Source organism: Spirilliplanes yamanashiensis, assembly GCF_016863475.1.
In the GTDB taxonomy this organism is placed as follows: Bacteria; Actinomycetota; Actinomycetes; order Mycobacteriales; family Micromonosporaceae; genus Spirilliplanes; species Spirilliplanes yamanashiensis.
In genome coordinates this window covers 1-56,305 of record NZ_BOOY01000026.1, presented here as the reverse complement: position 1 = coordinate 56,305, position 56,305 = coordinate 1, and the positions used below count along the sequence as shown (strand labels likewise).

The 56,305-nt window shown below is 75.6% G+C and carries 52 protein-coding genes (1 of these 52 cut by a window edge); 20 read left to right on the top strand and 32 right to left on the bottom strand.

Annotated elements, in window-relative coordinates:
- The 3 genes in view from Sya03_RS17070 to Sya03_RS17060 are tightly spaced (at most 10 nt apart) and all read right to left on the bottom strand, a layout consistent with a single transcriptional unit that may run on beyond the window.
- Positions 1-212, bottom strand: the 5' portion of a protein-coding gene (locus tag Sya03_RS17070) for an NADH-quinone oxidoreductase subunit B (RefSeq protein ID WP_203939308.1). It extends 352 nt beyond the left edge of the window; 212 of the gene's 564 nt are visible here — the first part of the coding sequence; its start codon is at positions 210-212; its stop codon lies beyond the left edge, outside the window.
- Positions 213-222: 10 nt separating this feature from the next.
- Complete coding sequence (locus Sya03_RS17065; RefSeq protein ID WP_203939307.1) at positions 223-1,632, bottom strand: pyridoxal phosphate-dependent decarboxylase family protein; 1,410 nt, start codon at positions 1,630-1,632, stop codon at positions 223-225.
- A 10-nt stretch (positions 1,633-1,642) separates the two neighbouring features.
- Complete coding sequence (locus Sya03_RS17060) at positions 1,643-2,920, bottom strand: MFS transporter (protein WP_203939306.1); 1,278 nt, start codon at positions 2,918-2,920, stop codon at positions 1,643-1,645.
- Between the two features lie 48 nt (positions 2,921-2,968).
- On the opposite strand from Sya03_RS17060, the gene Sya03_RS17055 reads away from it, so the two are divergent.
- Positions 2,969-4,360, top strand: a complete 1,392-nt coding sequence (locus tag Sya03_RS17055; RefSeq protein ID WP_203939305.1) for a gamma-glutamyltransferase — start codon at positions 2,969-2,971, stop codon at positions 4,358-4,360.
- Here the strand turns inward: Sya03_RS17055 and Sya03_RS17050 are convergent.
- Positions 4,357-4,662, bottom strand: coding sequence for an MGMT family protein (locus Sya03_RS17050; RefSeq protein WP_203939304.1), 306 nt, complete (start codon positions 4,660-4,662; stop codon positions 4,357-4,359). The two genes, Sya03_RS17055 and Sya03_RS17050, sit on opposite strands and share 4 nt — an antisense overlap.
- 59 nt (positions 4,663-4,721) lie before the next feature.
- Between Sya03_RS17050 and proB the strand changes: the two genes are divergently transcribed.
- From proB to Sya03_RS17035, 3 genes are read left to right on the top strand one after another with little or no spacing between them, the layout of a single operon-like run.
- Complete coding sequence (proB, locus tag Sya03_RS17045) at positions 4,722-5,834, top strand: glutamate 5-kinase (protein ID WP_203939303.1); 1,113 nt, start codon at positions 4,722-4,724, stop codon at positions 5,832-5,834.
- A gap of 14 nt (positions 5,835-5,848) precedes the next feature.
- The gene (locus Sya03_RS17040; RefSeq protein WP_203939302.1) at positions 5,849-7,093 is read left to right on the top strand and encodes a glutamate-5-semialdehyde dehydrogenase; all 1,245 of its coding nucleotides are present in this window, start codon (positions 5,849-5,851) and stop codon (positions 7,091-7,093) included.
- Positions 7,094-7,134: 41 nt separating this feature from the next.
- The gene (locus Sya03_RS17035) at positions 7,135-7,836 is read left to right on the top strand and encodes a cellulose binding domain-containing protein (protein ID WP_203939301.1); all 702 of its coding nucleotides are present in this window, start codon (positions 7,135-7,137) and stop codon (positions 7,834-7,836) included.
- A gap of 3 nt (positions 7,837-7,839) precedes the next feature.
- Here Sya03_RS17035 and Sya03_RS17030 read toward each other — a convergent pair whose 3' ends face one another.
- The 6 genes from Sya03_RS17030 to Sya03_RS31090 form a co-directional block, all read right to left on the bottom strand.
- A complete protein-coding gene (locus tag Sya03_RS17030) occupies positions 7,840-8,658 on the bottom strand; it encodes a prenyltransferase/squalene oxidase repeat-containing protein (protein ID WP_203939300.1) in 819 nt (272 codons plus the stop codon).
- A 96-nt stretch (positions 8,659-8,754) separates the two neighbouring features.
- A complete protein-coding gene (gene moeZ, locus Sya03_RS17025) occupies positions 8,755-10,008 on the bottom strand; it encodes an adenylyltransferase/sulfurtransferase MoeZ (protein WP_203939299.1) in 1,254 nt (417 codons plus the stop codon).
- A 39-nt stretch (positions 10,009-10,047) separates the two neighbouring features.
- Positions 10,048-11,688, bottom strand: coding sequence for a DUF3152 domain-containing protein (locus Sya03_RS31095; protein ID WP_239107619.1), 1,641 nt, complete (start codon positions 11,686-11,688; stop codon positions 10,048-10,050).
- A gap of 49 nt (positions 11,689-11,737) precedes the next feature.
- Positions 11,738-12,574 (bottom strand): DUF3152 domain-containing protein, encoded by an 837-nt coding sequence (locus Sya03_RS17015; protein WP_239107618.1) that lies wholly within the window; start codon positions 12,572-12,574, stop codon positions 11,738-11,740.
- Positions 12,575-12,600: 26 nt separating this feature from the next.
- Positions 12,601-13,599, bottom strand: coding sequence for an alpha/beta hydrolase (locus tag Sya03_RS17010; RefSeq protein WP_203939298.1), 999 nt, complete (start codon positions 13,597-13,599; stop codon positions 12,601-12,603).
- 31 nt (positions 13,600-13,630) lie between these two features.
- On the bottom strand, positions 13,631-16,057 hold the full coding sequence (locus Sya03_RS31090; RefSeq protein WP_239107617.1) for a hypothetical protein: 2,427 nt from the start codon (positions 16,055-16,057) through the stop codon (positions 13,631-13,633).
- A gap of 133 nt (positions 16,058-16,190) precedes the next feature.
- Between Sya03_RS31090 and Sya03_RS16995 the strand changes: the two genes are divergently transcribed.
- From Sya03_RS16995 to Sya03_RS16985, 3 genes are all read left to right on the top strand, one after another.
- Positions 16,191-16,850: a TetR/AcrR family transcriptional regulator gene (locus Sya03_RS16995; RefSeq protein ID WP_203939297.1), complete on the top strand. Its 660-nt coding sequence runs from the start codon at positions 16,191-16,193 to the stop codon at positions 16,848-16,850.
- Between the two features lie 107 nt (positions 16,851-16,957).
- Entirely contained in the window at positions 16,958-17,185 is a 228-nt protein-coding gene (locus Sya03_RS16990; protein ID WP_203939296.1) for a DUF3107 domain-containing protein, read from the top strand.
- A gap of 353 nt (positions 17,186-17,538) precedes the next feature.
- Complete coding sequence (locus Sya03_RS16985) at positions 17,539-19,269, top strand: DEAD/DEAH box helicase (RefSeq protein ID WP_203939295.1); 1,731 nt, start codon at positions 17,539-17,541, stop codon at positions 19,267-19,269.
- Between the two features lie 66 nt (positions 19,270-19,335).
- On the opposite strand, the gene Sya03_RS16980 is transcribed toward Sya03_RS16985, so the two are convergent.
- Positions 19,336-20,700: a trypsin-like serine protease gene (locus Sya03_RS16980; protein WP_203939294.1), complete on the bottom strand. Its 1,365-nt coding sequence runs from the start codon at positions 20,698-20,700 to the stop codon at positions 19,336-19,338.
- Positions 20,701-20,986: 286 nt separating this feature from the next.
- Between Sya03_RS16980 and Sya03_RS16975 the strand changes: the two genes are divergently transcribed.
- Positions 20,987-21,736, top strand: coding sequence for a lytic polysaccharide monooxygenase (locus tag Sya03_RS16975; protein WP_203939293.1), 750 nt, complete (start codon positions 20,987-20,989; stop codon positions 21,734-21,736).
- Between the two features lie 127 nt (positions 21,737-21,863).
- The gene (locus Sya03_RS16970) at positions 21,864-23,258 is read left to right on the top strand and encodes a serine/threonine-protein kinase (RefSeq protein ID WP_203939292.1); all 1,395 of its coding nucleotides are present in this window, start codon (positions 21,864-21,866) and stop codon (positions 23,256-23,258) included.
- 21 nt (positions 23,259-23,279) lie between these two features.
- Here Sya03_RS16970 and Sya03_RS16965 read toward each other — a convergent pair whose 3' ends face one another.
- The 4 genes from Sya03_RS16965 to Sya03_RS16950 all read right to left on the bottom strand — a co-directional run bounded on the left by Sya03_RS16965 (position 23,280) and on the right by Sya03_RS16950 (position 25,495).
- On the bottom strand, positions 23,280-23,993 hold the full coding sequence (locus tag Sya03_RS16965) for a chitinase (protein WP_203939291.1): 714 nt from the start codon (positions 23,991-23,993) through the stop codon (positions 23,280-23,282).
- Between the two features lie 177 nt (positions 23,994-24,170).
- Positions 24,171-24,584: a VOC family protein gene (locus tag Sya03_RS16960; protein ID WP_203939290.1), complete on the bottom strand. Its 414-nt coding sequence runs from the start codon at positions 24,582-24,584 to the stop codon at positions 24,171-24,173.
- Positions 24,581-25,018: a helix-turn-helix domain-containing protein gene (locus Sya03_RS16955; RefSeq protein ID WP_203939289.1), complete on the bottom strand. Its 438-nt coding sequence runs from the start codon at positions 25,016-25,018 to the stop codon at positions 24,581-24,583. Before Sya03_RS16955 ends, Sya03_RS16960 begins: the two co-directional genes overlap by 4 nt.
- A 21-nt stretch (positions 25,019-25,039) precedes the next feature.
- Positions 25,040-25,495 (bottom strand): hypothetical protein, encoded by a 456-nt coding sequence (locus Sya03_RS16950; RefSeq protein ID WP_203939288.1) that lies wholly within the window; start codon positions 25,493-25,495, stop codon positions 25,040-25,042.
- A gap of 58 nt (positions 25,496-25,553) precedes the next feature.
- Here Sya03_RS16950 and Sya03_RS16945 point away from each other — a divergent pair, with 58 nt between their 5' ends.
- Positions 25,554-26,693, top strand: a complete 1,140-nt coding sequence (locus Sya03_RS16945) for a class I SAM-dependent methyltransferase (protein ID WP_239107616.1) — start codon at positions 25,554-25,556, stop codon at positions 26,691-26,693.
- Here the strand turns inward: Sya03_RS16945 and Sya03_RS16940 are convergent.
- Genes Sya03_RS16940 through Sya03_RS16930 form a run of 3 tightly spaced genes read right to left on the bottom strand, consistent with a single transcriptional unit; the run spans position 26,686 to position 28,162 of the window.
- Positions 26,686-27,642 carry a DUF8832 domain-containing protein gene (locus Sya03_RS16940; protein ID WP_239107614.1) on the bottom strand — a complete coding sequence of 319 codons (957 nt, stop codon included), beginning with the start codon at positions 27,640-27,642 and terminating at the stop codon, positions 26,686-26,688. The two genes, Sya03_RS16945 and Sya03_RS16940, sit on opposite strands and share 8 nt — an antisense overlap.
- The gene (locus Sya03_RS16935) at positions 27,635-27,853 is read right to left on the bottom strand and encodes a heavy-metal-associated domain-containing protein (protein ID WP_203939286.1); all 219 of its coding nucleotides are present in this window, start codon (positions 27,851-27,853) and stop codon (positions 27,635-27,637) included. The genes Sya03_RS16940 and Sya03_RS16935 overlap by 8 nt, the downstream gene beginning before the upstream one ends.
- Positions 27,854-27,865: 12 nt before the next feature.
- Positions 27,866-28,162 carry a metal-sensitive transcriptional regulator gene (locus Sya03_RS16930; RefSeq protein WP_203939285.1) on the bottom strand — a complete coding sequence of 99 codons (297 nt, stop codon included), beginning with the start codon at positions 28,160-28,162 and terminating at the stop codon, positions 27,866-27,868.
- Between the two features lie 67 nt (positions 28,163-28,229).
- Between Sya03_RS16930 and Sya03_RS16925 the strand changes: the two genes are divergently transcribed.
- Positions 28,230-29,198 carry a C40 family peptidase gene (locus Sya03_RS16925; protein WP_203939284.1) on the top strand — a complete coding sequence of 323 codons (969 nt, stop codon included), beginning with the start codon at positions 28,230-28,232 and terminating at the stop codon, positions 29,196-29,198.
- 89 nt (positions 29,199-29,287) lie between these two features.
- The gene (locus tag Sya03_RS16920) at positions 29,288-31,345 is read left to right on the top strand and encodes a PQQ-dependent sugar dehydrogenase (protein WP_203939283.1); all 2,058 of its coding nucleotides are present in this window, start codon (positions 29,288-29,290) and stop codon (positions 31,343-31,345) included.
- A gap of 3 nt (positions 31,346-31,348) precedes the next feature.
- Here Sya03_RS16920 and Sya03_RS16915 read toward each other — a convergent pair whose 3' ends face one another.
- Positions 31,349-32,353 (bottom strand): hypothetical protein, encoded by a 1,005-nt coding sequence (locus tag Sya03_RS16915; protein WP_203939282.1) that lies wholly within the window; start codon positions 32,351-32,353, stop codon positions 31,349-31,351.
- Positions 32,354-32,605: 252 nt separating this feature from the next.
- Positions 32,606-34,888 carry a RecQ family ATP-dependent DNA helicase gene (locus tag Sya03_RS16910; RefSeq protein WP_370872143.1) on the bottom strand — a complete coding sequence of 761 codons (2,283 nt, stop codon included), beginning with the start codon at positions 34,886-34,888 and terminating at the stop codon, positions 32,606-32,608.
- 154 nt (positions 34,889-35,042) lie between these two features.
- Here Sya03_RS16910 and Sya03_RS16905 point away from each other — a divergent pair, with 154 nt between their 5' ends.
- Entirely contained in the window at positions 35,043-35,399 is a 357-nt protein-coding gene (locus tag Sya03_RS16905) for a hypothetical protein (protein ID WP_203939280.1), read from the top strand.
- Positions 35,400-35,451: 52 nt separating this feature from the next.
- Here Sya03_RS16905 and Sya03_RS16900 read toward each other — a convergent pair whose 3' ends face one another.
- From Sya03_RS16900 to Sya03_RS16880, 5 genes are all read right to left on the bottom strand, one after another.
- On the bottom strand, positions 35,452-36,558 hold the full coding sequence (locus Sya03_RS16900; RefSeq protein ID WP_203939279.1) for a glycerophosphodiester phosphodiesterase: 1,107 nt from the start codon (positions 36,556-36,558) through the stop codon (positions 35,452-35,454).
- Positions 36,559-36,649: 91 nt separating this feature from the next.
- On the bottom strand, positions 36,650-38,308 hold the full coding sequence (locus Sya03_RS31575) for a serine/threonine-protein kinase (protein ID WP_203939278.1): 1,659 nt from the start codon (positions 38,306-38,308) through the stop codon (positions 36,650-36,652).
- A 60-nt stretch (positions 38,309-38,368) separates the two neighbouring features.
- Complete coding sequence (locus tag Sya03_RS16890; RefSeq protein WP_203939277.1) at positions 38,369-39,904, bottom strand: fused MFS/spermidine synthase; 1,536 nt, start codon at positions 39,902-39,904, stop codon at positions 38,369-38,371.
- 25 nt (positions 39,905-39,929) lie between these two features.
- Positions 39,930-40,949, bottom strand: coding sequence for a coiled-coil domain-containing protein (locus Sya03_RS16885; protein WP_370872142.1), 1,020 nt, complete (start codon positions 40,947-40,949; stop codon positions 39,930-39,932).
- 114 nt (positions 40,950-41,063) lie between these two features.
- Positions 41,064-41,837, bottom strand: a complete 774-nt coding sequence (locus tag Sya03_RS16880; protein ID WP_203939275.1) for an SDR family NAD(P)-dependent oxidoreductase — start codon at positions 41,835-41,837, stop codon at positions 41,064-41,066.
- Between Sya03_RS16880 and Sya03_RS16875 the strand changes: the two genes are divergently transcribed.
- Entirely contained in the window at positions 41,836-42,234 is a 399-nt protein-coding gene (locus Sya03_RS16875) for a VOC family protein (RefSeq protein ID WP_239107613.1), read from the top strand. The two genes, Sya03_RS16880 and Sya03_RS16875, sit on opposite strands and share 2 nt — an antisense overlap.
- Here the strand turns inward: Sya03_RS16875 and Sya03_RS16870 are convergent.
- From Sya03_RS16870 to Sya03_RS16855, 4 genes are read right to left on the bottom strand one after another with little or no spacing between them, the layout of a single operon-like run.
- Entirely contained in the window at positions 42,231-43,028 is a 798-nt protein-coding gene (locus tag Sya03_RS16870) for an inositol monophosphatase family protein (protein ID WP_203939274.1), read from the bottom strand. The two genes, Sya03_RS16875 and Sya03_RS16870, sit on opposite strands and share 4 nt — an antisense overlap.
- Positions 43,025-43,477 (bottom strand): response regulator, encoded by a 453-nt coding sequence (locus tag Sya03_RS16865; RefSeq protein ID WP_203939273.1) that lies wholly within the window; start codon positions 43,475-43,477, stop codon positions 43,025-43,027. The genes Sya03_RS16870 and Sya03_RS16865 overlap by 4 nt, the downstream gene beginning before the upstream one ends.
- Entirely contained in the window at positions 43,474-44,994 is a 1,521-nt protein-coding gene (locus Sya03_RS16860; RefSeq protein WP_203939556.1) for a sensor histidine kinase, read from the bottom strand. The genes Sya03_RS16865 and Sya03_RS16860 overlap by 4 nt, the downstream gene beginning before the upstream one ends.
- A gap of 53 nt (positions 44,995-45,047) precedes the next feature.
- The gene (locus Sya03_RS16855) at positions 45,048-46,217 is read right to left on the bottom strand and encodes a PP2C family protein-serine/threonine phosphatase (RefSeq protein ID WP_239107652.1); all 1,170 of its coding nucleotides are present in this window, start codon (positions 46,215-46,217) and stop codon (positions 45,048-45,050) included.
- Between the two features lie 265 nt (positions 46,218-46,482).
- Here Sya03_RS16855 and Sya03_RS16850 point away from each other — a divergent pair, with 265 nt between their 5' ends.
- Together Sya03_RS16850 and Sya03_RS16845 are read left to right on the top strand one after the other, a co-directional pair.
- The gene (locus tag Sya03_RS16850) at positions 46,483-48,831 is read left to right on the top strand and encodes a M28 family peptidase (protein ID WP_239107612.1); all 2,349 of its coding nucleotides are present in this window, start codon (positions 46,483-46,485) and stop codon (positions 48,829-48,831) included.
- 53 nt (positions 48,832-48,884) lie between these two features.
- The gene (locus tag Sya03_RS16845) at positions 48,885-49,223 is read left to right on the top strand and encodes a hypothetical protein (protein WP_203939271.1); all 339 of its coding nucleotides are present in this window, start codon (positions 48,885-48,887) and stop codon (positions 49,221-49,223) included.
- Between the two features lies 1 nt (position 49,224).
- Here the strand turns inward: Sya03_RS16845 and Sya03_RS16840 are convergent, their stop codons facing one another.
- From Sya03_RS16840 to Sya03_RS16830, 3 genes are read right to left on the bottom strand one after another with little or no spacing between them, the layout of a single operon-like run.
- Positions 49,225-49,503 carry a Smr/MutS family protein gene (locus tag Sya03_RS16840; protein WP_203939270.1) on the bottom strand — a complete coding sequence of 93 codons (279 nt, stop codon included), beginning with the start codon at positions 49,501-49,503 and terminating at the stop codon, positions 49,225-49,227.
- Positions 49,504-49,534: 31 nt separating this feature from the next.
- Positions 49,535-49,876 carry a PadR family transcriptional regulator gene (locus tag Sya03_RS16835; protein ID WP_203939269.1) on the bottom strand — a complete coding sequence of 114 codons (342 nt, stop codon included), beginning with the start codon at positions 49,874-49,876 and terminating at the stop codon, positions 49,535-49,537.
- A gap of 33 nt (positions 49,877-49,909) precedes the next feature.
- A complete protein-coding gene (locus tag Sya03_RS16830) occupies positions 49,910-50,287 on the bottom strand; it encodes a tetratricopeptide repeat protein (RefSeq protein WP_203939268.1) in 378 nt (125 codons plus the stop codon).
- A gap of 128 nt (positions 50,288-50,415) precedes the next feature.
- On the opposite strand from Sya03_RS16830, the gene Sya03_RS16825 reads away from it, so the two are divergent.
- The 4 genes from Sya03_RS16825 to Sya03_RS16810 all read left to right on the top strand — a co-directional run bounded on the left by Sya03_RS16825 (position 50,416) and on the right by Sya03_RS16810 (position 56,266).
- On the top strand, positions 50,416-52,608 hold the full coding sequence (locus tag Sya03_RS16825) for a hypothetical protein (RefSeq protein WP_239107610.1): 2,193 nt from the start codon (positions 50,416-50,418) through the stop codon (positions 52,606-52,608).
- A 66-nt stretch (positions 52,609-52,674) separates the two neighbouring features.
- Positions 52,675-53,412 carry a response regulator transcription factor gene (locus Sya03_RS16820; RefSeq protein WP_239107607.1) on the top strand — a complete coding sequence of 246 codons (738 nt, stop codon included), beginning with the start codon at positions 52,675-52,677 and terminating at the stop codon, positions 53,410-53,412.
- The gene (locus tag Sya03_RS16815; protein WP_203939267.1) at positions 53,390-54,916 is read left to right on the top strand and encodes a sensor histidine kinase; all 1,527 of its coding nucleotides are present in this window, start codon (positions 53,390-53,392) and stop codon (positions 54,914-54,916) included. The genes Sya03_RS16820 and Sya03_RS16815 overlap by 23 nt, the downstream gene beginning before the upstream one ends.
- 264 nt (positions 54,917-55,180) lie before the next feature.
- Positions 55,181-56,266 (top strand): 3-deoxy-7-phosphoheptulonate synthase, encoded by a 1,086-nt coding sequence (locus tag Sya03_RS16810; RefSeq protein WP_203939266.1) that lies wholly within the window; start codon positions 55,181-55,183, stop codon positions 56,264-56,266.
- Positions 56,267-56,305 lie beyond the last annotated feature (39 nt).

Genomic DNA, 56,305 nt, shown 5'->3' with positions numbered 1-56,305 from the left:
ACGGTGCCCGAGACCACCATGAGGTCGGCCTGGCGGGGGCCGTGCGCGAACGGGATGACGCCCATGCGCATGAAGTCGTGCCGGCTCATGCTGGTGGCGATGAACTCGATGGCGCAGCAGGCCAGGCCGAAGTTGAAGACCCAGAGCGAGTAGCGCCGGCCCCAGTTCAGCACGAACTTGATCGGCTCACCGAGCACTCCAGGCAGTCCCACGCCGTCGAGCTTAGTCCCAGGCCGGATGCTGCAGGAACGAGAGGAAGGCCGTCAGCAGCGCCTCGCGCAGCGCGGGCGTGGCCGCGTCGAGCAGGGTGTTGACGCCGGCCATGCCGTCGCCGGTGCCGACGCCGAGCGCCTCGGCCAGGGTGCGGATGAGCGCGGGCGTCACCTCGGCGGGCGTCAGCGCGGGCAGCGGCGGCAGCTGCACCGGGCCGCGCTCGCGGGTGGCGGCGACCGCGTCGGCCAGGGCGGGGCCGAAGTCGGCGGCGGTCGGGGCGACCGCGGCGGTGACGGTGAGGTGGATCGTCGCGGGCAGGTTGCCGTACGACAGCTGGGGCTGGGTGTGCCAGCCGCGGGCGGACAGCTCGTCGGCCAGCACGAACAGGTCGACGCCGTCGTCGGCGCCCAGGCACACCACGGTGGTCTCCGGCTCGGCGGCCAGGTGCACGCCGTCGGTCGCGTTCACCGCCCCGGCCAGGATGTGCACGGCCGACTGGGCGGCCTCGGCCAGGTGCAGGTAGCCGTCGTCGCCGATGTGCCGGACCGCCGCGTACGCCGCCGCGATGGGCCCGCCGGAGCGGGTGGACGACACACCCGCGTTGATCATGGTGTAGCCGGGCCAGCCCGCGTACGCGAAGTACTGCGGCAGCCGCAGCTCCTCGCTGCGGTGCAGCAGCACCGAGACGCCCTTCGGCGTGTACGCGTACTTGTGCAGGTCGACGGAGATGCTGGTGACGCCCGGCACGGACAGGTCGAAATCGGGCAGGTCGGCGCCGAGGCGGCGCAGGTACGGCAGCACCCAGCCGCCGAAGCAGGCGTCGACGTGGAACCGCACCCCGCGCTCGGCGGCCACGGCGGCGATCTCGGGAATCGGGTCGACGACGCCGTGCGCGTACGACGGCGCGGACGCCGCCACCAGCACGGTGTCGGGGCCGATCGCGGCGCCGATCGCCTCGGCGTCGGCGCGCAGGTTGACCACCGGCACGGTGTCCAGGGCCACGCCCAGGTAGTGGGCGGCCTTGGCGAACGCGGCGTGCGCGGTGGCGGGCACGACCAGCCGCGGCGCGGCGACGTCCGGCCGGGAGTCGCGGGCCGCCTTCACGGCGAGCAGCAGCGACTCGGTGCCGCCGCCGGTGACGTTGCCGACCGTGCCGGGGCCGCCGCCGAGCAGCGACGCCGCGTCGGCGACCAGCGCGTTCTCCAGCGCCAGCAGGGACGGGAACGCCGTCGGGTCGAGCCCGTTGACGTGCCCGGCGAGGCCGTGCGCGGCCTGCGTCAGCTCGTCGAGGCCGGGCAGGGCCGGGTCGTAGACGTACGCGAACAGGTGCCCCCCGTGGGTCGGCAGGTCCGCGTCGCGCAGGGCGCGGATCTCGGCGAGCACGTCGGCGGCGGCCAGGCCCTTCTGCGGCAGTCCCATGACTGCGACGTTAGCGGCTGCGCAGCAGCGCCGTGGCCGTCGCGACGAGAACCGCCGGGACGACGGTGAACCCGAGCAGGACGCCGAGGCGCGCGGCGTCGTCCTGGGCGGCGGCCGTCCCGCCGGTCGACGACGCGTAGCCGGACAGCTGGAGCACCAGGGCGTAGATGCCGGGGCCCAGCGCCAGCCCGAACGTCTCCCCCGCCGTCCACAGGCCGGTGAACACCCCGGCCTGGCGGCGGCCGGTGCGCTGCTCGTCGGCGGCGATGTGGTCCGGCAGCAGGGCCAGGGCGAAGACCTGCTGGCCCGCGTACCCGCAGCCGGTGACCGCGACCAGCGCGTAGATCGCGGCGCCCGGCAGCGCCGGGCTCGCGACGAGGGCGCACGCCCCGGCGGCGAACAGCAGCGAGGCCGCGACCAGCGCGCGGCGCTTGCCGAGGCGGGCCCCGGCCCGCGACCACAGCGGCATCACCAGCAGGGCGGGGCCGACGAAGCCGGCGAACAGGAACGTGGCGCCCGACGCCTGCCCGACCACGTGGTCGGCGAAGTACTGGACGCCGGCGAGCATCGTGGCGATGCCCGCCGACTGCACGACGAAGCACGCCAGCAGCGCCGTGAACCGCCGGTTCGCGCCGGCCACCGCGAGCTGCGCGCGCAGGCTGGGCTCCGCCTGCGTCGCGCGGCCGACCGGGGTGCCGCGGGTGCCCAGGTACGCCCACAGCGCGCCGGCCAGGATCAGCACGCCCACGAACAGGCCCATCCAGCGGTGCCCGGCCACCCCGCCGCCGCCGAGGTCGACGACGAGCGGGGCGAGCGCGCCCGACGCCAGGATCGCCACCGCCAGCACGGCCACCCGGTACGTCATGATCCGGGTGCGCTCGGCGTGGTCCTCGGTCAGCACGGCGGGCAGCGCCACGTACGGCACCTGGTAGAACGCGAACGCCGTCGCGGTGGCCAGGAACGCGACGGCCACGTACCACCCGGCCGGGACGGCGAACATGGCCGCGAACAGCACGGCGAGCGCCGCGCCGCCCCACAGCAGGTACGGGCGGCGGTCGCCGGAGCGGTCGCTGAGCCGGCCGGCGACCGGGTTGACCAGCACGTCCCACGCCTTCGGCAGCAGCACGAGCAGCCCGGCGACGCCGGCCGCGACGCCGAGCGTGTCGGTCAGGTACGGCAGGAGCAGCAGCCCGGGCACGGTGCCGAACGCGCCCGTGGCGAGCGACCCGCCCGCGTAGCCGAGCAGCACCCGGCGGGGCAGGCCGGCCTGCGCGGATGTCGCCGTCATGGTCGCGGATGGTAACGATCTCGGACCCCGCGTTCTACAGTGCGCGGCATGACAGTCCCCGCGGGCGTCGCCGCCAACCATCCCGCCACGGCCGGCATCGGCCTGGACGTCCTGCGGGCGGGCGGCTCGGCGGCCGACGCCGCGGTGGCCGCGGTGTTCGCCTGCGCGGCCGCGGAGAGCATCTACACGGGCCTCGGCGGGGCCGGTTTCGCCACCTACTACGACGCTGCCACGGCCCGCGTGACCTGCCTGGACTTCTTCTGCTCGGTGCCCGGCACGGACGGCGACGTCACCGCCGGGCCGATGGTGCCCGTCGAGGTGTTCTTCGGCGGCATGCCGCAGGTGTACGCGATCGGCGGCGCCAGCGTGGCGGTGCCCGGGGTGCCCGCGGGGTGCGGGGAGCTGCACCGCCGCTGGGGGCGGCTGCCGTGGCGCGACGTCGTCACCCCTGCGGTGGAACTCGCCCGCACGGGCGCCCGGCTGCCCGCCGCGCACGGGCGCACCCTGGCGTCGTGCGCGCCGGCCCTGGCGTACGGCGAGGGGGCGGCCGTGTACGAGCCGGCGGGGCGCCTGCTGCACGAGGGCGACCTGCTGTTCCACCCGGGCCTGGCGACGGCGCTGGCGGCGCTCGCCGACGAGGGCCCGGCGCTGTTTTACACCGGCGACCTGGCCAAGATCATGGTGGACGCGGTGCGCGCGGCGGGCGGCGCGCTGGGCATGCGCGACCTGGCCGGCTACGCGGTGACCGAGGTGCCGGTGCGCACGGCCGCGCTGGCCGGGCACCGGGTGCTGGCCCGGCAGGACATGAACCGGCTGGTCGACACGATCGGCGCGCTGCCCGGTCCGCTGCCCGCCGGGCCGCAGCGCGCCGTGGCGGTGGCGGCGGCCCTGCGCGACCACGGCGTGCAGCGCAAGGGCGACACCACGAACGTGTCGGTGGTCGACGCCGACGGCAACGCCTGCGTGGTCACCACCACGATGGGGCTGGGCGCCGGCGTGTGGCTGCCCGGCCTCGGCATCAACCTGAACTCGATGCTCGGCGAGGGCGAGCTGATCACCGCCGACCTGGCCCCGGGCGTGCGCATGCAGTCGAACATGTGCCCGCTGGTGGTGCTCGACGGCGGCGGCGCGCTGGCCCTGGCGGCCGGCTCGGCGGGCGCGTCGCGCATCCGCACCGCGCTGCTGCACACCCTGCTCGGCGTCCTGGCCGACGGCCTGGACATGGCGGCCGCGGTGGACCGGCCGCGCTTCCACGTCGTGGACGACAGCGTGCAGGCCGAGCCGGGCTGCGACCCGGACGACCTGGCGGCCCTGGCGGCGGCCGGGTGGCGGGTGCGCCCGTGGGAGGAGCTGAACCACTACTTCGGCGGGGTGACGGCGGTCGGCCGCGGCGGCGCGGCGGGCGACCCGCGCCGCGGCGGCGTGGGGCTGCTGGCCTAGCCGGGGAACCAGGCCGCGCTGCGCATGTTCACCCGGTCGCCGCGCAGCGGGGTGCCCTCCTTGCGGTGCAGGGCCGTGGCCAGGCCGACGTGCCGGCGCGGGAACGCCCCCGCGCTGGTGACGACACGGTGCCACGGCACGCTGCCACCGTGCTTGGCCATGATGGTGCCCACCAGGCGGGCGGAGTTGCGGCCGGACTTCTCGGCGAGCGCGTCGGCCACCGCGCCGTAGGACATGACCCGGCCCGGCGGGATGCGCTCGACCAGCGCGAGGACCGCCTCGACGTACTCCTCGGGTGTCACGCGGCCACGATATGGGATGCGCCGGAGATCGTCGCGGTGGCGGCGCGCAGAATGGGGCGGTGCGCGATGCGGTGAGCGCCGCGCGGCGTGTCGTGGTCAAGGTGGGGTCGTCCTCGCTGACCACCGCCGCGGGCGGCCTGGACCCTCAGCGCGTCGACGCGCTGGTCGACGCGCTGGCCGGGCTCGCCACCGCCGGGCGCGAGGTGGTGCTCGTGTCGTCCGGCGCGATCGCCGCCGGGCTCGCCCCGCTGGCGCTGCGCCGGCGCCCGCGCGACCTGGCCACCCAGCAGGCCGCCGCCTCCGTCGGCCAGGGCCTGCTGATCGGCCGGTACGCGGGCGGCTTCGCCCGGCACGGCCTGACCGTCGGGCAGGTGCTGCTGACCGCCGACGACGTCACCCGGCGGGGGCACTACCGCAACGCGTACCGGACCCTGCGCAAGCTGCTCGACCTGGGCGCGGTGCCGATCGTCAACGAGAACGACACCGTCGCCACCGAGGAGATCCGGTTCGGCGACAACGACCGGCTGGCCGCGCTGGTGGCCGGGCTGGTCGAGGCCGACCTGCTGGTGCTGCTGTCGGACGTCGAGGCGCTGTTCACCGGCGACCCGGCGCTGCCGGACTCGCGGCGCGTCGCCGAGGTCCGCGACGACGCCGACCTGGCCGGGGTGGCGATCGGCCGGGCCGGCCGGGCGGGCGTCGGCACCGGCGGCATGGTCACCAAGGTCGAGGCGGCGCGCATCGCCACCGGCTTCGGCATCCCGGTCGTGCTGACGGCGGCGCCGCTGGCCGGCCGGGCCCTGGCGGCCGAGGACGTCGGCACCTTCTTCCACCCGGGGCTCGACCGCCCCACCGCCCGGCTGTTCTGGCTGGCGCACGCCACCGCGCCGCGCGGCCGGCTGCACCTCGACCCGGGGGCGGTGCAGGCCGTGGTGGTGCGCCGCAAGTCGCTGCTGCCCGCGGGCATCACCGCGGTCGACGGGGTGTTCTCCGCAGGCGACGCCGTCGACCTGGTCGACGCCGGGTCGGGCGCGCCGGTGGCCCGCGGGCTGGTCAACTACGACGCGGTCGAGCTGCCGCCGCTGCTGGGCCGCACGACGGTGGACCTGGCGGCGACGCTCGGGCCGGGGTACGAACGAGAGGTCGTCCACCGCGACGACCTCGTGCTGCTGTAGAGGGGAAGCCGGACATGAGCGTCATCGAGCAGGCCGGGAAGGCCCGCGTCGCCGCGATCGAGCTGGGCGCCGCCACGCGCACGGTCAAGGACGCGGCGCTGCTGCTGATGGCCGACCGGCTCGTGGAGCGCGCCGGCGACATCGTGGCCGCCAACGAGGTCGACGTGCGCAACGGCCGCGCGAACGGCCTCACCGAGTCCGTGATCGACCGGCTGGCACTGACGCCCGAGCGGGTCGCCGCCATGGCCGACGGGCTGCGCCAGATGGCCGCCCTGCCCGACCCCGTCGGCGAGGTGGTGCGCGGTTCCACGCTCGCCAACGGCCTGGAGCTGCGCCAGATCCGGGTGCCGTTCGGCGTGGTCGGCATCATCTACGAGGGCCGCCCCAACGTCACCGCCGACGCCGCCGGCATCTGCCTCAAGAGCGGCAACGCGGCGCTGCTGCGCGGCTCGTCGTCGGCGCTCAGCTCGAACGCGGCGATCGTGTCGGTGCTGCGCAAGGCCGTCGCGGACGCGGGCCTGCCGGCCGACGCCGTCCAGCTGCTCGACGCCACCACCCGCGACTCCGTCAAGGAGCTGATGCGGGCGCGCGGCCTGGTCGACGTGCTCATCCCGCGCGGCGGCGCCTCGCTGATCCGGACGGTCGTCGAGGAGTCGACGGTGCCGGTCATCGAGACGGGCGTCGGCAACTGCCACGTGTACGTCGACGAGCACGCCGACCTCGACAAGGCGCTCGCCGTGGTCCTCAACTCCAAGACGCAGCGACTGTCCACGTGCAACACCGCCGAGTCGCTACTGGTGCACGCCGCGGTCGCGCCGGCGTTCCTGCCGCGGGTGCTGGAGGCGTTGCACGGCAAGGGCGTCACCGTGCACGGCGACGCGGCGTTCGCGGCGGCCTCGGCCGACGTGGTGGCCGCGACCGACGACGACTGGGGCACCGAGTACCTGTCCGCCGACATCTCCGCCCGCGTCGTCGACTCGCTCGACGACGCGCTGGACCACATCCGCGTGCACGGCTCCGGGCACACCGAGGCCATCGTCAGCGAGTCCGTGGCGGCCACCCGCCGCTTCGTGTCCAGGGTGGACGCCGCGGCCGTCATGGTGAACGCGTCGACCCGGTTCACCGACGGCGGCGAGTTCGGCTTCGGCGCTGAGATCGGCATCTCCACCCAGAAGCTGCACGCGCGCGGCCCGATGGGCCTGCCGGAGCTGACGTCCACGAAGTACGTGGTCACCGGCGACGGCCACGTCCGCCCCTAAGGACATCGACACACCTCAGCGCCCGCTCCTACGGTGAGATCATGTCGCCTCGCCGTGTCCTCACCGTCCTGATGCTCGTGGCCGGGTCGGTGGCCGTCGCCGCGCCCGCGGCCGCCGCCACCCCCGGCCTCACCGCCACCTACTCGAGCGCCGACCACGGCTCGTGGCGCAAGGCCACGTTCGTCGTCGCCAACCCCACCGGCGCGGCCGTCACCGGGTGGACGCTGGAGTTCGACGTCCCCGCCGGCCTGGAGGTCGGGCAGGGCCACAACGGCACGCTCACCCGCACCGGCGACCACGTCACCGTCACCAACGCCCACTACAACGGGGCCCTGGCGCCCGGCGCGACCACCGAGCCGCACTCGTTCTTCTTCGTCGCCGGCGGCGCCGACCTCGCGCCCCTCAACTGCCGCATCAACGGCAACCCGTGCGACGGCGGCCCCGGCCCCGGCCCCGACACCACCCCGCCGACCGCCCCGGCGAACCTGCGCGTCGTGGCCACCACCGACACCACGATCACCGTCGCCTGGGACGCCGCCACCGACGACACCGGCATCGCCCGCTACGAGCTGACCACCACCGGCGGCGGCCGGCTGCCCACCATCGGCTTCGTCCTCGGCACCAGCAGCACCGTGTCGTTCCTGCGGCCGTCCACGGCGTACCAGTTCACCGTGCGCGCCCGCGACACCGCCGGCAACGCCTCCGCCACCGTCGGGCCGCTCACCGTCACCACGGCGCCTTAGCGCTCAGCGGCAGGCGCGGATCGCGATCAACGTGGTGTGCACGTCGAACTGCGGGCCGTCGTCGCTGTCCCAGCCGCCGTCGGAGCGCTGCGTCTCCCCCAGCCGCTTGCGGGCCGCCCGCAGCAGCCAGTCGTCGCTGCCCACCGGCACCCGGCGCAGCGCCGCCGCCATCGACGCCACGTCGGCCGGGCTCATGCCGGGCAGCCGGTCGCCCAGCACCAGCTGCACCCGCGCCGACTCGTAGTACAACTGCTGGTCGAACAGCAGGCCCGCGGCGTGCCACCCGGCCGCCAGGAACGACGGCCAGCTGCCGTCCGGGCGCAACTGCGCGGCGACGTACTGGGCGGCCAGCCGCACCTGCGCGTCGTACCGCCCGGGATCGTCGGGGTCCGGCAGCTCGGGGCGCAGCTCGACCTCCGCGGCCACCAGCCGGAACCCGGCCACGGACGTCAGGTACAGCCGCGCCTCCGGGTCACCGGGCAACGCCCACGGCGGCGCCTGCGCGGCCAGCTGGGGGTCCTCCTCCCAGCTGCCGTCCTGCCGCTGCACCGACCCGAGCCACGTCAGCGCCCGCCGCCCGGCCGGGCCGTGCTCCGCGCCCAGGTCGTCCAGCTCGGCAAGCCGGAAACACGTGGCGTCGACCGACGGCACCGCGATGTCCCCCGACGCCGGCCAGCCGCCCGCGGGCAACTGCCCCTGCTCGATACGGTCGAGCACGTTCTGCGGCGGGGTCGCCCTGGTCCGCAGCCAGGACAGCCGCGCCCGCTCCACGAGATCACCGTGCGCGACGACGTATCCGATAGCGGCATCGATGTCCACCACGGACGTGACGCTACAGCTCACCGCGGCGTTTCGCTCCCTCGTCCCAGCGCACAGAAGGGCCGCCCCGTGGGGCGGCCCTTCTGTGCGGAACCTGCGTCAGTACGCCGGCAGGGACGGGTCGACCGACTTGATCCAGGACAGGACGCCGCCCTGCACGTGCACCGCGTCCTTGAAGCCGGCCGCCTTCAGCGCCGCCAGCGCCTCCGCCGAGCGCACGCCCGACTTGCAGTGCAGCACGATCTGGCGGTCTTGCGGGAACTGCGCCAGGGCCTCGCCGGACAGGATCTCGCCCTTGGGGATCAGCGTGGAGCCCGGGATGCGGACGATCTCGTACTCGGCGGGCTCGCGCACGTCGACGAGGAACACGTCCTTGCCGGAGTCCTGCCACTCCTTCAGCTCGGCGGCCGTGATGGTGGCGTCGATCGTCGCCTCCTGGGCCTCGACCGAGACCGCGCCGCAGAAGTCCTCGTAGTCCTCCATGAGGTCCGTCAGCGTGGCGTTCGGGCCGCAGAGCACGCAGTCCGGGTCCTTGCGAACCTTGATCTTGCGGTACTCCATCTCCAGGGCGTCGTAGACCATCAGCTTGCCGACGAGCGGCTCGCCGATGCCCGCCAGCAGCTTGATGGCCTCGTTGACCTGGATCGAGCCGATGGACGCGCAGAGCACGCCCAGCACGCCGCCCTCGGCGCAGCTCGGCACCATGCCGGGCGGCGGGGGCTCCGGGTAGAGGCAGCGGTAGCAGGGGCCGTGCTCGGCCCAGAACACCGACGCCTGGCCGTCGAAGCGGTAGATCGAACCCCACACGTACGGCTTGCCGAGCAGCACCGCCGCGTCGTTGACCATGTAGCGGGTGGCGAAGTTGTCGGTGCCGTCGACGATCAGGTCGTACTGGGAGAAGATCTCCTTGACGTTCTCGTTGTCCAGCGCCATGTTGTGGATGACCACGTTCACCAGCGGGTTGATCTCGCGGATGCTCGCGGCGGCCGACTCCGCCTTCGGGCGGCCGATGTCCGAGACGCCGTGGATGATCTGGCGCTGCAGGTTCGACTCGTCGACGGTGTCGAACTCGACGATGCCGAGCGTGCCGACGCCCGCGGCGGCCAGGTAGAGCAGCGCCGGCGAGCCGAGGCCCCCGGCGCCCACACAGAGCACCTTGGCGTTCTTGAGCCGCTTCTGCCCCTCCACCCCCACGTCGGGGATGATGAGGTGGCGCGAATAGCGGCGGATCTCGTCGACGGTCAGCTCGGCGGCGGGTTCGACGAGCGGGGGCAGCGACACGGTGGACTCCCCGGGTTCGGCTGGGTGCTTGTGCACCCGCCATTGTTGCTCGCCCGCCGCCGATGCGGGCATGACGTGCGCCACCGGCCCGGCATGCGGGATGGGGAATACCTAGCGGACGGGCGGGCCGGTGTACCGCTCGCCGCTCACGTACGGCCAGGCATTGGCCACGCAGCCCTTCAGCCCGTACGTCTGCTGCTGCATCACCGGCGCCGGCCGGGCCGCCGCCACGCACGCCTCGTGGCCGTGCCCGAGCTGGTGGCCGACCTCGTGGTTGAGGGCGTACGCCTGGTAGGTGGCCAGCGGCGCCCCGTACCCGGGGACGGCCTTGCGCCACCGGTCCAGGTTGATGACGACGTGGCCCGGCAGCCGGCACGACGTGTAGCCCTCGGTGTGCAGGCCGCCGGACGCGCACATCCGCTGCGACGTGGCCGCGCCCGCCAACCAGATCGTGAACTCGGCGGCGGCGGCCCGCGGCACCCGCTGGAACCGCACCTGCCGCGACGCGATCCAGCTGCGCGGGTCGCCCAGCACCCGGTCGACGGCGGCGGCGAACCCCGCGGCGTTCTGACCGCTGCCCTTCTCCACCGCGACGCGGAACCGCCGCACCGTCCCCGCCGCGCCCAGCACGGGACCGGCGCTGTCGACGTAGGCGAACCCGGCCCCGGCGGTCGCGGTGGTCGCGGCGGCGGTGGGCTTCGGCGGGGCCGCCGTGGTGGGGCCGACCTGCGGGCGCAGCACCTGGCCCGAGGGCGCGGGCGCGGCGGTCGGCGCGGTCGTCGGCTCGATCGTCGGGGTGAGGCGGGCGGTCGGTCGCGGGTCCGGGCCGGCGAAGCGGTCGACGCCGATCAGCACCGCCGACACGAGCAGGACCAGCAGCACCATGCTGCGGCGGCGGCGGTGCAGCATCCGCTGCCGGCTCGGCGACACCACCGGCCGCGCCGCGACGCCGGGCCGCTTCGGGCCGGTGACGTACGCCCGCTCGCCCGCGGCCACGCCGCCGCCGCGCCGCACGTCGGTGTCCCGGGCGACCCAGTCCTCGCGGCCGGCGCCCCGGCCGGGCGCCTTCGTCGCGGGCGGGCGGCCGATCGCCGTGGTGGGCCGCGGCCGGGCGCGGGTCTGGGCCGAGCCGCCGGTGAGCCGCGCGGGCCGTGTCGCGACGTCGGCGGCCGGGCGGGCCGGGCGGCCGCGCGGCGGGATCAGGTCGGTGTCGAAGTCGCCGGGCTCGTCCTCGGGCTCGTCGCCGGCCCGGCCGCGGCGGAACAGGGCGGCCCACCGGGACGGCGCCGGCCCGTCGTCGCGGTCGTCGCGCGCGCCGGTCCGCGGGCGGCGCGCTCCGGCGCCGGGCTCGTCGCCGGTGACCCGCGGGCCGCCGCCGAACAGCGCGCCCCAGCCGCGGCGGGGCTGCGTGTCGCCGGCGCCGAGGCCGAGGACCTCGGCCCAGCGGCGGCGCACCGGCTCGGTGACGTCGGTGCGGTCGGCGGCGTCGTCGTGGTCGTCGGCGCCGAGGGCGCCGGTCCGACGGGGGCCGCCGGACCGGGCGGCGGGGGTGCCGCCGGACGGGGCGCCCCGGGTGGTGGTCGAGGTGGTGCCCCGCGCCGGGACGACGGCGGGCCGTGCGGCCCCGGGGGCGACGGCGGGCTTCGCGGCGCCGGGGGTGACGGCGGGCTTCGCGGGGTCGCGCGGCGATCGCGCCGCGGGCTCCTGGGCCGAGGGGCGCGGGCGCTGCGAACCGTTTGCCGGGTTTGCCATGTCTTATCCAGAGTGACACGGTTCCGCCAGCCGCAACGGGCAAACTCGCCTACAGGCGCGGGCCCGTCCACGGGCGGCCGTCGCGGCGCGGCCAGGCGTACGGCGTGCAGCCCATCAGCTTCAGCGTCTGCTGCACCATCACCGGCGCCGGCCGGCCCCGGCGCGGACAGCCCTCGTGCCGGTGGCCGAGCTCGTGGCCGACCTCGTGGTTGAGCACGTACGCGCGGTACGTGCCGAGCGGGATCCTCGCCTCGGTGAAGCGCGGCGACGACAGCCGCCACCGGTCCAGGTTGATGATGACCCGGCCCGTGGCGCGGCAGGACGTGTACGGCCGCCCGCCCACCGTGATGTTCGTGCCGCCCGCCGCGCACATGCGGCCGGCCGTGGTGCGGGTGGCCAGGTAGACGGTGAAGTCGGCGCGCTCGCCGGGGCCCACCCGGCGCAGCCGCACGTCGCCGTTGCCGGCCCAGCTGCGCGGGTCGCCGAGGACCTCGTCGACGGTGGCGGCGAACGCGCCCGTGCCCTCGCCGCTGCCCCGCTCGACGGCGACCCGGAACGTGCGCAGCATGCCGGACCGGCCGAGCAGCGGGCCGCCACCGGGCGCGGTGCGGAAGCGCCCGGAGCCGGTGGCGGGCGGCTCACCGGGCAGCCGCAGCACCCTGGTGAGGTCGGGTCCCGGCGAAGCGGCGGACGGGGCGGACGGGGCGGCGGCGGGCACCGCGGACGGCGGCGGCGACGGGGCGGCGGCCACGAACGCGGGCGGCGGCGCCGGGTCGGGGCGGGCCATCGCCAGGGCCGTGCCCGCGACGCCGAGCAGGGCCACCGCCATGAGTGCCGCGGGCGACCGGCGGCTCTGCCCGGGGCGGGGGCGGGCGTCGGCGTTCACCCCTGGGAGCCTGCCATGTCACCAGGTCAGGGTGACCAGTCCAGTGACTTTTCGGACTCCTCGGCGCTCGGCGCAACCTTTCCGGCGACCTCGTCGAGGAACCCGGCCACCGCCCGGGCGACCACCCGCGGCACCTCCATCTGCGCGACGTGGCCGACGCCGCGGATCATCAGGAACCGGCTGTCCGGGATGGCGCGCGCCACCTGCGCCGGCACCCGGGTGTCGACGAGGCGGTCGGCGCTGCCGCCGATGACGAGGGTGGGCACGGTGATCCGCCGGGCCAGGCGCCACTGGGAGCCGGACCCCGGCAGGTACGCCCGCACGAAGCTGCCGACCAGGCCGCGCAGCGATCCCAGGTACGCGGCCGGGTAGTGCGGCACGGTGAACCGCAGCCGCACCTCCTCGATGGCCTCCTCGCGGCGCCGGTCGATGATGCGGGTCGGGTCGCCGAAGCACGCCTCCAGCGCGTCCTGCGCCATCCGCTCGGGGGTGAGCTTGGAGAAGTACCAGGCCGCGACCCGGTCGGCGCGCGGCACGGCGAGCACCGGCAGGACCCGGCCCTGGGCGGTGCGGCGCACGTCCAGGAACGGCATCGCGGGCGAGATGAGGGTGAGGGTGCGCACCAGGTCGGGCCGCAGGGCGGCGACGCGCACGGAGATGGCCCCGCCCAGTGAGTTGCCGATCAGGTGGACCGGCCCGCGGTCCTCGTGCTCCAGGAACGCGACGAGCCGGTCCGCGAACGCCGGGATCGTGTACTTGCGGCTGGCGTCGCTGTAGCCGAACCCGGGCAGGTCGACCGCCTGGCCGTCGAGGCGGCCGGCGAGCAGCCCGGCCAGGTCCGTCCAGTTCTGCGAGGTGCCGCCGAGGCCGTGCACGTAGACGGCCGGCTCGCAGCCGTCGCAGGTGGCGGCGGTGTCGCGGACGTGCAGCATCGCGCCGCCGAGCATGATGCGCCGCGCCGGCCACGGCGGCGGGGCCGGGTGGTCGGGCAGCGAGTCGTCGGGGGCGAGGACGGCGCGTCTCATCCCACCAGTGTGCCCGGACGGCACGGGTCGCTCAGGACAGCAGCGCTTCGAGGCGCCGGTTCACGGCGGCGAGGGTGGCGCGCACCATGGCGTGCCGGTGGTCGCTGACCACGACGGCCGACCCGGCGAGCTGTTCGACCCAGCCGCCGCACGACAGCAGCAGCACCACGACGGCGACCTCGGTGGTGCCGAAGGGCACGGCGGTGGCGTGCTCGACGAAGCACCGGACGGGCCCGTCGGCGTGCTCGGACAGCGTCAGCAGCTCGTCGACCGCGCTGGCGGTGGCCATGGCGCACAACCGCAGCAGGTAGCCGTCGACGGCGGGGCCGGTCGCCGTGCCGGCGGCCACCCGGTCGCCGACGACGAGCCGCACCTCGACGGTCGCCTCGATGCCGAACGTGTTGACCTGCACGTTCTCGATCACCACGCGCGGGCCGGGCCGGTCGGCCGGGTACATGGGCCGGGCCACCTCGGGCCCGACCGCCTCCAGCCCCGCCTCGTACGCGGCGAGCGTGTCGGGCCGCCGCGGGGCGGGCGCCTCGGGGGCGGAGGGTGCGGGCGGCGGCGCGGACGGCGCGGCGGCGCGGCCCGCGGGCAGCAGGCGCCGGCGGCTCTCCGTCCCGAACCGGTCGTCAGCGCTCGCGTCACCGGCGGTGGCACCGTCCGGTTCGGACCGGCGCGCCGGGGCCGGCAGGTCGGTGCCGAGGTGCGGGCCGAGGCCGGAGCCGTCGGCGGCCCGGCCGGGCTCCGCGGGCCCGTCCTGCTGGGGCAGCTCGGCGGTGGGCGCGGCCGCCTCGGCGGGCGAGGCAGCGGGCGAGACGGGCGACAACGCGGGCGAGACGGGCGACGGCGCGGGCGAGGCGGGCCGGTCGTCCGGTTCCGGGCTGCGCCGCTGGCCGATCCGGGTCGACGACCGCTCGCCGGCCGGGTACGCGGGCCGCTCGCCGGTGGCCGCCCCCGGGCCGGGCACGGACCCGGACGAGGAGCCGGGGCCGGCGCCGTACAGCGGGGACGCCGACGACGGGGACGGGTCGGCGCCGTAGGACGCCGACGGGCGCTCGCCGTAGACCGGGCGGTCGTAGGACTCGCCGGTGCCCCACGAGGGGCGTTCGCCGTAGGGCGGGCCGTAGGTGGACGGCGGGCCGGACACCGGCGGCGGTTCCGCGCGGGCGCCGGGCGGGACCTGCGCGGACCCGGCGGCGGTGGGCGCGGGCGGCGCGGAGACGACCGGCGGCGCGGAGACGGGCGGCGTGACGACCTCGCCGGAGCGGGACGCGTGCTCGCCGGTCGGGTACCGGTCGGGGGCGCGGCTGCCGAGCGGAGTGCGCCCGGAGCCGGTGGGCTGGCTGGGCACGAACGCGCCGGAGCCGAAGCCCTCGGCGGACGGCGTCGGCTCGCCCTGCATGGCGGCGGCCAGGCCCATGCGCTCCTGCAACAGGCGGGCGACGATGCGGCTCACCTCGGCCGGGTCGGCGCCGTCGGCGAGGTCGAGGCGCAGGCTGTGGGCGCCCTCGGGGGTGGTGCGCAGGGCGGCGTCGCGGACGCCGTCGACCTCGCGCACGGCGGCGAGGATGGCGTTGACGTCGAATCCGTCGGGGCGTTCCTGCGGGGCCACCAGGTCCTCGCGGCGCAGGTGGGTGGCGATGCGGGCCAGCTCGGGGGTCTCGGCTGAGGGCTCCACGGCTGGCGGCTCCGGCACGATGGGGACGTCCGGCTTGGCCGGGACGCGCTGGGGAAGCACCTCCGGCACGGTCTCCTGATCGGGCTCACCGGCCGGGCGGGGGACGGACCCGCTGACGGAGCGGTCACCGTACGCGGCCGGGGAGGCGTACCCGGCCGAGGGGTCGGGGTCCCAGGTGCCCGGCTGCGCCGGGCCGGAAACCTGCCGGTCGGCGGCGCCCCAGTCGAGGTCGCCCTCGTACGGGTACGGCGGCGCGCTGGCGGACACGACGGGTTCGAGCCGGGGCTCGGGCGCGAGGTGGGCGAGCAGGTCGGCGTAGCGGGACCGGGCATCGTCGGGCCAGTCGGCGGCGGCGTCGGCCGGCGCGGGCGTCGGGGCGGGCGGCTGCTCGACGGGCGGGCGGCGCCACGCGGGCACCCCGGAGACGGGGTCGAGGGCGGTGCCGGCGTTGGACCACGGCCCGTCGGCGCCGCCCCACCCGTTGACCGCCTGCTCGGGCGCGGCCCAGCCGCCGCCGGGCTGCTCGGGCGCGGCCCAGCCGTTGACGGGCCGGTCGGGCGCGGGCGGCGGCGCGGGCGGGCCCCAGCCGTTCAGCGGGCGGTCGGCCGCGGCCGCGGCGGCGCGCTCCGGGAAGGGCGGGTAGGCGGGCGCCGCGCCGGGTACACCCCGCGAGTGCTCGCCGAAGCCGCGGGCCCGGTCGCTCCGGCTGAGGGCACGGTCCAGCGGCTCGGCGCCGTCCGCCCGTCCCGCGTCACCGGATTGCCCTGATTCGTCCACCGCGCGCTCCTCCGTCGCCCCGCCTGAGGCTACCGTGTTGACCTGATGGCGATAAGTTGCAGCGTCGGGCCATTTCCGGGCCCGGTGGCGTCGGACCTGATCCAGCGTCCGTGCCCGTCTGGAGGTTCCTGACATGACCGCCGCGTCCGGCGAGGCCCCCGCGACGGGGCGCCCCGTGCGCCTGCCCCGCTCCGCCCGCCGCAAGCAGCTGCTCGCCGCCGCGCAGGAGGTGTTCGTCGCCCAGGGCTACCACGCCGCCGCGATGGACGACATCGCCGAGCGGGCGGGCGTCTCGAAGCCCGTCCTGTACCAGCACTTCCCCGGCAAGCTGGAGCTGTACCTGGCGCTGCTGGACACCCACGCCGAGGCGATCGTCGAGTCGGTGCGCGCCGCGATGAACGGCACCAGCGACAACAAGGACCGGGTCCTGGGCGCCGTGCGGGCGTACTTCGACTTCGTCGACCACGAGAGCGAGGCGTTCCGGCTCGTGTTTGAGTCGGACCTGCGCAACGACCCGGCGGTGCGCGAGCGGGTGGCGAAGGTGGAGCAGGGCTGCATCGACGCGATCACGCACACGATCATCTCGGACACCGGCGTCAGCCGTGACCGGGCGGAGCTGCTGGCCAGCGCCCTGGTGGGGGCGGCCGAGGTGACCGCCCAGTTCTGGCTGCACGGCGGCCGCCAGGTGCCCAAGTCCGAGGCCGTGGCGCTGATCGCCGCGCTCAACTGGCGGGGCATCGCGAGCTTCCCGTTGCAGGGCGAGCCGGCCGGCCGGGCGCACGGCGACGGCTGAGCCCCGCGCCGCGCCCGGGTGTTCGGAGTCGATCACCGGCACGGATCGGATAGCGTTGCCCCCGGAAGACGTTTCCAGCAGTTTTCGCCCCACAAGGAGGGACCGGCGTGGAGGTCAAGATCGGCGTGCAGTACGCCTCGCGCGAACTCGTGCTGGAGAGCGCGCAGTCGCCTGCCGAGGTGGAGAACCTCGTCACCGAGGCGCTCGCCGCCGACAACAACGTGCTGTCCCTGCAGGACGAGAAGGGCCGCCGGGTCATCGTCCCGGTCGCCAAGATCGCCTACGTGGAGATCGCCGAGTCGTCGAACCGGCCGTTCGGCTTCACCACGCGCTGACCAGCGCACGACACCCGACGGGACGGCCACCGGCCGTCCCGTCGTCGTCACCGGGTGTGCCCGGTGGAGGCCGCGCGCGCCCGCGCCGGCCGTCACGACCGATGACCCAGGTCACATCTGGGTCTCCTCGTGCCCCCGTGCCGGTCGGCACGGCGTAACCGGCGTTGACTTCGGGTAAAGTTGACGGCGTTGCCGCTGGCACCGGCGCACGGCACCCGCTGCCGACCCCGGTGCGCGCGACCGCGCGTGCGGCCCGCGAGCCTTTTCTGCTCGCGTGTGGCCCGCGCCCCGACCGACAGACCGCGCCCTCGACGTGACCAGGGCGCACCACGAGAGGGCACCCGTACAACTCCATGACTGACATCGAAGAGACACCCGAAGTCGAGGCCGTCGGCGTCATCGCCATCACGCCCGACCAGGTCCCCGAGACCCTGACCCGCGCCCCCGTGCGCGCCGACAGCCCCACCTTCGCCGAGCTCGGCGTCCGCGCCGAGACCGTCGAGGCGCTGGCGGCCGCCGGCATCACCCGCGCCTTCGCCATCCAGGAGTACGCGCTCCCGATCGGCCTGCGCGGCACCGACCTCATCGGCCAGGCCCCCACGGGCACCGGCAAGACGCTCGGCTTCGGCCTGCCGCTGCTGGAGCGCGTGCTGGCCCCCAGCGAGGGCGCCGACGGCCTGCCGCAGGCCCTGATCGTCGTCCCGACCCGCGAGCTGGGCCTGCAGGTGGCCCGCGACCTGGCGGCGGCCGGCAGCACCCGCGGCGTGCGCGTCCTGCCGATCTACGGCGGCGTCGCCTACGAGCCGCAGGTCGACGCCCTGAAGAAGGGCATCGAGATCCTCGTCGGCACGCCGGGCCGCCTGCTCGACCTGTCGAAGCAGAAGCAGCTCAAGCTCAGCTCGGTGAAGGCGCTCGTGCTCGACGAGGCCGACCGCATGCTCGACCTGGGCTTCCTCGAGGACGTCGAGAAGATCCTCGCGATGCTCCCCGCGGATCGCCAGACGATGCTGTTCTCCGCGACGATGCCCGACCCGATCGTCGCGCTGTCCCGCCGCTTCCTGCGCCACCCGGTCACGATCCACGCCGGCCACACGGCCGAGACGGGCCCGTCGCCGCTGACCAAGCAGGTCGTCTACCGCACCCACCCGCTCAACAAGATCGAGATGGTGGCGCGGATCCTCCAGGCCAAGGAGCGCGGCCTGACGATGATCTTCACCCGCACCAAGCGCGCCGCCGACCGCGTCGCCGAGGACCTGGACTTCCGCGGCTTCGCTGTCGCGGCCGTCCACGGCGACCTGGGCCAGGGCGCCCGCGAGCGGGCGCTGCGCGCGTTCCGCAGCGGCAAGATCGACGTGCTGGTGGCCACCGACGTCGCGGCCCGCGGCCTCGACGTCAGCGGCGTCACGCACGTCATCAACTACGACTGCCCCGAGGACCCGGACACCTACACCCACCGCATCGGCCGCACCGGCCGGGCGGGCGCCACGGGCGTCGCGGTGACGTTCGTGGACTGGGAGGACATGCCCCGCTGGGTCCTCATCGACAAGTCGATGGGCCTGGAGATGCCGCAGCCGCCGGAGACGTACCACACGTCGCCGGCCCTCTACGCGGACCTGGACATCCCGTCGGACGTCTCGGGCACGCTGCCGACGGCCGTCCGGACCCGGGCGGGCCTGTCGGCGGAGATCGAGGAGGACCTCGGCGGCACCCGCCGGGGCCGCGGAGACCGAGGCGACCGCGGGGACCGCGGCGACCGCGACGGCGGCCGCCCGGCGCGGGGCCGCAACTCCCGCTCCGGCCCGGCGCGCGCCGAGGCGCCCGCCGAGGCCGCGGGCGACACCGCCGCGGACCTCGCCGACCGCCCGAAGCGCCAGCGCCGCCGCCGCAAGGTCGACACCCCGGAGGGTACGGCCGCCGAGGCCGGCACGAGCACGGACGCGTCCCCCGCTGACGCGGCTGCCGCAGGGCCGGCCGAGGCGTCCGAGGGCTCGTCCCGTCCCCGCCGCCGGCGGCGCGGCGGCCGCGGTGGCCGCGGCACGTCCGGCGCCGAGTCCCCGGCGGAGTCGGCGGGCAGCGACGCCTGATCCACCCCGCACCGGACACACAGGAGGGCGCCCCCCGAGCGGGGGGCGCCCTTCGTGCTGGAGGGGTCAGACGCGGGTCCAGAGGGCCGGGACGTTCGGCGGCTCCCAGCCGATCTGCGCCCGGTGCGACTGCCGGCAGCGGAAGGTGGCGCCGCCGAAGGTGGCGGTGCTGCCCGCCAGGAAGATGCGGCCCGGCGCCCATGCCGTGCCGGCGGCCGGGGGCTGGGTGGGCTGCGCCGGCGGCCGGGTGGTCGGCGGCGGGTTGACCGGCGGGGTGGCGCCTGCCGTGGCGAGGCTCAGGCCGAACACCTGCAGCGGCTCGTTCACCGGCTGGAAGAACGTGGTGCCGCCGGTGCGGCAGTTGCCGGAGCCGCCGGAGGTGAGGCCCTGCGCCTGGGTGCCGGCGAGCAGGGAGCCGCCGGAGTCGCCGGGTTCGGCGCAGACGGTGGTGCGGATGAGGCCGGACACGGTGCCCTGCGGGTACCGGACGCTGGCGTTGAACGCCTGGATGACGCCGCAGTGCCAGCCCGTGGTGGAGCCGGAGCGGCAGACGGTGGTGCCGACCGCCGCCTGGGTCGAGCCGGTGACGGTGACGCGACTGTTGTTCTGGCCGATGACCTGCGGCAGCAGCCGGTTGCCGGCGTCGACGCGGACGAAGGCGTAGTCGTTGCCGGGGAAGCTGGAGCCGGCGAAGACGCCGCTCGGGCCGGTGGTGCGGGCGCCCTGGGCGCCGCAGTGGCCGGCGGTGACGAAGCCGCCGCCGACGGAGAAGCCGACGGAGCACCGCGAGCCGCCGATGCGGTACGGGGCGCCGCCGACGACGTCGATGAGCGGGCGCGGCGCCTCGGCGGTGGTCTCGACGCGCACGGCGGTGGTGTCGTACTTCTTGGCCTTGAGCCAGGCGCGCACCGCGTCGGCGGAGCCGGTCGTGGCCTGCACGACGATGCCGTTGCCGGCGACGTCGGTGTTCCAGGCGACCACGCCGGCGGGGCGGCGGGCGCCGTCGAGGCGCTTGACGAGGGCGTTGAGGTCGGCCTCGGACCGCTTGACGACCCGCACCCGGGCGCCCTGGGCGCGGGCGGAGGCGCCGGCGGCGGCGCTGGTCACGTTGACGACGAGGCTGCCGTCGGACTCGACGAACGTCCCGGCGTAGCCCTTGACCCGGGTGGCCTGGTAGAGCGCCTGCACGTCGCCGGCCTTGCGGTCGGTGGCCAGGCGGGCCTTGGCCTGCGCCGGGGTGAGCCGCAGGTCGCGCTGGAGGGCGGCGAAGTGCTCGGCGCTGATGCCGGCGGGCGGGGCCTCCGCGGCGGGGGCGGGGGGCGGCGCGGCAGCGGGGGTCGTGGCGGCGGTCGCGGTGTGGGTGAGCGCGATCGCGGCCACGAGGCCGACGGTGCTGAGCGTCGCCGCCGTGATGACGGTCCGACGGGCCATTCGTACTCCTCGTGGGGGGGCGGAGGTAGATCAACCGCCCGGGGACGTTAGGCGCTGCGAACCCCCCGGTACCGGTTGGTAAGGAAAAATTAAGGCTTTCCTCAGGGCGGTTCGGCCGAATCGCATTTTCGAGCGTCGTTCGTCAATGAGAGCGCTCCCCCGAAAGAGGCGGGAAATCGGTCTTCCGGGTTCAGTTAACTTTGTTTAGTGTGAACCTCGACGGTGTTAACGGGTCCGTTATCCCGGAGCGCCGCCGTTTGACGCCCCCCAGGTGAGGAATGCACACATGAATCGGAAGCTGCTGTTCCCGGCGGTCGCCGCCGGCGCCGTTGTCGCGTCCACGTTCGTGGCGACGCCCGCGTCCGCCCACGGCTACGTCTCCAATCCGCCCAGCCGGCAGGCGCAGTGCGCCCAGGGCATCGTGTCGGGCTGTGGACCGGTCCAGTACGAGCCGCAGAGCGTCGAGGCGCCCAAGGGCTCGATGCAGTGCAGCGGCGGCAACGCCCAGTTCGCCCAGCTCAACGACAACAACAAGGGCTGGCGGGTCACCTCCGTCGGGTCCAGCGCCACGTTCAACTGGGTGCTCACCGCCCGGCACTCCACCAGCACGTGGGAGTACTTCATCGGCGGCAGCCGCATCGCCGTGTTCGACGACGGCGGCCGCCAGCCCGGCGCCACCGTGTCGCACAACGTCAACTTCGGCGGCCGCACCGGCCGGCAGACCGTGCTCGCCCGGTGGAACGTCGCCGACACCCCGATGGCCTTCTACGCCTGCATCGACCTGCAGATCGGCGGCGGCGGCAACCCGCCGGTGACGAACCCGCCGACCACCCCGCCGACCACCCGGCCGCCGACGACCCCGCCGACCCAGCCGACGACGCCGCCGGCCCAGGGCGGCACGTGGGCCGCGGGCACCGCGTACGCGGTCGGCAGCACCGTCACCTACGGCGGCGCCACCTACCGGTGCCGCCTCGCCCACACGGCCCTGACCGGCTGGGAGCCGCCGAACGTGCCGGCCCTCTGGCAGCGCGCCTGACCCCCTAGGAACGTCCGGCCGGTGCCGCGTCCCCCCAGGGCACCGGCCGGACCCCGCGCCGTCGTACGGCTCGACCCGCTTCGGTACGTTCGTGGGCCGGATCCGGGCGACGACACCAGAGGCGGGGATGACGGACCACGTGGGCGGGCGCGTCGCCGACCTGCTGCCGGCCGACCCGCCGGCCGTCGGGCCGTACACGCTGGCCGGCCGGCTCGGGCAGGGCGGCATGGGCACCGTCTACCTGGGACACGACGAGTCCGGCCGGCGCGTCGCCGTCAAGGTGGTGCGCGGCGACCTGGCCGCCGAGCCCGAGTTCCGGCAGCGGTTCCGGTCGGAGGTGCTGCGCGCCCGGCAGGTGCCGCCCTTCTGCACCGCCGAGGTGCTCGACTCCGACGCCGAGAGCGACACCCCGTACCTGGTCGTCGAGTACGTGGACGGGCCGACGCTGGCCGACGCCGTCGAGGCCGACGGGCCGCTGCGCGCCGGCAACCTGCACGCCCTGGCGATCGGGGTGGCCACGGCGCTGGTCGCCATCCACGGCGCGGGCGTGCTGCACCGCGACCTGAAGCCGCGCAACGTGCTGCTCGCGCCGGGCAGCCCCAAGGTCATCGACTTCGGCATCGCGCGGGCCGTCGACGCGGTGAGCCGGCTGACGAAGCCGCACCAGGTGCTCGGCACCGTCCCCTACATGGCGCCCGAGCGCTTCGACCCGCAGCTGACGGTGGACCGGCCCGCGGACGTGTTCGCGTGGGGCGCCGTCATCGCGTTCGCGGGCACCGGGCGCGAGGCGTTCCGGGGCGACTCGCTGGCGTCCACCGCGGGCATGATCCTCACCGAGGAGCCGGACCTCGACGGCCTGGCCGAGCCGCTGCGCGGCCTGGTGCGCGCCGCGCTGGCGAAGGACCCCCGGGATCGGCCGACCGCGCGCGGGCTGCTGGAGCGGCTGCTCGCCCTCGACGGCCCGGGCAACGACACCACCGCCGTGCTGGACCCGCAGCTGCGCGCCGCCGTCGCGGCCGTCGCCGCCGCGGAGCGCCCGCGCGGCCGGCGCGCGCTGGCGGTGGCCGGCACCGGCGTCGGCATCGGCCTGGCGGTCGGGGCGCTGGCGCTGGCGGCGGCCCTGGCGGGCCTGTTCTGGCCGGACGGCCCCGACCGCATCGTGGCGACGCCGCCGTCGGCCGCGCCCAGCAGCGCGCCCGCCGGACCCACGGCCGACGCGCTCGCCGGCGAGTGGATCGGCGAGCTGCGGCAGAGCTTCGGCGGCGGCGAGCCGGTGCGCCTGACCCTGCCGGCGGCCGGCCGGCGTGGCACGGTCGCGTATCCGCGGCTGGGCTGCGCGGGCGAGGTCGTGGTGGCGGAGCGCTCCCGCGACCGGGTGGTGCTGACCGAGCGGATCACGTCGGGCCGGTGCACGCCGCACGGCCGGATCGTGCTGTGGCCGACGGGACCGTCCACGATGCTGCTCGACTACGAGGCCGGCAACGGCGCCTACACGGCGAGCGCCGCCCTCACCCGGGGGTGAGGACGGCGGCCGCGGCCGGGCTCAGCAGCTCAGGTTGCCGCCGGGCTCGACGCCGAGGATCTGGGTGAAGCGCTGGTACGCGTCGATCCGGCTCTGCACCTGGGCGGGGTTGCCGCCGTTGCACTCCAGCGAGCCGTTGATGCTGCGGATCGTCTCGCCGAAGCCGCGCCCGTTGACGATGGCGTCGTGCGGGGTCGACGAGCCGGGACCGGTCTGGGTCATCCAGTACCAGACACCCGTCTGGTAGGCGACCGACGCGTCGTTCTTGACCAGGTCGGGGTTGTTCAGCAGGTCCAGGCCGAGCGCGTCGCCGGCCGCCTTGTAGTTGAAGTTCCAGCTGAGCTGGATGGGCCCGCGGCCGTGGTAGGCGGCCTGGCCGGCCGGGCAGCCGTACGGCTGGGCGGCGTCGCAGTACAGCGGCCAGTTGGCCTGGTTGAGCTCCTCGACGTGCACGAGGCCGCCGGACTCGTGGTTGATGTTGGCGAGGAACGCGGCCGCCTCCTGCTTGCGGACCGTCTCGTCGCCGGAGCCGGTGAAGGCGGCGTACTTGCCGGCGGCATCGACCAGCCCGGCGTAGGAGTAGAACGCGATCCGGTTCGGGAACATCTGGTTGAACTGCGCCTCGCTCACCGGGAAGGCGGCCGCGGAGGCGGTGCCCGGCACGAGCGCGGTCACCGCCGCCGTGGCGGCCACGAAGAGCGCGGAAACTGCTGCGAGAAGACGTCCTCTACGCATGGAATTCCTCTTCACTGGGGGGCAGGAAGACATCCACCGTCGCCGAGTCGCGCAGCAATTGTCAAGATTTCTGCGAGGCCCGCCGAATGGGGGTACGCTTCGCGCACACAAGGCCGGCGCGGCGTCCGTGAGCTGCGACAACACGGAGTGTCCGCCGAATATGACGGTCCGCAGTCGCTATTCCTGAATGGGCTTCTCCACGAGCACGAGCCAGTTGCCCGTGTTGTCGCGGATGACGGCCTCGACGCCGTACGGCCGGTCCGACGGCTCCTGCAGCACCGGGACGCCGGCGGCCGCCAGCTCCGCCACGGTGCGCCGGCAGTCGTCGACCCGCAGCCCGAAGCCGCCCATCTGCCCGGCCTCCAGCTGCTTGCGCACGAACGCCGCCGCCTCCTCGGTCAGCGGCGGCCCCGGCACCATCAGGGTCAGCTCCAGTTCCGGCTGGTTCGGGTGCACGAGGGTGACCCAGCGGAACCCCGGCCCGGCGGTCTGGTCGACGCCCGGCCGGAACCCCAGGTGCTCCACGTAGAAGTCGCGGGTGGCGTCCTGGTCCAGGCAGTACACGGTCATGAGCGAGACGTTGAGGATCATTCCCCGACGCTACGGCCGGACCCGCCGCCGGCGCTTCTCCCCGATTGCGCGACCACCCCGCGCATGAAGAACCAGCAGCCCGGGATGTGCCCGCCGCCCTGGGCCGCCCACCGCTCCCGGTACGCCGTCGGGCTCTCCCCCACCAGCTCGGTGAACCGGGCGGAGAACGAGCCCAGGCTGGAGTAGCCGACCAGCATGCACACCTCGGTGACGGTCAGGTTGGCGGCGCGCAGCAGGTCCTGGGCCCGTTCGATGCGCCGGCGGGAGACGTACCTCAGCGGGGTCTCGCCGTAGGCGGCGCGGAACCGGCGCACGAAGTGGTGCCGCGACATCCCGGCGACGGCGGCCAGCCGGGCCAGGTCGAGCGGCTCGGCGTAGTGCCGGTCCGCGTGGTCGCGGGCCGCCCGCAGGTGCGGCAGCAGCGTGCCGGTCATCCGCCCACGCTACCGCCGGCCCTACCGCCGGCCGGCGGGCTCCTCGTCGGTCTCCGGCGGCGGCGCCAGCGCCCGGCCGCGCCGGATGATGCGCACGCCCAGCCAGATCAGCACGGCGTTGCCGGCCACGATCGACGGCAGCACCGCCCACCCGACCAGCCCCAGCCCGACGGCGACGCCGACCAGGTACAGCGCCGTGTCGACGACGATCACCCAACCGGTGGTGACCGCCGCGCGGTGGTGGAACGCGGGGTCCCGGCGCACCCGCACGCCCGCGACCAGGCCGGTGACCACGAGCAGGCCGCCGAGCAGCAGCTCGGCGGCGACCCCGGCGGCCAGGAACGACGTGCCGTAGAGCAGCGCGGCCGGCACGCCGAGCACCGGCCACAGGACGAACAGGGTCGCCACCGCCGTGACGAGGCGCAGCAGGATCGCGTAGACGACGGTGCCGAGGACGGGCGGCCGGGCTTCGGGCATGGCGCGCAGCATAGATCGCCGATTTGGGAGCCGCCGGGGCGGCGCGGATGATGGGGGCGTGCCGGCACTTGATGACGCGCTCGCCGAGGTGCGGGCCCTGCTCCTGGACCCCGACCTGACCCGCGCGGTGGCGGCGGGGCGGCGGCGCGGGCAGCAGCCGTCCGTCGTGCGCGCGGAGCTGCGGCCCGTGGCGCTCAAGGCGGGGTCGCGGCTGCAGATCGTGACGAACGACGGCGCGCGGCCGTACACCCGCAACGTGGCGCCCGGCGCGGAGGCCGCGGCGGCGGTGGACGCCCTGCTGGCCGAGCCGTTCGGCAACTGGCACGTGGAGACCGCGGCCGCGACCGTGCAGGTGCGGGTGACGAAGAAGGGCGACGCGCAGGTGCACCGGGCGGGCGCCGCCGGGCCCGCCGCCGCGCCGCCGGCCGCGCACGACCGGGAGAAGGCGTACCTGCTGGACCCGGGCGACCCGCTGTTCGCGGTCGTCGGCGGCACCGCGGCGAAGCGGCGGCAGGTGGACGCGTTCCTGCGGGCGCTGGCCGCGACGCTGCCCGACGAGCTGCCCACCCCGCTGCGGGTGGTCGACCTGGGCTGCGGCAACGCGTACCTGACGTTCGCGGCGTACCGGTACCTGACCGCCCGCGGCGCGGACGTGGAGCTGGTCGGCGTCGACGTGCGGGAGGACCAGCGGGTGCGCAACACGGCCGTCGCCGAGCAGCTCGGCTGCGCCGACCGGGTGCGCTTCGTCGCCGGGACGATCGCCGACGCCGTGGTGGAGCCCGCGCCGGACCTGGTCCTCGCGCTGCACGCCTGCGACACCGCCACCGACCAGGCGCTGGCCCGGGCGGTGCGGTGGGACGCGCGGTGGCTGCTGGCCGCGCCGTGCTGCCACCACGACATCGCCGCCCAGCTGAAGCGCGGCGCCGCGCCCGAGCCGTACGCAGCGCTGACCCGGCACGCGATCCTGCGCGAGCGGTACGCCGACGCGCTCACCGACGCGCTGCGCGCCTCGCTGCTGCGGCTGCACGGCTACCGGGTGGACGTGGTGGAGTTCGTCGACTCGGCGCACACCCCGCGCAACCTGCTGCTGCGGGCCCGCCGCACGGGCGCCGCCGCCACGGACGGCCAGCGCGCCGAGTACGACGCGCTGACCGGCCAGTGGGGCGTGACGCCGGCGCTGGAGACGCTGCTCAGCTGACCGTCAGGGAGAACGCGGCCGTGTGCACCGTCCCGCCGACCTGGACGTCCAGGAACATCCGGTAGGCGCCGCGGCTCGGGGCGGTGAGCCAGAACTTCAGCGCCCCGTCGACCAGCTGCTCCTCCGGGTGCACGTGGACGTACCCGAGGTCGCCCTCGCGGAGCACGACCAGGTGCCCGAACGCGCCCAGGTACGGCTCGAGCTGCGCCCCGGCCACGTGGAACAGCAGCGGCTGGGCGGCGCCGGTGCGCGGCGCGCCCTCGTAGTGCACGGCGTACGGCCCGGCCTGGGCGGTCGTCGCCGGGGCGGGCAGCGGCTCGGGCCGGTAGTCGCCCGGCACGGTCAGGTCGGCGCCCAGGGTGACCGCCGTGTTCGTGCCGTCGGCGCCGACGGCGGTGAAGTCGGCGAACATCCGCCACGGCCCGGCGGCGGGCAGCGTCAGCGGCGTGCTCCACGTGCCGTCGGCGGCCATCTGCGGGTGCAGGTGCTGGAAGCCGGTGAGGTCGCGGCGGGCGACGATGAGGTGCAGTTGCTTGTCGTGCACGACGGCGAACCGGGTGACCGGGGCGCCGGCGGAGTCCTCGATGCGGAACGACAGCTGCTGCGGCCGGCCGGCCGCGAGGGCGCCCGCGGCGGGCACGAGCCGCAGCCCGGCCGCGCTCAGCGACAGGCCGCCCACCTCGGCGGCCGCGCCGGCGGGAGGCGCGCCGGGGGCGGCCGCGGTGCCCGTGCCGCCGCCGTGGTCGTGGCCGTCGCCGGCCGGCTCAGCCGCGGGGGCGGGCTGCGCGGGCGCGGACGGCGCGGCGGCCGGCGCGCCGGTGAGGCGGCCCGCCCCGAAACCGGTGGCGAGCGCGACGACGAGCACCGCGGCGAACACGGCGAGCCGGAAGCCCGCCCGCTCGGCGGGCGGCGCCGCGGCGGCCGGCTGCAGCTCGGCGGTCTCAGGCACCGGCGCCGGCCAGTTCGTAGCCGGCCTCGTCGACGGCGGCGCGCACCTCGTCCTCGGCGAGCGGCGCGGCGCTGGTGACGGTGACCGCGCCGGCGGCGACGTCGACCTGGACGTCCTCGACGCCGGCGAGCGTGGTCAGCTCGGTGGTGACGGCCTGCGCGCAGTGCCCGCAGGTCATGCCGGTGACCGTGTAGGTGGTGGTGACGCTCATGGCGGTGCCTTTCTAGGAACGGACGAGCCGGGCGATGGCGTCGGACGCCTCTTTGACCTTGGCCGACGGGTCGCCGGCGCGGGCGGCGTCGACGACGCAGTGGGCCAGGTGGTCCTCGAGCAGGCCGACGGCGACGGCCTGCAGCGCGCGGGTGGCGGCGGAGATCTGGGTGAGGACGTCGATGCAGTAGGTGTCCTCGTCGACCATCCGCTGCAGGCCGCGGACCTGTCCCTCGATGCGGCGCAGGCGCCCGAGCAGGGCGGCCTTGTCGCCGGAGTAGCCGTGGGGGCCGGCGTGCTCTTCGGTCATGCCCCCAGCATATACCCCCCTGGAGTATCAGCGTCGCCGAGTCGGCCATCCCGTCGTTGTGTCTGATATGTCCAAGTCTGGCCGTGTCGCTGCGCTGCTCCTCTGCCTCGGTCTGCTCGCCCCGGCCGCCGGGGGCGCCCCCGCGTCGGCGGACCCGCCGGGCGCCGCCGCGCTCGACCAGCGCATCACCGACGCGGCCCGCCGGCTGGAGACCGTCGTGGAGCAGTACAACGACGCCGGGATCGCACTGCGCGAGACCCTCGCCCGGGCACGCACGCTCGACGGCACGCTCGCGCCCCTGGAGGCCGACCTGGACGCCCGCCAGCGCACCCTGGGCGGGCTCGCCGCCAGCCTCTACCGGCACAACCTGTACGGGCCCGACGTGACCCTGCTCAGCACGCGCAACCCGCGCGACTTCGTGGACCAGCTGCTCACCCTGCACCGGATCGACACCGAGCAGCGCCGGGCGATCGACGCGTTCCGGATGGCCCGCGACCGGGTGGACGCCACCCGCGCGGCCCTGGAGGCGACCGCCGCCGAGCAGAACCGCCAGCGCGCCCGCCTCGCCGCCACCCGCGCCGCCATCGAGCAGCAGATCGCCGCGCTGCAGGCGCTGCGCCGCGACGCCTACGGCGGCGGTTACCGGCTGCCCGATGTGGAGCTGCCGCCCCCGCCGTACGTGCCGGGCGCCGCGGGCCGGGCGGTCGCGTTCGCGTTCGCGCAGATCGGCAAGCCGTACCGGTGGGGCGCGGACGGCCCCGACGCCTACGACTGCTCGGGGCTCACCTCGCAGGCCTGGGCGCGGGGCGGCGCGCGGCTGGCGCACAACGCCCGCCGGCAGTACCACGAGATGCGCCACGTGAGCCGGGCCGACCTGCGCCCCGGCGACCTCGTCTTCTACTACGGCGGCATCTCCCACGTCGGCCTCTACATCGGCGGCGGGAAGATCGTCCACGCGCCCGAGTTCGGCGAGCGGGTGCGCGTCGAGGACGCCGACTTCGCTCCCGTGCACGGCTACGGGCGACCCACCGGATAGGCGCTCGTCTATTGACGGGCCCGGCGCACCTCCCTAGCATCCCCTAAATTCGGTCCTTGAATTTAACGGATGTCGCATTCGGAGGAACCATGCGCCTGAGCCCCCGCTCGGCCACCGCTGCTCTCGCCGCCGGCCTGCTCGCCGCCGCCGCAGCCCTGGCCGGGGCCACCGCGGCGCACGCCGCCGACCCCCTCGTCTCCGCCGGCAAACCCGTCACCACCAGCGGCGACGAGACCGCCCAGCTCGGCGGGGCCAACGCCGTCGACGGCAACGCCGCCACCCGCTGGGCCAGCGCGCTGCGCACCGACCCCAGCTGGATCCGTGTCGACCTCGGAGCCTCGTACCACCTGTCGCGGGTCGCGCTGCGCTGGGAGGCCGCGTACGCCCGGGCCTACCGCATCCAGGTCTCCGAGGACGGCACCAACTGGATCGACGCCCACAGCACCACCACCGGCGACGGCGGCACCGACGACATCACCCTCGACGCCAACGGCCGCTACGTGCGCATGCACGGCACCACCCGGGCCACCCAGTACGGCTACTCGCTGTTCGAGTTCGAGGTGTACGGCGCCAACGGCGGCCCCGCCGACACGCAGCCGCCCGCCGCCCCCACCGGCTTCCGCCAGGTCGGCGCCGCCACACCCACCACCGTGGACGTCGCCTGGAACGCCGCCACCGACAACGTCGGCGTGCAGCTCTACGAGGTCTACCACGGCGGCAGCAGGATCAAGACGGTCGGCGCCAACCAGCTGAGCACCCAGCTCGCCAACCTCACCCCGAACACGGCGTACGACCTCACCGTGCTCGCCCGCGACGCCGCCGGCAACCCTTCGCAGGCCAGCAACGCCATCCTCGTCACCACGCCGCGCGCCGACGACACCACCGCCCCGACGGTGCCCGCCGGGCTGCGCGCCACCGCCGTCGGCGCCAACAGCGTCACCCTGCAGTGGAACGCCTCCACCGACAACACCGGCGTCGCCGGCTACGACGTCTACCGCGGCACCGCCACCACCCCCGTGCAGTCGGTGCCCGACACCACCGCCACCGACAGCGGGCTCGTCGCCGGCACCACCTACGCGTACACCGTCCGGGCCCGCGACGTGAACGGCAACGTGTCCGCCGCGTCCGCGCCGCTGTCCGTGCGCACCACCGCCGTCGGCAACGGCGGCGACCCCGTCTACGACCGCGACATCACCACCACCGACATCGCCTGGGGCATCGGCTTCCTGCCCGACGGCTCCGCGCTGGTCACCGAACGGGACCGCTTCGAGGTGCTGCGGGTCACCGCCACCGGGCAGAAGTCCGTCGTCGGCCGCGTCGCCGGCGCCGTCGGCACCAACGGCGAGGGCGGCGCGATGGGCCTCGCCGTCTCCCCCACGTTCGCCACCGACCGGTACGTGTTCATCTTCCACACCGCCGCCCAGGACAACCGGGTCGTGCGCTACACCTACGCCGACGGCGCCCTGTCCGCCACCGGCACCCCCGTCGTCACCGGCATCGCCAAGAACCAGTACCACAACGGCGGCCGGCTCCGGTTCGGCCCGGACGGCCACCTCTACATCGCCACCGGCGACGCCAAGAACAGCTCCACCTCGCAGAACCTCAACTCCCTGAACGGCAAGATCCTGCGCGTCGACCGCAACGGCAACGCCGCCCCCGGCAACCCGTTCAACAGCCGGGTCTACTCGTCCGGCCACCGCAACGTCCAGGGCCTGGCCTGGGACTCGCGCGGGCAGCTGTGGGCGTCGGAGTTCGGCGAGGGCAACCTCGACGAGCTGAACCTCATCCGCCCGGGCGCCAACTACGGCTGGCCCGCCTGCGAGGGCCCGTGCAGCAACCCCGCGTACACCAACCCGGTGCGCACCTGGTCCACCGCCTCCGCCTCCCCCAGCGGCCTGGAGATCGTCAACAACACCATCTACATGGCGGCGGTCCGCGGCGCGCGGCTCTGGGTCATGACCATCAACGCGGCGGGCACCGGCACCGACACCCCGCGCGCCTTCTTCAACAACCGGTGGGGCAGGCTGCGTACCGTCGTCAAGACCCCCGACGGCGGCCTGTGGCTGACCTCCACCAACAACGACAAGCTGGGCGGCACCCCCGCCACGATCGACAACGTCATCGTGCGGCTGCGCTTCGGCTCCTGACCATCACTCCCCACCCGCCGGGGCGCGCCGACCAACAGCGGCGCGCCCCGGCACCCGCTCCCGCCCCACCCGCACGAACGCCGCCGCCAGCAGCACCACCGTGATCACGGACCCCGTCACGTCGGAGGCGACGGCCACCGCCGGCGACGCCGGCGCATAGTTCGGCGCCAGGTACGCCCCCGCCGACGCGGCCACCAGGAACCCGGCCGCCGCCGCCAGCACGTGCCGCTGCCCCCACCCGGCCCGCCGCGACCACCACAGCACCAGCACGCCCGCCGAAGCCAGCGCGGCCGTCTGCACCGCCACCCCCGCCCAGCCCGGCGCCCACCCCGCCGAGAACCCGGCCACCCCCGTCACCACCCCGGCCCACACCGCCCGCGGCGCCGGCCGCCCGTCGCCCGCCGGCCCCCGCCGCACCAGCAGCGCCGCCGCGACCAGCACCAGCACCACCAGCACCGTCCCGCCGAGCTGCACCGGGCTCGCCAGGAACCCCTTGCGCCCCTGGTCGTCGGCGAACACCGCGCAACTGCCCAGCACGTACACCACACCCATGACGGCCAGCCCCGCCCCGCCCAGCCACGGCCGGCCCCGCCGCTCCCGCCCCACGAACGACTCCACCACCGCGATCGGCGCGCAGATGCTCAACGCCACGTGGTTGCCGACGTACGCCAGCAACTGCTCCGCACTGAACCCCAGCCCCGGCACCCGCGTCCCGGCGGCCGCGGCCTCCAGCCCCGCGAACTCCGTGTCGTCCAGGAACCGCGGATTGAACAGGCTCTGATCGACCAGCCCCGCCTGCACCCACCCGAACGCGGCCGCCAGCAGCACGATCGCCGGCCAGCCACCGCCGGTGCGCCGCGCCACCTCCCGGATCAGCACCGCCGCACCCCCGTACATCGGTGCCAGCACCACCACCACGAACGGCACGTCCGCCGGCGCGAAACCACCCCACGAGCACTCGGCGGCCCACGGGGCCAGCAGCAGCAACGCGAACACGGGCACCCACACGACGGCCTCCCCCGGATGACGAGACCCCGACGGTCGCGCACCGCCGGACCCGGCCGCAGCGCCCGAAGGCCGCCACCCGGCCGACCAAGGTCGACGCATTGGCCGACCGTCAGCGCCGGTCCGCGCCGGCCGCGGCCGCACACCAACCGGCCGCAGCCCGGCACCTCACCCCGGCCGCGAGCCGATGCCCGCTGCCCACGGCCCGCCGCTGCTCAACGGCCCGCCGCTGCCGCCCGCGGGCCGCGCCGGTGGTCAGCCCGCGACCGCCAGCGCCAGCGGCAGCACGTCCGAGGCGCCCGCGCGGCGCAGGGCCCGCCCCGCCAGCGCCATCGTCCACCCCGAGTCCACCAGGTCGTCGACGAGCAGCACCGGACCGTCCAGGGTGGACAGGGCGGCGGCCAGGTCCGGCCCCACCGTGAACGCCTCGTGCAGCGCCAGCACCCGCTGCGCGCTGTTGCCGCGGGTGCCCGGTGTCGGGCCCACCTCGACGGTGCCGAGCAGCGGCAGCCGGCCGACCGTGGCGATGCGTTCCGCCAGTGACGACACCAGCGTGGCGTGGCGGCGGGAGCCGACCGCGACCACGCCCGCCGGGCGGCGGGCCCAGCTGTCGTCGCCGTGCGCCCACGCCTTGAGGACCTCGACGAGGCCGGCGACCAGGTCGGCCGGGACGGGGTTGTCGGGGGTGTCGGGGCCGGCGACGGCGCGCAGGCGGTTGCCCCAGCCGAGGTCGGAGAGGCGGCCGATGGCCCGGCCCGGGGAGATCTGGTCCGCCGGGCCGATCTTGCCCTTCAGGGGGACGCCCACCGCCTCCATGCCCGTCGGCCACAGCTTCTTCGTGGGCAGCGGGATGCCGGGGCGGCCGAGGAACGCGTTCGCCGCGCCCAGGGACTCGGCCGACACGTCGGTGTCGAACAGCGGGCCCGCGCACCGGTCGCACCGGCCGCACGGTGCGGCGCCCGGGTCGTCGAGGCAGCGGCGCAGGTACGCCATGCGGCAGTCGGGGGTGCGCGCGTACTCGCGCATGGCGTCCTGCTCGGCGGTGCGGGCGTCGGCGACGCGGCGCAGGCGCGGCTCGTCGTACGTCCACGGTTCGCCGGTGGCCTGCCAGCCGCCGCGGACCCGGCGGACCGCGCCGTCGACGTCGAGCACCTTGAGCATCAGTTCGAGGCGGGCGCGGCGCAGGTCGACCTGCGGTTCGAGGGCCTGCGTGGAGATGGGCCGGTCGGTGGGCAGGGCGGCGAGCACCGTGCGCACCTGGTCCTCGGGCGGGAACGCCAGCGACGCGAAGTAGCGCCAGATCGCCGCGTCCTCCGGGCCGGGCAGCAGGATCACCTCGGCGTGGTCGACGGCGCGGCCCGCCCGGCCGACCTGCTGGTAGTACGCGATCGGCGACGGCGGCGCGCCCAGGTGCACCACGAACCCGAGGTCGGGCTTGTCGAAACCCATGCCGAGCGCCGACGTCGCCACCAGCGCCTTGATCTTGTTGTCGAGCAGGTCCTGCTCGGCGGCGCGGCGGTCGGCGTCCTCGGCCTGTCCGCTGTAGACGGCCACGGGGAAGCCCCGCTGCCGCAGGAACTCCGCCGTCTCCGTCGCGGCCGCCACCGTCAGCGTGTAGATGATGCCGGAGCCGGGCAGCCGCTCCAGGTGGTCGGCCAGCCACGCGAGCCGGTGCGCCGCGCCCGGCAGGTCGAGCACCGCCAGCCGCAGCGAGTCGCGGTCGAGCGTGCCGCGCAGGACCAGGGCGTCGCCGAGCTGGTCGGCGACGTCCGCGGTCACGCGGGCGTTCGCCGTGGCCGTCGTCGCGAGCACGGGGGTACGGGCGGGCAGCCCGGCCAGGAAGGTGCGCAGCCGCCGGTAGTCGGGGCGGAAGTCGTGACCCCAGTCGGAGACGCAGTGCGCCTCGTCGACCACGAGCAGCCCGGTGCTGGCGGCGAGGCCGGGCAGCACGTTGTCGCGGAAGTCGGGGTTGTTCAGCCGCTCGGGGCTGATGAGCAGCACGTCGACGGCGCCGGCGCGGATCTCCGCGGTGACGGCGTCCCACTCCTCGAGGTTGGCGGAGTTGATGGTGCGCGCGCGGATGCCGGCCCGCGCGGCGGCCTCGACCTGGTTGCGCATGAGCGCCAGCAGCGGCGACACGATGACGGTCGGCCCGGCGGACCCGGCGGCGGGCGCGGCGGGCCGCGGCGGCGCGGCGGCCGCGGGCTCGTCCCACTCGTCGGCGGGCCCGCCGTCCTCGAACCCGGCCCACAGATCGTCATCGGGCCCGCCCGCCTCGGGCTCGCCGAAGATCCCGCCCGAGGAGGAGGCCGCAGGCACGGCGCCGGGGGCGGCAGGGGCGGCGCCCGCGGGCGCCGACAGGCCGCCCTCACCGTCGCGGTCGCGCAGCAGGGCGGTGGCGACGAAGTACACCGCCGACTTCCCCCACCCCGTGCGCTGGACGCAGAGCACCCGCCGCCGGTCGACCACCAGGGCCTCGATGGCGCGCCACTGGTCTTCGCGCAGCCGCGCCTCGGGCCCCGCCAGGCGGCGCAGCACCGCCTCGGCGCGTGCGCGGACGGCTGCCCGGTCGACCTCGTCCTCTGTCACCCCGCCTTTCTACCAGCGCCCACCGACACCAGCGGGATGTGCAGGACGACTTTTCTTGTCGGTGGGAGAGTCGGGCGGAGGACCGTACCGAGAGGACGACACCATGGCCACGACGATCGCCGAGAAGCTGCAGATCAAGCCCAACACGACCATCTGGCTGTCCCACAACGAGCACCTGGGCCGGCTCACCCCGCTGCCCGCGGGCGTCCGCCAGGTCGACCTGCTGGAGGCGGCCAGTGTGGCGATCGTGTTCGCCGACGAGCCCGCGTCGGCGCGCGAGACGCTCACCGCGCACAAGGGTGAGCTGACGGCGCCGGGGGCGCTGTGGGTGGCGTACCCGGCGGGGGACGCCGTCGAGGACGTGGCGGCGGTGGGGGCCGAGGTCGGGCTCCGGCCGGACGGCCAGGTCGCGATGGACGACACGTGGTCGCTGGTGCGCCTGCGCGGGGAGCGCGACTGACCCCGGCCGCCGGCCGGCCCGGGCGGGGCCGGCCGGCGGATGGGTGGGTGAGTCAGCGGCGGGGGCGGCCGGCGCGGACCGCGACGGCGAGGTCGGGGAAGTCGGCGAAGACGCCGTCGACGCCGAGGGCGTAGAAGAGGTCGAGTTCGGCGGCGAGGTCGCCGCGGGCGTTCGGGTCGTCGCCGAGGCGCAGGGCGGGCGGCAGGAACTGGTTCTCGGCGCGGAACGTCCAGGCGTGCACGAGCAGCCCGGCGCGGTGGGCGTCGCGGACGACCGTGGTGGGCGTGAGCGTCGCCGGGGCGATCAGGTGGTTCTTGTGGGTGCCGATGCCGTCGGCGTACCGGGCGATCCAGCGCAGGCCGGCGGGGGTGACCAGGTCGGCGACGGTGCGCTGGTCGCCGGCGACGGTGAAGTCGTACGGGCGGCCCTGGGCGTCGAGGAGCTGGGCGAGGGTGACGTCGGTCAACCGGCGCAGCTTGCGCAGGTTGGCGGTCTCGAACGACTGGATGACGACGGGCGACGAGCGGCGGGTCCAGCCGTTGCGGCGCAGCACCTGCACCAGCGGCTCCTCCAGCGGCAGGCCGATGGACTGGAAGTACGTGGGGTGCTTGGTCTCGGGGTAGACGCCGATGGTGCGGCCGGTGCGGCGGGTCTCGGCGCGCGCGAGGTCGATGACCTCCTGCAGGGTGGGCACCTCGTACCGGCCGTCGAAGAGGGTGTTCTGCGGCCGCACCTTGGGCAGGCGCTCGACGGCGCGCAGCGTCTTGAGCTCGGCGAGGGTGAAGTCCTCGGTGAACCAGCCGGTGACGGCGACGCCGTCGATGGTCTTGGTGGTGCGGCGGTCCGCGAACCGGGTCCGGGTGGCCACGTCGGTGGTGCCGGAGATCTCGTTCTCGTGCCGGGCGACGAGCACGCCGTCCCTGGTCGAGACCAGGTCGGGCTCGATGTAGTCGGCGCCGAGCTGGATGGCGAGCCGGTACGCCTCGAGGGTGTGCTCGGGCCGGTAGCCGGAGGCCCCGCGGTGGGCGATGACCAGCGGCCCGGCGACGGGCCGGGTGGTGGACGGCGAGCCCTGCTGCGAGGTGGCGGACGCCGGGACGGCGGTGACGGTGCCCAGCAGCAGCCCGGTCAGGCCGAGGACGGACAGGGAACGGCGCACGGCGACTCCTTGGCGAGACGGTGGATGCGCGCGCCAGTACAGCGGCCGCCCGGAACGCGGCGGCCAGCGGCGGTTTGCGAGCGGGTGAAGGTCAGGCGAGGTCGACGCTGTACAGCCCGCCGGTGCGCGGGGCCTCCACCGGGGGTGGCGGGGCGGCCGGCGACGGGGTGGCGGCGGGCGGCGCCGGGGTCGCGGGCTTCTTGGCCCGGGGCGGCTTCGGCTTGGCCGTCGGCGTGGCGGCGGGCTGCCGGTCGGCGCCGGCGCCCGCCCCGGACGACCGGGTGGTGGGCCGGGCCTTGCGGGCGGACTTGCCGGCGTCGGCGGCCGCGACGGTGCCGATGGAGCGTTCGCCGGGGCTGACGGTGGCGGCGCACGGCTCGCCGTCGACGGCGAACGCGGTGGGCAGCGGGTTGGTGTCGGCGTACCGGGCGCGGATGGGCAGGTCGGCGGAGGCGCCGGGGGCGAGGGACAGCTCGCCGGCGGGCCGGACGGTGACGGTCCGGCCGGTCTGGCCGACGACGGCCCCGGCGGCGCCGGCGTGGTCGGCGACGATGCGCTGGGCGCCGGGGAAGGTGAACTGGAGCCGCCAGTCGGTGAGCCGTTCGGTGCCGGTGTTGGTGACGGTGACGGCGGCGTCGAACGCGGCCCCGGTGTCGCGGCGGACGGTGAACGCGATGCGGCAGTCGCGCCCGCCGCCGGGGGCGGCGACCGCGAGGCCGGGCCCGGGCAGCCCGGCGCTGGCCTGGGTGCCGGGGTCGGCCGCGGACCGGGACGCGACGGCCCAGCCGGCGCCGGCGGCGACGAGCAGCCCGACGGTGGCGGCGGCGGCGCGCAGCCGCACGGGCAGCAGCACGGGCCGGCGCGGCGCCGGCGCGGCGCCGGGCAAGGTGGGAGCGGCGGGTGCGGCGGGTGCCGGGACGCGCGCGGCGGACGGCGCGGCCGCGCCGAGCACCCGGGCGGTCTCGGCGGCGGTCGGCCGGTCGGCGGGCCGCTTGGCGAGGCAGCGCAGCACCAGCGCGGCGACGGCGTCGGGCAGCCCGGCGAGGGGCGGCAGCGGCGCCGGCGTGGTGTAGAGGTGGGCCTTGAGCACCTCGGTGGTGCTGGTGGCCGCCCACGGCAGGCGGCCGGTGAGGGCGCGGTAGAGCAGCAGGCCGAGGGCGTACACGTCGGCGGCGGGCGAGACGGGCCCGCCGGCGAGCCGTTCCGGCGCGAGGTACGCGGGCGTGCCGAGCAGGCTGCCGTCGGGCGTCGAGTCGCACTGCCCGACGACGGCGGAGATGCCGAAGTCGACGACCTTGGCGCCGCCGGCGGTGAGCATGACGTTCTGCGCGGTGACGTCGCGGTGCACGACGTCGTGGGCGTGCGCGCAGGCCAGCGCGGCGGCGACCTCGGCGCCGGCGGTGACGGCGTCGCGCCACGGCAGCGGGCCGGTGCGGGCGAGCCGGTCGGCGAGCGACTCGCCGTCGACGAGTTCCATGACGACGTAGGGCACGGTGCGGCCGTCGGCCGAGGCGGCCTCGCCGTAGTCGTGCACGGCGGTGACGTGCGGGTGGGCCAGCTTGGCGGCGGCGAGGGCCTCGACGCGGATGCGCTGCCGGAACGCCTCGTCGTCGGCGAGCTTGGTGGCGAGGACCTTGACGGCGACGTCGCGGTGCAGGATCTCGTCGCGGGCGCGCCACACCACCGACATCCCGCCGGAGCCGAGTCGCTCGATCAGCCGGTAGCGCCCGTCCCCCACGTGGCCCCGCATGGGTTTCATGTTCCCGCGCCGAGGTGCCGGAAACACGGCTTTTCACCGGGTTGGTCGAGATCAGCCGCCCAGCAGCTGGTCCACCGGGGCGAAGTCGTCGGTCAGCACCTTCGCGCCGCCGACGAAAGCGGCCAGCTCCGGCCCGGTCAGCATCGCCACCGGGTCGACGGCCTGGACGTTCAACGCGGCCAGCAGGCCCTCGCGCGGCAGCGGCTGCCGGGACGCCACGATGACGAAGTTGGCGCCCCGCTCGCCGTCGATCGCGTCCTGCGGCGCGATGAGGGCGACGTGCGGGAACACGGCCTGGACGGTGGCCAGCTCCGAGCGGATGAACCGCGACGGCGGGTAGTCGATGACGTTCTGGGCGTAGATGCCGGTCGGCCGCAGCACCCGGTCGATGTCGGCGGCCATCTCGCGCGTCGCCAGGTGCCACGGCACGACGAGGTGCCCGAACGCGTCGCCCACCACCAGGTCGGCGCTGTCGTCCGGCTGGTCGCCCAGGTTCGACCGGGCGTCGCCCACGGTCACCCGCAGGTCGGGTCCCGTCTCCAGGCCCAGCTCGCGGCGGTCCAGGTCGACCAGCTGGCCGTCCAGCTCCAGCACGTGCTGGGTGCTGCCGGGCCGGCTCGCCGCGACGTACTTCGGCATGGTGAAGCCGCCGCCGCCCAGGTGCAGGGCGTCGATCGGCTGCCCGGCCGGGGCCGCCGCGTCGGCGACGGCGGCGATCCACTGGATGTAGGCGAACTCCAGGTACCGCGGGTCGGCCAGGTCGACGTACGAGTGGCGGGCCGAGTTCAGGAACAGCGTGCGGCCGTCCTCGCGCGCGTCGTCGGGCTCGATCCGCGCGCAGTGGTACGCCGTCTCGATGTCGCACGCCGTCGGCGCCAGCGCGCCCAGCCCCGCGGCCGCCAGCGCCACGACGGCGGCGACGGCCCGGACCTTCGGCGCGCCGGGCAGCGTGGCGATCTCCCGGTCCCGGCGGTGGAACCACCAGCCCAGGGCCAGCCCGGCCGCGCCGAGCAGCACCGCCAGGGTGAGCACGATCGCCCGGCTCGACATGGTGGCGACCAGCACGAACCCGGTCAGCAGCGTGGCCGTGATCGCGCCGAGCGTGCCGATGCTGGACAGCTTGCCGACCACCTGGCCGGTGCGGCGCAGGTCGCCGAGCTGGAGCTTCACCACCAGCGGCGTGACCGTGCTGAGCAGGCCCGCGGGCAGCAGCACCGCCAGCGCGGCCAGCAGCAGCACCGCACTCGCCGCGTTGCCGCGCAGCAGCTCACCGCCCCAGCGCACCACCGGCAGGGTGACCGCGGTGGCGATGCCCGCCAGCACGAGCGCGGGGGCCAGCAGGGTCCGCGGGTCGCGGCGGTCGGCCAGCCAGCCGCCCAGCCACGTGCCGTACGCGATCGCGGCCAGCGCGACGCCGATCACCGACGTGCTGACCTGCAGGGTGATGCCCACGTACGGCCCGACCAGGCGCAGCGCGACGGTCTCCAGGACCAGCACGGCGCCGTTGGCGGTGAAGACGAGGGCGGTGGCGAGGCCGTTCGGCAGGACCCGCGGCCGGGTCTCTTCGGTGGTGCTGGTGTCGTCCATCGGGCGTGATGGTACCGACGGCGCCTCAGAGCATGCTGAGATGCACGTGGTTCGTGTGGGTCGCGGCGGGACTGCCCGAACCGCTGTACGACCGCCAGCCGCTGCCGGGCATCCAGATCTCCCGGTACCAGATGACGTACATGACCCCGAGCCGGCTCGCGTTCTTCACGAAGTAGGCGGCCAGCCGGTCCCCGTACGCCTTGTCGCCGCCGGTGGCGTTCTCGTTGGCGAAGCCGCTGCGGTCGGCCGCGAAGTCGCAGGCCCGGCCCTTCGGGTGCTCACCGCCGCCGCCCGTGCGCTTGCAGGACGCGTACCGCGTGAAGCCGGCCGCCTGCGCCTGGCGCAGCGCGTGCACCGTGCGCGGGGTGATGCAGCCGGTGGCCGGGGTCGGGTCCTCGACGATGCACTTCTCGGTGGGCCAGGAGCCGTCGGAGTTGCGCGGGGCCGGCTTGGCCAGCGGCGAGTTGGCGCTGAGGAAGCCGCCGCTCGCGCCGTTGCTGCCGGCCTTGGCCAGGGCGTTCTCGGCCGACTTGCGCTTCTTCGCCATCTGGTTGACGGCGGCCTGCTGGGCCCGGATCTCCTGGTCGATGGCGAGCTTGGCCTGCTTCACCCGGCCCTCGGCCTCCAGGTAGAGCTGGAGCTGGCGGGCATCGACCTGGCCGATCATGTCGAGCCGGGTGGCCCGGTCGAGGAAGTCGGCGCTCGACCCGGACTGCAGCAGCATGGACAGGGTGGTGGCCCGGCCCATCCGGTACGACTGGCGTGCCACCAGGCCCACCCGGACCCGCAGGTCCTCCGCCGCGACCTGCCACTTCTGCAGCTCCAGGCTGTACTTCAGCTGTTCCTTCTTGGAGTTGTCGAGCTTGATCTTCGCGTCGGCGTAGCCGCGGGCCGCGTCCTCCAGGGCGTCGCGCAGCTCGGCGGTGCCGCCCTCGTCGTCGTTCGGCGCGTACGCCGTGGCCGGGGCGGGCGCGACGAGCATCGCGACCGTCGCCAGCAGCGCCACGAGAGCCGTGCGGACCCGTCGACGGGACGCCGTCTGCACCACCGGACCACCCTTCTCCGCGACCGTCGGCCGCCGCGCGCGTCCTTGATCGCGCCGTCGGCGCGACGAGCATAGCGGAGGCTCCCGCCCCGGTGGGGCGCTGACGATCGTCGATCAGTGGACCGAATAGCCACCGTCGACGAAGAGTGTCTGACCCGTCACCGCGGCGGCCGCCGGGCTCGCCAGGAACACCGCCGCGGCGGCGAAGTCGGCGGGCTCGCCGTTGCGCCCGGTCATCGTCCGGGCGGCGTGCGCCGCCGCCAGTTCCCGGTCCGCGAAGACCGCCTCCGTCAGCGGGGTGTGCACCACGCCGGGCGCCACCGCGTTGCAGCACACGCCCCGCGCGGACCACGCCTCCGCCTGCGATCGGGTCAACGCGGCCAGGCCCGCTTTGGACACGCCGTAGGCGCCGCTGTTGCCGTACGCGCGCACCGCCTGCTGGCTGACGACGTTGACGATCCGGCCCCAGCCGCGGCGGGCCATGGCCGGGCCGAACCGCTGCCCGAGCAGGAACGGCGCGTCCAGGTTGGCGCGGATCGTGACGTCCCAGTCGTCCTCGGTCAGGTCGTCCATCGGCGGGCGGCGGTTCACCGCGGCCGCGTTGACGAGCACGTCCGGCTCGCCGTACCCGCGCACGATCGTGTCGGCGACGGCCTTGACGGCGGCGCGGTCGGCGAGGTCGGCGGGCTCGGCCGCCGCCTCGACGCCGAGGGCGGTCAGGGCGGCCACCGCGTCGTCGAGCGGGCCGCACCGCCGGGCGACCAGCACGAGCCGGGCCCCGGCCCGGCCCAGCGCCGTCGCCATGGCCAGGCCGATGCCGGAGCTGCCGCCGGTGACCACCGCGAGGCGCCCGGTCAGGCCGAAGAGCTGGTCGAGGTACGCAGACATGACGGCGAATCTAGTGTGGGCGGCGGAGGTGGTCGCCGTGTTCACCGAGGCGTTTCCGATCATCAGCACCGCGAACCTGCCGAAGCTGGCCGCGTTCTACCGCGACGCGGTCGGCTTCACCGAGGTCTACCGGTTCCCCGCCGAGGGCGAGCCCGCCTTCGTGTCGCTGCGGCTCGGCGCCAGCGAGCTGGCGCTCGGCGCGGCCGAGGCCGGCGCGGGCCCGTCGCCGCGGCACGACCTGTGCGTCTACGCCGGCGACTGCGACGCGGCCGCGGCCGCCCTGGTCGCGGCCGGGGCGCGGCTGGTGGAGGCGCCGGCCGACCGGCCGTGGGGCGAGCGGACCGCCCGGCTCACCGACCCGGACGGCAACGGCCTGCTGCTCTGCGCCCGGCTCTAGCCCGGCAGCAGCACCGAGCGGGCGGCGTGCCAGATGCCGTCGTTCGCGGCGACCAGCAGGCCCGTGCGGTCGTCGCCGACCGTGTAGTCGGAGCCGTCGAACCGGCGCACCACCCCGCCCGCCTCGCGCACCAGCAGCGCCCCCGGCGCGTGGTCCCACGGCAGGGTGCGCCAGAACAGCACGAAGTCCTGCCGGCCCGCCACGACCGCCGGGTACTCCTCGCCCGCGCAGTGCAGCGGCGGCAGCACCGCGCCGAGCGCGTCGCGCCGGGTCTCGACGTGCGCCTTCAGGTGGTCCGGCAGGTAGGTCATCGCGACGGCGCCGCGCAGCTCGGCCGCCGCCGGCGCGTCGCCGCGCGCGTGCAGCCGCACCCCGTCGACGTACGCCCCGGAGCCCGCCTCGGCGACGGCCAGGCTGTCGTTCGGCACGTCGAGGATCCAGCCCGCGACCAGGGCGCCGCCGCGCAGCAGCGCCACCATCACCGCGAAGGGGCCGTGCCCGGCGGCGAAGTTCTTCGTGCCGTCCAGCGGGTCGACGACCCAGACGTCGCCCGCGTCCGCCGCCCGGCCCAGCAGGCCCGGGTCCTCGGCGACGGCCTCCTCGCCCACCACCGACGAGCCCGGCAGCAGGGCGGTCAGGCCCTCGGTGAGCAGCTTCTCCGACTCGTGGTCGGCGACGGTCACCGGGTCGCCCGGCGACTTGAAGCTCACGTCGCCCTCGGCCAGCCGCCGGAACCGCGGCCGGATCGCCTCGTCCGCGGCCCGCCGGACGAGGGCGCTGACGTCGTCGATCATCCGCGCGGCGGCAGCTTCACGACGCTGACGAAGAACTCGTCGATCTGCCGGATCACCGAGATGAACTGCTCGAAGTCGACCGGCTTGGTCACGTACGCGTTGGCGTGCAGCTGGTAGCTGCGCAGGATGTCCTCGTCCGCCTGCGAGGTCGTGAGCACCACGATCGGGATGCGCCGCAGGTCGTCGTCCTCCTTGACCTCGGCCAGCACCTCCCGGCCGTCGCGGCGCGGCAGGTTGAGGTCGAGCAGGATCAGGTCGGGGCGCACCGCGTCGGCGTACTCGCCCTCGCGGCGCAGGTACTGCAGCGCCTCGGCCCCGTCGGACACGACGGTGAGGCGGTTGCGGACCTTGTGCTCCTCGAACGCCTCGCGGGTCATCAGCACGTCACCCGGGTCGTCCTCGACGAGCAGGACCTCGATCGGGGTGCCGGACTCTCGGACAGCGCTCACGCTGAGACCGCCTCATTCTGCTCGTGGTCGTCGGCGCCGAGGTGCGGCGCCACCGGGAAAGTAAAGCTGATGGCGGTGCCCTCCGGCACGTCGGCGTTCAGCCAGATCCGCCCGCCGTGGTACTCGACGATCTTCTTCACGATCGCCAGGCCGATGCCGGTGCCCTCGTACGCGTCCCGGGCGTGCAGCCGCTGGAAGATCACGAACACCTTGTCGGCGAACTCGGGCTCGATGCCGATGCCGTTGTCCCGGACGGTGACCTCCCAGAACGCGCCGTCGCGGCGCGCCGACACGGTGACCTCGGGCGGCACGTCGGGGCGGCGGAACTTCAGCGAGTTGCCGATGAGGTTGACGAACAGGGTGGTGAGCAGCGGCTCCTCGCCCTCGATCGTCGGCAGGTCCGACCAGCTGACCTTGCCGTCGTCGCCGAGCCGGGCCTCCAGCTGCGACGACACGTCGGTCAGGATGCGGTTGAGGTCGACGTCGGTGAACCCGGACGTGAGCCGGCCGATGCGGGAGAACGCCAGCAGGTCGTTGATGAGCCGCTGCATGCGCTGCGCGCCGTCGACGGCGAAGCCGATGTACTGGTCGGCGCGCTCGTCGAGCTGGCCCGCGTAGCGGCGCTGCAGGAGCTGGCAGAAGCTGGCCACCTTGCGCAGCGGCTCCTGCAGGTCGTGCGAGGCGACGTAGGCGAACTGCTCCAGGTCGCGGTTCGAGCGGGTCAGCTCGTCGGCCTGGGCGTGCAGCTGCTTGTTGACCCACTCGATCTGCTCGCGGGCCTCCCGCACCTGGGCCAGCTCGCTGGCGATCTGCCGGCGCATGGCGTCGACGTCGTCGGCCAGCCGGCTCAGCTCGGGCGAGCCGTCGCTGCTGATCCTGCCCTCGTAGTCGCCGTCGGCGACGGCACGGATCTGGGCGGCCAGCCGCAGGACGGGCCGGCTGACCAGCCGGTCGAGGCCGATGAGCAGGACGACGCCGGCCAGCACGATGACCGCCGCGGCGCAGATCAGCAGCAGGACCAGCATGTTGCCGGTGGACCGGGCCGCCGCGGCCGTCTCGGTGCGGAAGCTCAGGATGTCCTGCTGGAGGCGCTGCACGTCCGCGCGCACCGTGTCGAACCGGGCGCGGGCGTCGTCGTCGAGCAGGGGCTGCGCGGCGGCGGGCCCGCCGTCGCGGACCGCGGTCAGCACCGGCTCGGCGACCGCCGCCCGCCACGCCGCAGCACCCGCCTCCACGGCGTCGAGGTCGGCGCGGATGTCGTCGTCGCCGGACGCGAGCACCGTGCGGATGGCCTCGATCTGCTGCCGCTCGCCCGCCACCCCGGCCTCGTACGGCTGCAGGTCGATCTGCTCGCCGCTCACCGCGTAGCCGCGGATGCCGGTCTCCTGGTTGACCAGGGCCGTGTTGAGCGTCTCGGCGGCGGCGCGCATCGGGCCCGCCTTGTCGAGGATGGTGTCCAGGTGCTCCCGGTTCGCGGCGGCGGTGCCGGTGGCCACCAGGCCCAGGGCGATCAGCATCAGGCCGACCACGGCGCACAGCGCCGTGACCCGCTTGCGCAGGCTCCAGCCGGTCACCGGCCGCCGCCCCGGGTCAGCACGAGCATGGCGACGTCGTCGGCCAGCGGGCCGCCGTTGCCCTGCTCCGCCCGGCCGACCAGCCAGCCCGGCAGCGCGGGCAGCGGCACCTGGTGCGACTCCGGCTCGGCGAGCAGGCCGCACAGCCCGGGCACGTCGAGCCGTTCCCGCGCGCCGGGCGCCACCCGCCCCTCGATGAGGCCGTCGGTGTACATCAGCAGGGACCAGTCATCGGTGCCGAGCTCCACTTCGGTGACGGGGGTGGGGGTGGGCCGCACGCCGAGCACGATGCCGCCGCGGGCCGCGACGGGCGCCGCCCGGCCCCCCACGAGCAGCACGGGCGGCGGGTGCCCGGCCAGCCGGACCAGCGCCCGGTTGGTGACCAGGTCGACGGTGACGGTGGCGACGGTGGCGAACACCTCGCGGGAGCGGCGCTCGCTCATCAGCACCTGCTCGACGGCGGGCAGCACCTGCTCCTCGGGCACCCGGCCGAGCACCAGGGCGCGCCAGGCGACCCGCAGCTCGACGCCCAGCGCGGCCTCGTCGACGCTGTGCCCGCACACGTCGCCGACGATGAGGTGCAGCCGGTCGGGGGCGGTCTGGACGACGTCGAAGAAGTCGCCGCCGAGCAGGCCCTGCGCCCGGCCGGTGCGGTAGAAGGTGTGCACCCGGACCAGCTCAGTGTCCATCAGCGGCTGCGGCAGCAGGCCGCGTTCGAGGCGCGCCGACTCGGCCTGCCGCAGCTCGACCTCGCGCAGCTTGCGGGCGTTCTCGTCGGCGCGCTTGCGCTCGACGGCGTAGCGCAGCGACCGGGACAGCAGGGTGCCGTCGACCTGGCCCTTGACCAGGTAGTCCTGGGCGCCCTCGGCGACCGCGGCGACGCCCAGCGGCTCGTCGAACCGGCCGGTGAGCACGCACACGGCGGCGCTGCCGGCGACCGCGAGCAGCTGGCGCAGCCCGTCGAAGCCCTGAGCGTCGGGCAGCCCCAGGTCGAGCAGGACGCAGTGCACGCCGGCCAGCCGCTGGCGGGCCTCGCGCAGGCTGGTGGCCACCGCCAGGTCGAACGGCGCGCTGGCCTCGGCCAGCAGCTCCCGGACCAGGAACGCGTCGCCCTCGTCGTCCTCGACCAGCAGGACGCGCAGCCGCTCGGGGGCCGCCGGGCCCAGGCCGCCGGCGAGGCCCGCGCCGGAGTTCGCGCCGGGTGCCGACGTGGCCCACGGCGCGACGGAGGGGCCGGTCACCGGCGACGTCCGGTCGGTGGTGGCTGACGGTTGATGACGGGCTCCTTCACGCGTGACGCTGATGATGGTGTCCTACTGCACCCGGGGTGCACAACACGCCCCCGGCCCGCGAACTTCCGGTCGGCCCGGCGTCACCCGTTAGCGGTCTTGCGCCGTGATGATGGGCGTCGACCTATCACGGGAGGCAGCTGTGGGCGTACCCCTGGCGGAGCCGGCGGCCCGGGCACTGGCCCGGCCGGGGCGGCGGGCGCTGGCGGCGGCCGCCGCGACGGCGGTGCTGGTGGTGGCGGGGATCGCGGCGCTGGCCGCGGTGCGCCCGCCGGAGCCGGCCGGGCCGGACGCGCCCGCCGGGCGGTTCAGCGCCGGCCGGGCGTTCGGGCACGTCACCCGGATCGCCGCGCAGCCGCACGTCGCGGGCAGCGCCGCCAACGACGCGGTGCGCGAGCACGTGGCGGGCACCCTGCGCGGCCTCGGCCTGGCCGTCGAGATCCAGGACACCGTCGCCGCCGAGGGCGGCACACTGTCGGCCAGCGCGGGGCTGGCCGGGCTCGCCCGGGTGCGCAACGTCGTCGCCACGCTGCCCGGCACCGCGCCCACCGGCCGGATCATCCTGGTCGCCCACTACGACTCGGTGCAGGTGGGCCCGGGCGGCAACGACGACGGCGCGGGCACCTCGGCCGTGCTGGAGGTGGCCCGGGCGCTGACCGCGGGCGAGCGGCTGCGCAACGACGTGGTGCTGCTGCTCACCGACGCCGAGGAGGCGTGCCTGTGCGGGGCGTCGGCGTACGCGGAACGGGAGCGCGGGCGCGGCGGCGTGGTGCTGAACCTGGAGGCGCGGGGCAGCTCCGGGCCGGCCGTGATGTTCGAGACGTCGGCGGACAACGCGGCGCTGGTGGGCGCGTACGCGGGCGTGCCGCACCCGGTGGGCACCTCGTTCGCCGTCGAGGTCTACCGGCTGCTGCCCAACGACACCGACTTCACGCCGTTCCGGCTGGCCGGGTTCGCCGGGCTGAACAGCGCGTACATCGACGGCGCCGCCGTCTACCACACGCCGCTGGACACCCCCGCCGCCATGGACACCGCCAGCCTGCAGCACCACGGCGACAACGCCCTGGCGCTCGTGCGCGACCTGGGCGGCCGCGACCTGGCGACGCTGCGGGCCGGCGGTGACGCCACCTACTTCCCGACGCCGTGGGGGCTGGCCCGCTACCCGGGCGCGCTGACCTGGCCGCTCGCCGGCCTGGCGCTGGCCGCGGCGCTCGCCCTGGGGTTCGTGGCCCGCCGCCGCGGGCTGACCTCGTGGCCGCGGGTCGCCGCCGGGTTCGCCCTGGCGCTGGTGCCGCTCGCCGGGGGCCCGGTCGCGGCCCAGGCGCTGTGGGCGGGGGTCCTGGCCGTCGAGCCCGGGTACGCCGAGCTGCTCGACCCGTACGAGCCGCTGTTCTTCCGGCTGGCCGTGCTGGCGCTGACCGCGGCGGTGCTGTTCGCCTGGTACACGCTGCTGCGCCGCCGGGTCGGCCCGGCCGGCCTGGCGATCGGCGCGGTGCTGTGGCTCGCCGTGCTGGCCCTGGTGCTGGCGGCGGTGACGCCCGGCGGGTCGTACCTGGCGGCCCTGCCCGCCCTGGCCACCGCCGGCGCGGGCCTGGCGGCCGTGGCGGTGCGCGGCCGCTGGGCGGTGGCGCTGCTGGCGGCGGCCGCGGCGGTCGCGGTGACCCTGCTGCTGCCCACGATCTGGCTGCTGTTCCCGGCGCTCGGCATGGCGACCGGCGGCGCGGCGGCGCTGTTCGCGGTGCTGCTCAGCTTCGCCGCCCTGCCCGTGCTCGACCTGCTGCTGCCGGAGGCGGGCGGGCAGCGCGGCCTCGGTGCGCTGGCGGCCCGCCGCCTGGCCCCGGTGCCGGCGTCGCTGGCGCTGGTGCTGGCGGCGGCGTGCACGGTCGCCGGGGTGGTCGCGAACGCGCCGGGCCCGGACCGCCCGTCGCCCACCCACCTGATGTACGCGCTGGACGCCGACACGAACGAGGCGGTGTGGCTCAGCGCCGAGGACGACCCGCAGGAGTGGACGGCGGGCTACGTGTCGTCGGCGCCGGCGGAGCGGTCGGCGCGGTTCCCGGCGCTCGGCCCGGCGCTGCTGCGCTCCGGTCCCGCCCAGCCGGCCGCCCTGCCCGCCCCGGAGGTGGTGACGGAGGCCGACACCCGCGCCGGCGACGTGCGCACCCTGCGGCTGCGGATCACGCCGCGCCGGCCGGTGCGGCTGCTGGCCGTGCGCGCCGAGGGCGAGGTGGCGCCCGTGCGGGCGGTGGTGGCGGGGCGCGAGCTGGCCGTCGACCGCGGCGGGTTCGGGTTCGTGCTGCACGCCCCGCCGCCCGGGGGCGTGGTGGTGGAGCTGTCGGTGCGCGGCGCCGGGCCGGTGACGCTGCGGGTGATGGACGCCAGCGACGGCCTGTCGGCGCTGCCGGGGTTCCGCCCGCGCCCCGCCGACGTGGGCATCGACGGCTCGCACAGCTCGGAGATGGCGGGCGTGGCCCGCACGGTGCGCCTGTAGGGCGGTGCCGGGCCGCTACGGTGGGGCGGCCGCTGACCGCGAAGGAGACCGCCGTGATGCAGTTCGGGATGCTCGCCGGGCAGCTCGTCGTCAACCTGCCGCTCGTCGCCGTACTGGTGGCGGGCGTGGTCCTGCTGGCGACCCGGCGGGCGGCGCTGCCCCGCCGGGCGGTCACGTTCGGCGTCGCGGGCCTGGGCGTGCTGGGCGCGGGCGTGCTGGCGAACCTGCTGTGGAGCGTGGCGTTCCCGGCCCTGATCACCAGCGACGTGGTGGAGGTCCGGTCGTTCGGCTACCTGTCGGCGGTGGCGGGCTTCGTGCTCACGGCGGTGCAGGCGGCGGGCGTGGCGCTGCTGGTGGCGGCCGCGGTGAGCCGGGAGCCGGCCCGCGCCTGAGTCACCGGCCGCGGCGGCCGGTGGACGTGTTCCACCGGAAGTGGATGAACAGCCGTCCCCAGTTGTCGCCGTCCTTCTCGACCCGGTGGTAGAGCGCCTTGACGTCCTTCTGGTCGAGGAACCGCAGCACCTTCTTCTTGAGCTGCCCCGACCCCTTGCCCGGGATGATCTCGACCAGCGTGGCCTTCTTGGCGACGGCCTCGTCGATGATGCCGCGCAGCGCCTTGTCGATCTCCTGGCCGCGGTTGAAGATGTCGTGCAGGTCCAGCTTCAGCTTCACCCGGACGAGCCTACCGGCGGCCGGGGCCGCGTCAGGCGGGCTGGACGCCGGGGTGGACCCCCAGGCGGCGGGCGCTGACGGCGGCGGCGACGTTGCGGCGCAGGCGCTCGGTCTCGGCGTCGAGCGCGGCGGCGCCGTCGGTGGTGAGGCGGTAGTAGCGCCGGGTGCGGCCGTCGACCTGCTCCTCGCGGTCGATCTCGACGCGGCCCTCGGCGGCCAGCCGGTCGAGCGCGGCGTAGAGGGTGCCGGCCTGGAGCGCGACCTCGCCGCCGGACATGGCGGCGACGTCGCGGATGATGCCGTAGCCGTGCAGGGCGCGGGCCGCGAGCGCGGTGAGGATCCAGAACGTCGGCTCCCGCATCGCTTTCGGCATGCCGCCGAATATAAAGATGACCTGACTATGCGGTCAAGAGGACCGGCCGCCGGAGCGGCCCACCCACGTCTCGACCCGGCGCAGCGCCTCGGTGTAGTCGGCGTGCTGCTTCATCGCGGCGGCCAGCCGCAGGTGCGGCAGAGCCTCGGCGAACCGGCCGGCCCGCTCCAGCGTGCGGCCCAGCACGTGGTGCGCGTAGTGGTCGGACGGGTCGTGCGCGATGATCGCGCGCAGCTGCTCCTCGGCGCGGCCCAGCTGGGCGGTCTGGAAGTAGGCGCGGGCGAGCAGCTGCCGGACGGAGATGTTGTGCGGCTCGGCCTCGACGATGGGCTCCAGCAGCCGCGCCGCCCCCGCCGAATCGCCGGTCTCGAAGAACATCGTGGCCCGGCGGTACTCCTCGAGAAGATCCATGCGACCGCCCCCTCAAGAGTCAGACACCAACGCTGACACAACTCCCGCCGTTCGGCGAGTGTTCCGTGCCCCCAAGAATCCTGACAATTCGTCACGTTCGGCAACCCCCGGCGCGCAGAATGAGCCGTGTGGGCGAGTACCTGGCGTACCCGGCGCAGATGACGCAGCCGCGGCACGGACACGGCAAGGCCCTCCTGGCGGGCCTGGTGACCGCCGCCGTCTGCCTGGCCCTGGCGGGCGCCACCGCCACCGTCCCGGTGCCGAAGCCGGACACCGTCATCGCGGGCGTCCGCGACCTGCCCGCCCCGCCCACCGCCAGCTCCTGGGCGCCGCGCCCGGTCGTCACCGACGGCCTGACCGCCGTCGCCACCTCGGGCGGCGGGCAGTTCCGGCTGCACACCGCCGGCGGCGACCGCACCTTCCTGCCCGGCGTCAACCTCGGCAGCACCACGCCCGGCCACCAGCCCGGCGAGCTGGCCATCACCGCCGAGGACTACCGCGACTGGTTCGCCGCCATGGGCTGGCTCGGCGTCCGGGTCGTGCGCGTCTACACGATCCACCCGCCCGCCTTCTACCAGGAGCTGCGCGACTTCAACGACGACCACCCGGACCGGCCGATCTACCTGGTCCAGGGCGTCTACCTGCCCGACGAGTCGTACGCCGCCAAGGGCGACCTCTACGACGACGGGGTGACCCGCGCGTTCAGCGCCGAGCTGCGCGACGCCTCCGCCGCCGTCACCGGCGACCTGGTGCGCCGCCCCGCCCGGGGCCGGGCCGGCGGCACCTGGGACGCCGACGTCACCCCGTGGCTGGCCGGGTGGATCGTCGGCGTCGAGTGGGACCCCGCCGGCACCGCCGCGTCCGACCGGAAGAACCGCCGGCAGCCGCAGTACGCGGGCGCCTACTTCGGCGCCACGCCCGACGCCACCCCCACCGAGCGCTGGCTCGCCGCCCGCATGGACGAGCTGGCCGAGCTGGAGGCGGGGCGGGACCGCGGCGCGCCGATCGCGTTCGTCAACTGGCCCACCACCGACCCGCTGCGGCACCCCGACGAGCCGCTGTCGTCGGAGGACCTCGTCGGCGTGGACGCCAACCACGTCGTGCCCACGGCGGCGTGGCCGGCGGGCACCTTCGCCAGCTACCACGCGTACCCGTACTACCCGGACTTCCAGCGGCACGAGCCCGCCCTGCAGAGCTACCGCCACAACGGCCGCCCCGACCCGTACGCGGGCTACCTGGCCGCCCTCAAGCGCCACCACGGCGACACCCCGGTGCTGATCACCGAGTTCGGGGTGCCGTCGTCGATCGGCAGCGCGCACAACGCGCCGCTCGGCCGCTCGCAGGGCGACCACGCCGAGCGCGACGCGATGCGCATCGACGCCGAGCTGCTGCGGCTCATCCGCGACGTCGGCCTGTCCGCCGGGTTCGTCTTCGCCTGGACCGACGAGTGGTTCAAGTTCACCTGGAACACCGTCGAGCACCAGGACGGCGAGCGCCGCCAGCTCTGGCACGACGTGCTCACCAACGAGCAGCACTTCGGGCTCGTCGCGCTCGACGCCGCCGGGCTGCCCGAGACCGGGCCGTCGACGGTGCTCGCCGACGGCGACCGGTGGCCGGTGCGGGCCGCGACCGCGAAGGTCGACGAGGCGTTCGTGACCCTGCGGCTGCGGCTGGCCTCGCCGCGGCCCGCCGCGGTCACCGTCGGCCTGGACGTGCTGCCGCAGCTCACCGGCCTGCCCGCGCCCGCCTCCGGCGACACCCGGGCCGACGCCGCGCTCACGTTCGACCTGGTCAACCGCACCGGGCAGGCGTACCTGCGGGACGAGCTCGACCCGCTGCCGCTCGACTACGTGGTGCCCGGCACCGCGCGCGGCCCGGCCCCGCAGGGGTGGCAGCGGTTCCAGCTCATCGTCAACCGCGACCTCACCGTGCCGTCGACGGGCCGCAGGCTGCCGCTGGAGCTGCTCGACGCGGGCGTGCTGCGCCACGGGTCCTGGGACCCGGCCGACCCCGCCGCCGACAGCCGCAACCTGTGGCGCCTCGACGGCGACGACCTGGTGGTGCGGGTGCCGTGGGCGTTCGCCGGGTACGCCGACCCGTCCGACCACCAGGTGCACCTGCCCGGCCCGGTGCGCTGGACCGACCGCACCGCGCTCAACCTGGCCCGCAGCCCCGGCATCGACCTGTCCGCCTCGGCGACCGGCACCGACCAGCCCGTCGGGCAGGTGCGCTGGGACCGCTGGCAGCGCGTGCACTACACGTCCCGGCTCAAGCAGGGCGCCGACGCGTTCCGCGACGCCCTCGTCGACACCGGCCGCTGACGATCGCACAGGTGGTACACAGGAACGCGAAAGCCGCGGCACAGGGCGGGCCCCGACGCTAGGACCATGACGATGGCGAACACGGACCCCCGCGGCGACCTGCGCCGGCCCGACGGCGGCCCGGTCCGGGTGCTGGTGGTCGACGACGAGCCCACGCTCGCCGAGCTGCTCGCGATGGCCCTGCGCTACGAGGGCTGGGAGGTGCGCAGCGCCGGCGACGGCCAGACCGCCGTGCGCACCGCGCGCGAGTTCCGCCCCGACGCCGTCGTCCTCGACATCATGCTGCCCGACATCGACGGCCTGGAGGTGCTGCGCCGGCTGCGCGGCGAGGCCCCCGACGTGCCCGTGCTGTTCCTCACCGCCAGGGACTCCGTGGAGGACCGGATCACCGGCCTCACCGCCGGCGGCGACGACTACGTGACGAAGCCGTTCAGCCTGGAGGAGGTCGTCGCCCGGCTGCGCGGGCTCATGCGCCGCGCCGGGCACTCCCCGCTGCGCACCGAGTCGCTGCTCGTCGTCGGCGACCTCACCCTCGACGAGGACAGCCACGAGGTGCGCCGCGGCGGCACCGAGGTGTCCCTCACCGCCACCGAGTTCGAGCTGCTGCGCTACCTCATGCGCAACCCGCGCCGGGTGCTGTCCAAGAGCCAGATCCTCGACCGGGTGTGGAACTACGACTTCGGCGGGCAGGCCAACGTCGTCGAGCTGTACATCTCCTACCTGCGCAAGAAGATCGACGCCGGCCGGACGCCGATGATCCACACGATGCGCGGGGCCGGGTATGTCCTCAAGCCCGCCGACTGAGCCGCCGGGGCCGTGGACGGCGCGGCTCCGGCCGCTGCGGACCCGGCTGATCGCCCTCATGATCGGGCTGCTGACCGTGCTGGGCCTGGTCGTCGGCGCCACCACCGAGGTCGTCCTGCGCGACGCCCTGCACCACCAGGTCGACAACGAGCTGACCGAGGCGAGCCGCCGCGCGCAGTACACCTTCGGCTACGACCCCGGGCCGCCCGGCAACCGGCAGGGGCGCCCGGCCGGCTCCCCGCGCCCCGGTGGCGGCGGCGGGCCCGCGCCCGGCCAGCCCGAGGACACCGTGATGGTGCTGCTCGGCGCCCGGTCCGACGGCGGCGTCGTCAAGGAGCAGGACGCGACGTTCACCCGCGAGTTCGAGACGCTGCCCGCGGACGCCCTGGCCGTCCTCGCCGCGGTGCCGCGCGACGGCGCGTCCCACAACCGGCACCTCGGCGACGAGTTCGGCGACTACCGGCTCACCGCCACCGCGATGAGCGACGGCTCCGTCGTCGTCACCGGCCTGCCGCTGGCCGAGGCGAACCGGACCATGCTGCTCGTCGCCGGGGTCGTCGGCGGCGTCCTGCTGCTCATGCTGGTGGCGGCCGGCGCGGCCGGCGCCGTCATCATCCGGCGCACGCTGCGCCCCCTCGACCGGGTCGCCGCCACCGCGAGCCGGGTCTCCGAGCTGACGCTGACCCGCGGCGTGCCCGAGCTGACCGACCGGGTCCCCGAGGCCGACACCGACCCGCGCACCGAGGTCGGCCAGGTCGGCGCCGCCCTCAACCGGATGCTCGACCACGTCGGCAACGCCCTCGAGGCCCGGCACGCCAGCGAGATGCAGGTCCGCCAGTTCGTCGCCGACGCGAGCCACGAGCTGCGCACCCCGCTGGCGGCCATCCGCGGGTACGCCGAACTGAGCCGCCGCAGCCGCACGCCCGTGCCCGACGAGGTAGCGCACGTCCTGCGCCGCGTCGAGAGCGAGGCGCAGCGGATGACCACCCTGGTCGAGGACCTGCTGCTGCTGGCCCGGCTCGACGCGGGCCGCCCGCTCGCCCACGAGCCCGTCGACCTCACCGCGCTGGTCGTGGACGCGGTCAGCGACGCGCACGCCGCCGGCCCCCGCCACGACTGGCGGCTCGACCTGCCCGCGGAGCCGGTGACCGTCACCGGCGACGCCGCCCGCCTGCACCAGGTGCTGGCGAACCTGCTGGCGAACGCCCGCACCCACACCCCGGAGGGCACCACGGTCACCGTCGGCGTCGCCCGCGACGACGGCCACGCCGTGCTGCGCGTCACCGACGCCGGCCCCGGCATCCCGCCGGACCTGCTGCCGCACGTCTTCGAGCGCTTCGCCCGGGGCGACAGCTCCCGCTCGCGGGCGGCCGGCAGCACCGGCCTCGGCCTGGCGATCGTCGCCGCGGTGGTGGCCGCCCACCGCGGCGAGGTCACCGTCGACAGTGGACCGGGGCGCACCGCGTTCGCCGTCCGCCTGCCGGCGCCCGCCCCGTCCGCGTAGGTTCGCCCCCGTTCGGCCCGATCCGCGGTCGGGTGTCGGCCACCACGAATCGCTTCCGCCGGGGCGCCCGGCGGGTTAGGGTGTCGATCGTGACTCGTTGGTATTCGTGGTTTACGAGGCCGGCTTCCGCCGGCGCCTCGGCCATGACGCCATGAGCTGAGACGACCGCCAGCGAAGCCGGCCCAGGGCAGCGAGCCTTCTCGCTGCCCTTTCGTATGTTCCGAGCAGCCGGCTCGCGACGCCGGCGGAAGGAAGAGCCCCACCGTGACCAGTCCCGACGCGCATCAGGTCCGCGACCAGCGGATCGACAAGATCGTGCCGCTGATGAGCCCGGCGCTGCTGCACCACGAGCTGCCGCTGACTCCCGACCTGTCCGCGACCGTGCTGTCGGGCCGCCGCGCCGTGGCCGACGTGCTCGACGGCACCGACGAGCGGCTGCTCGTCGTCGTCGGCCCCTGCTCGGTGCACGACCCCGCCGCCGCCGCCGAGTACGCCGACCGCCTGAAGGTGGAGGCCGAGCGGCTCAGCGACGACCTGCTGGTCGTCATGCGGGTGTACTTCGAGAAGCCCCGCTCCACCGTCGGCTGGAAGGGTCTCATCAACGACCCGGCCCTCGACGGGTCCGGCGACGTCAGCACCGGCCTGCGCACCGCCCGCCAGCTGCTGCTGGAGGTCGTCGGCCGCGGCCTGCCCGTCGGCGTGGAGTTCCTCGACCCGATCACCCCGCAGTACATCGCCGACACCGTCGCGTGGGGCGCGATCGGCGCCCGCACCGTCGAGTCGCAGGTGCACCGTCAGCTCTCGTCGGGCCTGTCGATGCCGATCGGCATGAAGAACCGCCCGGACGGCAGCATCTCCACCGCCATCGACGCCATCAACGCCGCCGGCGTGCCGCACGTCTTCCCCGGCATCGACTTCTCCGGCACCCCGGCGATCCTGCACACCCGCGGCAACGCCGACTGCCACCTCGTCCTGCGCGGCGGCGACGGCCGCCCGAACTACAGCGCCGAGGACGTCGCCGCGTCGCTGGAGCTGCTGCGCAAGGCGGGCCTGCCCGAGCGCCTGGTCATCGACTGCTCGCACGGCAACAGCAACAAGGACCACCTGCGCCAGCCGCACGTGGCCGACGACGTGGCGGCCCAGATCGAGGCGGGCCAGCGCGGCATCGCCGGGCTGATGCTGGAGTCGTTCCTCGTGCCGGGCCGGCAGAACATCGACCCGACCCGCGAGCTGACCTACGGCCAGTCGGTCACGGACGCCTGCATGGGCTGGGAGCCCACGGTCGGCGTGCTGGAGCGCCTGGCCACGGCGTCGGCGAACCGCCGCCGCCTCGCGCACGCCCCGGCCTGACGCCGCCCGGCGCCCGCCCCGCCCCCGTGGCGCGGCGGG

Coding starts and splice junctions, on each gene's coding strand:
- Sya03_RS17065 (WP_203939307.1), bottom strand. CDS start 1,632: ATGGGACTGCCGCAGAAGGGCCTGGCCGCCGCCGACGTGCTCGCCGAG.
- Sya03_RS17060 (WP_203939306.1), bottom strand. CDS start 2,920: ATGACGGCGACATCCGCGCAGGCCGGCCTGCCCCGCCGGGTGCTGCTC.
- Sya03_RS17055 (WP_203939305.1), top strand. CDS start 2,969: ATGACAGTCCCCGCGGGCGTCGCCGCCAACCATCCCGCCACGGCCGGC.
- Sya03_RS17040 (WP_203939302.1), top strand. CDS start 5,849: ATGAGCGTCATCGAGCAGGCCGGGAAGGCCCGCGTCGCCGCGATCGAG.
- Sya03_RS17035 (WP_203939301.1), top strand. CDS start 7,135: ATGTCGCCTCGCCGTGTCCTCACCGTCCTGATGCTCGTGGCCGGGTCG.
- moeZ (WP_203939299.1), bottom strand. CDS start 10,008: ATGCCCGCATCGGCGGCGGGCGAGCAACAATGGCGGGTGCACAAGCAC.
- Sya03_RS31095 (WP_239107619.1), bottom strand. CDS start 11,688: ATGGCAAACCCGGCAAACGGTTCGCAGCGCCCGCGCCCCTCGGCCCAG.
- Sya03_RS17010 (WP_203939298.1), bottom strand. CDS start 13,599: ATGAGACGCGCCGTCCTCGCCCCCGACGACTCGCTGCCCGACCACCCG.
- Sya03_RS16995 (WP_203939297.1), top strand. CDS start 16,191: ATGACCGCCGCGTCCGGCGAGGCCCCCGCGACGGGGCGCCCCGTGCGC.
- Sya03_RS16985 (WP_203939295.1), top strand. CDS start 17,539: ATGACTGACATCGAAGAGACACCCGAAGTCGAGGCCGTCGGCGTCATC.
- Sya03_RS16980 (WP_203939294.1), bottom strand. CDS start 20,700: ATGGCCCGTCGGACCGTCATCACGGCGGCGACGCTCAGCACCGTCGGC.
- Sya03_RS16975 (WP_203939293.1), top strand. CDS start 20,987: ATGAATCGGAAGCTGCTGTTCCCGGCGGTCGCCGCCGGCGCCGTTGTC.
- Sya03_RS16970 (WP_203939292.1), top strand. CDS start 21,864: ATGACGGACCACGTGGGCGGGCGCGTCGCCGACCTGCTGCCGGCCGAC.
- Sya03_RS16965 (WP_203939291.1), bottom strand. CDS start 23,993: ATGCGTAGAGGACGTCTTCTCGCAGCAGTTTCCGCGCTCTTCGTGGCC.
- Sya03_RS16960 (WP_203939290.1), bottom strand. CDS start 24,584: ATGATCCTCAACGTCTCGCTCATGACCGTGTACTGCCTGGACCAGGAC.
- Sya03_RS16955 (WP_203939289.1), bottom strand. CDS start 25,018: ATGACCGGCACGCTGCTGCCGCACCTGCGGGCGGCCCGCGACCACGCG.
- Sya03_RS16950 (WP_203939288.1), bottom strand. CDS start 25,495: ATGCCCGAAGCCCGGCCGCCCGTCCTCGGCACCGTCGTCTACGCGATC.
- Sya03_RS16935 (WP_203939286.1), bottom strand. CDS start 27,853: ATGAGCGTCACCACCACCTACACGGTCACCGGCATGACCTGCGGGCAC.
- Sya03_RS16930 (WP_203939285.1), bottom strand. CDS start 28,162: ATGACCGAAGAGCACGCCGGCCCCCACGGCTACTCCGGCGACAAGGCC.
- Sya03_RS16925 (WP_203939284.1), top strand. CDS start 28,230: ATGTCCAAGTCTGGCCGTGTCGCTGCGCTGCTCCTCTGCCTCGGTCTG.
- Sya03_RS16920 (WP_203939283.1), top strand. CDS start 29,288: ATGCGCCTGAGCCCCCGCTCGGCCACCGCTGCTCTCGCCGCCGGCCTG.
- Sya03_RS16905 (WP_203939280.1), top strand. CDS start 35,043: ATGGCCACGACGATCGCCGAGAAGCTGCAGATCAAGCCCAACACGACC.
- Sya03_RS31575 (WP_203939278.1), bottom strand. CDS start 38,308: ATGCGGGGCCACGTGGGGGACGGGCGCTACCGGCTGATCGAGCGACTC.
- Sya03_RS16890 (WP_203939277.1), bottom strand. CDS start 39,904: ATGGACGACACCAGCACCACCGAAGAGACCCGGCCGCGGGTCCTGCCG.
- Sya03_RS16875 (WP_239107613.1), top strand. CDS start 41,836: ATGACGGCGAATCTAGTGTGGGCGGCGGAGGTGGTCGCCGTGTTCACC.
- Sya03_RS16880 (WP_203939275.1), bottom strand. CDS start 41,837: ATGTCTGCGTACCTCGACCAGCTCTTCGGCCTGACCGGGCGCCTCGCG.
- Sya03_RS16870 (WP_203939274.1), bottom strand. CDS start 43,028: ATGATCGACGACGTCAGCGCCCTCGTCCGGCGGGCCGCGGACGAGGCG.
- Sya03_RS16860 (WP_203939556.1), bottom strand. CDS start 44,994: ATGCTGATCGCCCTGGGCCTGGTGGCCACCGGCACCGCCGCCGCGAAC.
- Sya03_RS16835 (WP_203939269.1), bottom strand. CDS start 49,876: ATGCCGAAAGCGATGCGGGAGCCGACGTTCTGGATCCTCACCGCGCTC.
- Sya03_RS16830 (WP_203939268.1), bottom strand. CDS start 50,287: ATGGATCTTCTCGAGGAGTACCGCCGGGCCACGATGTTCTTCGAGACC.
- Sya03_RS16820 (WP_239107607.1), top strand. CDS start 52,675: ATGACGATGGCGAACACGGACCCCCGCGGCGACCTGCGCCGGCCCGAC.
- Sya03_RS16815 (WP_203939267.1), top strand. CDS start 53,390: ATGTCCTCAAGCCCGCCGACTGAGCCGCCGGGGCCGTGGACGGCGCGG.